Source organism: Neptuniibacter sp. 1_MG-2023 (genome assembly GCF_030547185.1).
In the GTDB taxonomy this organism is placed as follows: Bacteria; Pseudomonadota; Gammaproteobacteria; order Pseudomonadales; family Balneatricaceae; genus Neptuniibacter.
In genome coordinates this window covers 115,344-173,014 of the sequence record NZ_JAUOQR010000007.1, presented here as the reverse complement: position 1 = coordinate 173,014, position 57,671 = coordinate 115,344, and the positions used below count along the sequence as shown (strand labels likewise).

Sequence of the window (57,671 nt, the reverse complement as noted above, 5' to 3'; positions counted from 1 at the left end):
CGGCTTCATCACTTTCCTAAATCACATATTTCTTATAAACGCTCGATTTTGATCATTATAAACAATATAGCTACCTCTCCATAAGGCACTATTTCTTAGAAGATAGCTAAAGAAGAAGAGAACTAGACATAAATACACCACGAGCTAATAGCGGTTTCTATCTTATTTGGACATAACCCACATGAACCTAAAAAACAGTAAAACAACAATGATCAAAACCATACGCTGCACGGCAATCGCCGGATTACTCGCCACTACATGCGTATCCAACACAATGGCAGAAACAGGAGAAACGCAAATGAGTTATAAACAAAAAGTGGTCGACTTGCTTAAAAGCATAGAGACAAATGAATCAAAGCCTGTCTCCTATATAAACCCTAACCAATATACACAACACAACTTAGCAGTTGCCGATGGTTTAAGCGGTTTCGGTGCGGTATTAGCTGCCCTACCGGCAAACTCAGCGAAGGTAAATACAGTCCGCGCATTCCAAGACGGTAACTACGTTTTCACCCATACGGAATATAATTTCTTTGGACCTAAAATAGGTTTTGATATTTTCCGTTTTGAAGATGATTTAATTGTTGAACATTGGGATAACCTTCAAGAGACACCGAAAACTACAAACCCGAGTGGTCGTACTATGATCGATGGTGCTCTAGAGGTAACAGACCTTAGCAAAAGTGCAGCCAACAAAACGCTCGTTACAAACTTTGTGACTGATATTTTACTCAATGGTGAAATGAGCAAACTACAAAGTTACTTTAATGGTGACCACTATATTCAACATAACCCTAATATTGCCGATGGTTTATCTGGATTAGGGGCAGCATTGGAAGCCCTTGCAAAACAAGGTATTCAGATGAAGTATGAAAAAGTCCACCACGTTCTGGGAGAAGGTAACTTTGTTTTAGTGGTGAGCGAAGGCAGTTTCGCAGAGCAACACACATCTTTTTATGACCTTTTTCGGGTAGAAAACGGAAAAATCGCCGAGCATTGGGACACCATCGAAGCAATACCAACCAAAGACACATGGAAAAACAACAACGGTAAATTTTAAACCTGATTAGCTTATAATCATCGGCTTATAAATAGTCACTAAAAGGCCCTCTGATATCTACAGTGTCGCGGAGGGTCTCTTACACCATATAGCCTAATAAAGCAGACAAGGTCTATAGATAGATCATCCTCATTTGTCTCAACCCTAGTCTGATCTTACCATGCAAAAATAGACACAGTTTTTAGCAGTATAAAGCCTCCTTTCCTTGGTTTATCTGTACCGTTAAACCTACCTATCGAGATCAATATCAATTCAGGTTATACTTGGCAAAAAAGTGCGCGTTAGGTCCATAGGAAGCAATAAGACTATCTGAATTTTACCTTCCTCCCTCTAAATCTCATACAAAATAGATGCAGACCAATCACTGCTTATGGCAAGAATTAAACGGATTTTTTATAGACCTAAGCAACTCATCTGTCGATGGCTCTTGCCCTGTATAGCCTTATGCTTAACCTTTCTCAGCTATCCATTAGCGGCGGCAACGCTTGCGGTTATATACCCCGATCTACCACCACCCTACCAACAGGTTTTTGAACAAATAATTGAAGGGATTGAAACTCAGCATGTAGGGAAAGTGATTAAATACTCTATAGATAAACCTCTAGCGCCCGATGCCCTGCTAAACAAAATGGACACCGATGGTGTTGACCGAGTTATCACTTTAGGACGCAGAGGTTATGCATACAACAATACCCTCCGAGGAAAATACCCTTTTGTGACGGGGGCTCTACCTATAAGACCCAACGATATATCAGGTGTCAGCTTAATCGCTGATCCTGCAAACCTGTTTGATCAATTAAAAATACTATCGCCAAACACTCGCCAAGTTCACGTGGTATACACAGACCAAAGTGAATGGCTGATTGAAAAAGCACAACGCGCAGCCGCCAAAAAGAAGCTAAAGCTCATTACCGCTAAAGTTGCTGATTTAGGTGAGGCCGTTGAGCGCTATCAAACAATATTGCAAGAAGCGGACAGCCTGACTGATGCTATTTGGTTGCCGTTAGATACGACCACTGCTAACGAAAACGTCATATTGCCCCTATTACTGCGCGAATCTTGGGATAGAAACTTTGTCGTTTTTTCGAGTAAACCGGGCCACGTCCGCCGTGGTTTCCTTTTTACCCTTTTCCCTGACAATATTCAGGATGGCTCCCGTTTGGCCCGCATGGTGGCAAACATGAAGGAGGGAGAGAAAGGCCCTGGTGTAGAACTATCCCTTACTCGACAAGTGGGTGTGAACTTGAGAACCGCCTCCCACCTAGGCTTAGAATATAACGCAACAATGAAAAACTCTTTTTATCAAACTTTTCCTCAATCCAGATTCTAGGGCATATTGATGATATTTTTTGGTCGACACAGACATAAAAGTATTTGGCAGCAACTGCTCTTGTTTCTGATTATATCTATCTGCCTACTCTCTATTACCAGCTCAGTAACCGCAGTATGGGTCTCGTATAATCAATCCCGACAAGTTCTGCAGCAAAATTCATTACGCATAGCTGATAACTTAGCCCATCTCAGCGTGCTCTCCTTGATCACTGCCAGCAAAGAAAATGCGCATGACGCTCTATCCCAGGTACTAGGCTTCAACGATGTTACTGGTGTCGCTATTTTCTCAGACAGCCTAGATCTATTGCTTAAGCAAGGGGATGTCGATTGGAAAAATTCCGACTTAGATCTTTGGTTCCCGATTAACGCCGCCACGACAGTCAAAAATACAGGCAGCGCTTGGTTTATTGCCGCTCCCGTCTACTTGGAAAATACCGATCCATTAAGCAACGATAGCGGTGCTCAAGAATTCAGCTTAGAGAACAATACAAAATCGCTACTTGGTTACGTTATGATTAAAGTTTCCAAAGAGTCCCTTGTTAAGCTAATCAATAACCTCATCATCTACAATCTGCTCGTCACGTTAATCATATCCATACTGTTAATCTGGCTCTTAAATAGAGGGCTTCGTCATCTAACAAGCCCCCTTTCCAAACTATCTGAAACGATGAATGAGGCACAAACCTCAGGCGATCATCTAGTTGCAGAAATTGAAGGGCCTAGAGAAGTTCAACAAATGGCGAGAAGCTTCAATGCCATGATGAACTCCTTAGAGCAGCAAGAAAACAAGCTCATAGAATTAAACACAGGCCTTGAATCTGAAGTTGAAGTCCGTACTCATGAACTAGTCGCCGCGCGTGATACAGCATTAGTTGCTATGAGGACTCAATCGGAGTTCCTCGCCAATATCAGTCACGAACTACGCACTCCTCTACAAGCTGTAACTAGTTATATTGAATTGGTTACAGAAGAGCTTGAAATACATCCTGAATTTGACACTCAAGTTGAGGACCTTAATTCAGCCTTACATTCTTCACAGCGGCTTTTAAACCTAATTAACGCCATCTTAGATTTAGCTAAATGTGAAGCCGGTAAAATGGATCTGAGCGCACAGCAATGCTCACTCACCGATCTAATCAAAGAGACTGAAAATACTATACGTCCACTGGCCGCAAAAAATAAAAATCGTTTCACCATCGACCACCCTTCTGGGGATCTTTACTTAAATGTAGACAAAGAAAAGATTCAACAAATACTACTCAACCTATTATCAAATGCCTGCAAATTCACAGAGCAGGGAGAGATCTCTCTTAAGTGTTATCTGGATCAAAATAAAATCTATTGGGAAGTCGCCGATACAGGGATAGGTATTCCTAAAGAACAGCTTGCTCAAGTATTTAATAAGTTCAAACAGGTCGATGGAAGTGTAAAACGCAAGTATGGAGGCACAGGGCTAGGACTGGCTATAGCAAAACACTATGCCGAAATGATGGGAGGTTCCATCACTGTATCAAGTAAACCCAATAAGGGCAGTGTTTTTACATTCTGGCTAACTATACCCAATGAAGAAAAGTATTAAGCTGGTAATTCATCTACCAGCCACTACAATAACTTGGGGTTATTTAAAGTAGGCGTTATGAAAAAAAGGCTAAGCATACTCACACTGCTAACATCTCTCTTTGCCCAGGTTACTGCGGCTGAAGAGAACAACTTCGCCCCAGGAAGTGAATTTGCAGATTTCTTTGGCGAGGAGACCTTAGTTAGTATTGCTACAGGTACACATACACCGATCAGCAAAGCGCCCTCAGTAGCCAGTGTTATTAACGCAGAAACGATTTCATCTATGGGTGTAACCCACCTGTTCGAAGTCTTAGAGCGCATACCCGGCCTACACTTAATGCCATCCGATTTAAGCCGCTTAGACCCCGTCCTTTCAGTCCGAGGCATACAAACAGGCTTCAACCCACAAATATTAATCTTACTTAACGGTATTGAGCTAAAACATAACTACAACGGCGGCCTTGCTTTTACCTTTCGCATGCCGGTAAGCAATGTCAGCCGTATAGAGGTTATTCGAGGCCCAGGGTCAGCGGTCTATGGCGCTGACGCTTTTAGCGGCGTGATCAATATCATTACCCGCACGGCAGCGGAAAACCAACAGGGTGCAGCGGGTATACGTGTTGGCAGTTTTGACAGTAGAGACACTTGGCTACGAAAAGGATTTGTTGAGGATGACTTCTCCGTCTCATTTTCACTCGACAATCAAACCAGTGATGGCGATAGTGGCCGCATTGTAAATACAGACCTACAATCAACCTTCGATGACCTCTACGGAACCAGTGCATCCGAAGCGCCTAACGCCTTACAAACGGGTTATGACGTCACGAATCTACAACTTGATCTATCACTAGGTAATTGGTCTTGGAAAAACTGGTACTGGAAGCAGGATAGCGCAGGGGTCGGCCAAGGGGGATCTCTCGCATTAGACTCAACCGGTTATCAAAATGCAGAACAGTTTCTAACTCATCTTAACTATGACAAAGATCTAACAAATCATTTCAATTTCAAAGCTGATTTATCTTACCTGAGAACGGTTAGTGACTCTTACTTCTTACTTTTCCCAGAAGGTAGTACCTTACCGATTGGGAGTGATGGAAACGCCTTTTCTGACCCCTTTTCCGGCCTTGTCACCTTTACTGATGGGTATATAGGCAACCCCTACTCCCTAGCTGAAACTACACGTTTAGAGCTCGCCGGTATCTATTCAGGCTACGATAATCACACTATAAGGATTGCATCAGGCTGGAGCCAAGACAAGATCCGAACTGAAGAGTATAAAAACTTTGGCCCAGGCGTTATCGATGGCTCAGAAGGTACAGTAGACGGAACACTGACTAACGTAAGCGGCAGTGCCGATATCTATCTGCAACCCCAAAAAAGAACTGCATACTTTCTGTCAGCTCAGGATCAGTGGCAGTTAAATAATGACTGGTCATTTACGGCCGGCTTACGCTGGGATAACTATTCAGATTTTGGTAACACCCTCAACCCTCGACTGGCCTTGGTGTGGCTTACTCGACACAACTTAACAACCCGCCTACTTTACGGCACAGCGTTCCGTGCCCCCTCTTTCAGTGAACAACATCTAATTAATAATCCAGCGGCTTTGGGTAATCCTGACTTAAAACCGGAAGAGATCGAGACTTATGAATTAGCCTTCGATTATCGCCCTCATTTCGATACCAACCTAAGACTCAGTCTATACAGTTATACCGCCACAGACCTTATTGATACGGTAACCACCGGGAGTATGATCCAATATCAAAATATAGGTAATCAAGATGGTTACGGCGCTGAACTTGAGTGGGATTGGAAAATTAATCCACAGCTCAGCCTCAACGCCAACTATGCCTACCAACATGCAACAAATGCAGATACCAATATGCCTGTTGCTAACGTACCTCAACATAGCACTTATATAGACTTAAATTACACACTGTCACCTAACTGGTCAGGCTCTCTCCAACATTATTGGATAGGCTCTAGAGAAAGAGAGGAAGGGGACAATAGAGCTAAGGTCAGCGATTACCACTGGGTCAATGCGAAGGTCACACACGACATGTTAAAAAAACAGGTACGACTCGCATTGATCGTAAAAAATCTGTTTGATACTTATGCAAGCGAACCTTCAAGCAGTTCCATTCCTGATGATTACCCACTCGAAGGCAGAAGTATTTGGGCTGAAATAGAGTATCGCTTCTAAAATTTACCTATAGAGATTTAGAGTAACCATGGTAAAAAAAGTAGATGAACATAGCCGTAACGATGCCTTCTGTGAAAAAACTAGCACATCCATCTGGCAGGAAACACCCTCAACAACCAATCCATACACTGTAAGTGAAGCACGCTGCCACGGTTACGAACACCTCGCTTTAATTAATAATCGCAGCTATACCGAAGTGCTCTTCCTTATGTTTCAGGGTGAGCTACCTACTCCCGAGCAGCATCAGCTATTTGAACATTTATTAACAAGCCTTATTCATCCCGGACCTCGGCATAATGCCTGTCGAGCTGCAATGAATGCCGCTGTAAGTAAAACTCATGTTAGCCACATTCTTCCTTTGTCACTAAACGTACTCAGTGGTGAACAAGGAGGTAGCCATGAGGTGTTCCAAGCGATGAAATACCTACAAAATAATCAGCAAGTCACACCTCGAATGGGCGCACAAGCATTAACCCAAGCAGCCAAAATACTCGTAGCTCAAACCGATGAAGGAGACATTATTCCAGCACCAGGGTTTGGTACCTTCTATGGCAGCATTGATAGCTATACACAAAAAATCGCCGATAACGTTTTTAATCACTGTTCTCCGGGCCCTCACTTACGTTGGGCGCACGCGATGCTGGACGGTATAGATGAAGAGCTAACGTTAAGCTGGAGAATCGCAGGCCTAGCTGGCGCATGTCTGCTCGACTTAGGTTTTACTCCCTATACAGGGGAACTTATTTTCCAAATAGCCTGTGCACCAGGTATTGCAGCACAAGCAGCAGAAAAATCGAATAGCCCGATTACTGAAATGCCCTTCCTAGCCGAGGAAAACTATGTCATCAAATAAGACGGATCCCTGCTGGAAGCATTGGGATCAACATCGAAATAAAATCACCAGCAATAAAGGGGGCTGGAAGATCGGCGATGCAGTCTATAACCACGGATACTCGATGATGGACGACCTAATCGGTCAAATATCTTGGTTCCAACTGCTGGTTTTAAATACCACGGGGCGTCTGCCTGATAAAAACCTAGCCACTTGGTTGGAAAACTGTTTTAGCTGTTTGAGCTGGCCCGATTCACGTATATGGTGCAATCAAATAGCGGCATTAGCCGGATCGGTAAAAACACGCCCTGTCGCAGCGATTAGTGCAGGAATCCAAGCATCAGATGCATTACTTTATGGCCCAGGCGTTATCACCCCTTGTCTAAAATTCATTCAACAAGCCCGAGAAGATAAAGATCAAGGGCAAACGCTATTTGAACTTATTCAAAACAGACAAGGGAATAACCACAGTCTCCCAGGCTTTGCCCGCCCTATAGCTAAAGGGGATGAGCGTGTTACGGCAATGTATCGCTTAAGCAGAGAACTAGGTTTCGAGATAGGCCCCCATGAGAGCCTAGCACTAGAGATCAGTGAATATTTAACGATTCAAGAAGGTGAGTCGATTAACTTTGGGGGATATATGGCAGCCTTTCTTGCCGACCAAGGTTTTTCTGATCCAGATCTAAGCCGCATTATGGCGCTTTGGGTAAGTGCAGGAGTCCACGCCTGTTATGCCGAAGCGGCAGATAATACAGCGGGAAGTTATTTGCCTTTACAGTGCCAAGATATTATCTACACAGGTGTAGCGCCTCGTGATTTGCCAAACCCTTAACTTAAACAGCGGCTACTTACTCGAGGCTAATCCTTTAATCCGCTCGCCCATGGGCGGCTCCTCTTCAGGGTCGATTTTTACATCAATTAATGTGGGACCCGAACGAGAAAATAGCGCGGAAAAATCAAGCGTCTCTAGCGCGTCAAATGAATCTATACCTATACTCTGGATACCCATTGAAGAGGCCATCGCAGCATAATCAATTACCGGAAGCGAAAAACCTATAGGTTCAGCCCCACCTAAACGTTGGCCATGCTTGACCATTCCTAGCGCACTATCATTTAAGATAATCATCACTAAAGGCACACCTTGCTGCTGAGCTACCGTAATTTCTTGACCACTCATAAGATAGCTCCCATCTCCAGTAATACATAGATGGGGCGCATTAGGGTTGGCGATGGCAGATCCTACAGAGGAGCCTATAGCCCAACCCATAGAACCATAACCCATAGCGATACGGTAATAACCTTGATCATCACTGCGCAACATATAATGAGTCGCCCAAGCCCAAGCATTACCTGCATCAATAAAAATTCTTGTTTGCTCAGGAAGTGTTTCACCTAAATAATGAAATAAGCGTTGCGGCTTTAAGGGTAGATCGGAGCTACGCGCAAGATCCATTTCTGCTTGGTTTAAAAGCCCTGTCTCTGTGCGAGTATCACACTCCCACCAGCGGTCAACGCGTTCCTTACCCTGAAGTTGAGTCGTTAATTTCGCAAATAATTGCGGCAGAGGGCCCAACACATGAAGCCGTGCCATACTCGACTGATTGAAATACTGCGAGATACTATCAATATGAATCAGCTTGTTATTAAGTATGGAGGGCGTCCAACCATTAGTTCCTAGTTCACTTAATCGGGTACCTACCGCTAACAACAAATCATACTGCTGATCCATAACAAGCTTTCTAGCCTTTTCATGGCCAGAAAAACCAAAGACACCACAATACAACGGATGTCGCTCATCGATCCAACGTTTCCCCATAGGCCCACTAATCACAGGGATGTTAAAGGTTTCAGCAAATTGAATAATCTGTTTGCCCGCCTGATAACAGTTATCACCTAGTAAGATCACAACTCTATTGGCCGCTAAAACCTCCTGTCGCAGTTTGTCTTGGCTAGCCGGGTCACTAGTCACCAAATGTTGACGCAAAGTATGGGAGCGAACTATAGGTTTCTCAACAAGAGGGGTGTTAAAAATATCAGAAGGCACACTCAGATGTGCAGGGCCTCTTGGTGCTGTATTTGCCGCCATAATAGCGGAAATAAGCGCATGTTCGAACTGATCAGGGTGAGAGATCAAGGTATTAAATTTAGTGCAATAACGCAGCATACCTACAGTATCAATTGCGGTACTAGAGCTATCCTGCAAAGCTTGCTTGCCAAACTTTGGAAGTGCCGTTTGAGCAGTAATAACCAACATCGGGATATTATCCGCATAGGCACTTGCTACGCCGGTGATAAGATTTGTCGCCCCCGGCCCTGTCGTGGCACAACACACACCGAGAGAGTGAACTTCTCGCGCATAGCCATCAGCCATAAATGCCGCTCCAGCTTCATGCCGAGCGATAACCATATCTATCGGTCTTGCATGCGACTGTCTAGCTACGGCATCAAAAAAGGGTTCAATCGCCCCCCCAGGGACACCAAAGACCTTTTTGACATTAATTTGATTGAGATACTCTACCAGTAAATCACTATAACAAGCGCCTTCACCGAGAGAGGTCGCTTGATTACTCTCCCGCGAATTCTGATCTAGAGAGTTATGATTAATATCAATAGGGAGTTCGATCTCCAACATTTTGCGACTCCGGCAAACCGCTTGGATACTAGATATCCAAAGCTTCTATAGGGGCAGGTTTACCAAGAAAATAACCTTGGGCATATTCAACCTTAAACTCTCTTAACAGGTCGAGCGTTTCTTGATCTTCAACAAATTCAGCCACTGTCATTTTCCCTAGCGTCCATGCCACATCCCTAATGGAGCGAACTAAGGCTCGATCAATATCACTATTCTTCAGCTCTTTAACAAAAGAACCATCTATCTTTACTGTCTCTGCAGGGAATGATTTTAGATAAGAGAAGGTACTAAAGCCGGTGCCAAAGTCATCGATAGAAAAAGCACAACCCATTTCAGTTAAAGTTTTCACCATAGCTTGGGTCGCACTCAAATTAGTTAAACTCGCACTCTCTGTCAGCTCAAAAATAACCCGCGCAGGATCAACATTATACTCAGCTAACTTTTGCTCTATTAAGGGTACGAGTTGCTCATTATGGAAGGCTTGAGCCGATAAATTTATTGCAAGCTTAGGCAGTCTCGGATGATCCGCTAAGGTTTTTATCGCTTTCGATATAACATGTTTATCCAGTAAAGATGCTTCCTGGAAACGCTCAAGAGCCGAAATAAACTCGCCCGGATACACAAGCTTATCGTCAATAACTAAACGTACAAGCGCCTCATAATAAGCAATAGTACCAGTAGGAATGTGATAAACCGGTTGGTAATAAAGGACGATATCATCCCGTTCAATGGCGTGCCTTACGGTATACAACCAGTGCATACTTAAACGTACATCATCGCCCTCTTGATCCTGTTCAGTATGTAAATGAACACCTCCTGGGCCATAACGTTTAGCTACATATAAAGCTATATCCGCTCGCTGTAAATAATCTTGTGGTTTCTCAAGACTGCCATCGATCAAGCTGATACCTACACAACAGCTAACTTTAAAAACCTGATCATCAAACTGATATTGCTCCTCCTCAATCAGTTTGCAGATATGTGTAGCAATATCGTAAGCCTGTTGAGAATCGGTATCACTTAAAAGGAGAATAAATTCATCACCGCCGATACGAAACAAGCTTTCCGTTTCAGTCATGCGCTGCTGTAATTTCTCTGCTACATCTTTAAGAACAAAATCTCCTTTCTGATGCCCCTGAGTGTCATTGATCGCTTTAAAATGATTTAAATCTATATACAGCAATGCATACTGAATCTGGCTATAACGAGCAAAGGCGGCCACGCGCATTAACTCATTATCAAAAAAGTAACGGTTATGTAGCCCCGTCAAAGTATCATGCATCGCTAAATGTTCTAGGCGCTGCTCAGCTCTTCGTCTGGCCGATATATCATCAACCGCTACAAAAACTGACAGGGCCTGCCCTTTACGCTGCATTCCATTGAAACGAGCCTCAACCCAAATCGCCTCGTTAAACTTATCTTTAATTTTAAATTCAAGTCGAAAACGTTCACTCGGCTTTGCAATAATACGGGTAAGCGCATGCTTAATCTCATGTGTCGAACTTAATGGGTCTATATACACAACATCAATAAAGTCACTACCCAAAGCGCTAAACTCAGTTTCACCTATCATTTGTAACCAAGCTTTGTTCACAAAAACAATACGCCCTTGGCTATCGAGTTCTAAAACACCGGTAGTCAGGTTATCAAGAATATTCCTATGCTCTTGCGCTAAACTCTCCAGTGCCTCTTTACTTTCTTCCAGATGAGCAACCGTCTCTGCAAACTGCTCATTACTGATAAGAAAATCTTCTCTATGTGCCGCGATCTCACACACTTTACGCAATTGATTAGCTTGGAACGGCTTGCTAATAAAGTCAGCGGCACCTTGTAGCACTAAACTCTCGGCCAAATCCATAGTGCCGTGAGCCGTCATTATTACAATGGTTTGTGCAGGGTTTTCAGCTAATATCTGCTCCATAACTTCAGGGCCCGACATGCCCGGCAGCATCACATCTAGCAAAATAATAGGGTGTTTTTTCTCACGCCATAGTGCCAAACCACTGATACCATCTGAGGCTATATCCACTTCAAAACGTTGTTGTAATATTCTCTGTACAAGGTGTGCAGTCTCAGCCGTATCCTCTATGGCTAAAACCCGATCTTTACGTAACTCTCGATGAAGAGCGGCAGGCTGTTCCAATAATTCTTTGAGGCGGGGGTACTGCTCGAAAGGTAAAAGATGGTCGATGTCGAACTCGCGAGCTGTTTTTTCAGCAATGCGTTTACACCAAGTCGAGGAAACAACAATAAAAGGAATATCGGCACTGCAATTAAATATGCCCGAACGAACCATACGGGCTAATCGCCAACCATCTAGCCCCTCTAAATAAATATCACTAACAACACAATGGATTCGCAACTGCTTTAACATCCCAACCGCAGCAGTACCTGAATGTGCCACAATAACATTAAAGCCAGTATTTTCTGTTAGATAAGTAGATAGTGTCTCTGACTGTTCAAGATCACCATTAACCAGTAATAGCTGAAGATTACCCGTCATATTGCTCACAGCTATTCTGGTTAAATCTCAAGGGACGATGAGTCTGAAAAGAGAACACAATAGCGAAACCTTTTAGCATACAAAGGTTTGGTTTGAGATCTTTCTGCCTTATCTGATTGTCCATACACTACCTATTATTATAGTAAATCAGCCCTGCCATAGACTCTCGCATTTAGTTACTCTTTTCAAGATCTAATCTTTGGAGAAAAGTAAAAACCACTAATTATTTGATAAATAAAGCCTATTTATAACATTAAAACGATCGTTTAATAAATGACTGCGTTTTTCTATACTAAAGTAGCTGCTGATAATTAAACGACATCTATTCACCGTATATCATCCCCGTATTTACCCCTTACACCAGAAAACCACGTAGTAATCCTCTAATACCTCCTCTGATCTGATGCCTGTTACTTTGTGCGAAGAGACAAACCTAAATTCATACGGAGCAAACCATGAACAATAAAAAAATTCTGATGATCACTGGTGATTTCACTGAAGACTACGAAACAATGGTGCCCTTTCAAACACTTTTAGCCGTCGGTTACAGCGTCGATGCGGTCTGCCCAGATAAAGTATCGGGAGACACTGTCGCAACAGCAATTCACGACTTTGAAGGTGATCAAACTTATACCGAAAAGCCTGGCCATAAGTTCACCCTGAATGCCACTTTTGCCGATATTCAGCCAGACGATTACGATGCTTTAGTTATTCCAGGTGGACGGGCGCCTGAATATTTACGCCTTAACCCTAGCGTTCTAAAAATGGTGAAGCATTTCTTTGAAACGAACAAACCTGTCGCTGCGGTTTGTCACGGTGCACAAATACTCTCAGCCGCTGGCGTATTAAAAGGGAAAAACTGCTCCGCCTATCCCGCTTGCATGCCTGAAATAAACCAGTCCGGTGGTATTTATGCGGAGATAGCGATCGACGCCGCGATTACAGATGGGAATTTAGTAACAGCCCCTGCTTGGCCTGCTCATCCAGCATGGCTATCTCAGTTTATCGCTTTACTAAATAAGTAAGGCTAAGAGCGATTACCCCTTAAGGTAGTCGCTCTTTAAAAAACCTCTATAATAAAACACCTCTTCTTTACATCAGGTAGCCACCCTTCATGTGTAAATTATTTATTAACGCGAATCCTGAGTTATGGAAAAGCAGTACACGCTCTCTACGTATAGACGGCATGGTCACTAGCGTTCGTCTGGAAAACTATTTCTGGAGCACTCTAGAAGAGATTGCTCAGCGGGATCAGATGAACATTCCTCAGATGCTTACCCGTCTCTATCATGAATCAATCGATGCAGGGCATGACTTAGGCAACTTTACATCCTTTTTAAGAGTCTGTTGTATGCGCTATCTCGCGTTACAATTGACTGGAGATATTCCGGTTAATGGGGAGGTTTCCATTAATACACTTGATGCAGATTCAATCTTAATAAATGAGATAGAGCAGCGACATTAGGCGCTCTACTTGATCTGATATAACCATAACGCTCCTCATTAACATCGGAATATTTTGTATGGTCGGTTTTGGCGCTAAAAATTTTAACCTTGCTATCTATATTGCCAATAGGCCACCCCTTGATGATTACCTGAACTTATCAACCATCCAAGCACTTTTACCCGAAGAAGCACACAACATAGGCCAAGCGACGAGTAACCATTGGCGTAAAATATTTAATGTGAGTGCTAAATTTCTATTTGAGCTTTATCAAGAAGAGAAACGGTTCGATGCTAAATTCACTTGGCAGGATTATCGCGATACTTTTCTATTTCAGGCAGAAAGCAGGGAGGCTTTGCTGTTCTCTCCCCCCTCTTTCGAACAGCCAGATACCATCCATATAGTGGCAGGAAAAACCTACGCTAAACAGTTAAAACTTGCTCACCTAACGTGGCTAGATGAGCATTTTGCAGTCAGTACTCAAGAACCTTTGATTCTGTGTCCTTATTTAGACTATCGGCAACTAAGTAATGTCCGTATCACTCAGCTAGTATCTCTAGTACAAGCCATACGTAACAGAAACCAATAAAGCGTCATAAATGTGGTCTCTACTCTGAAAGGCTAGAGATCATCTCCGCATAAAGCTCGTGAAAATCGCTAAACTCATCATCATTATGGCGACAGCAACGAATGGAGCCTGACTTAATATCGTAAACCCAGCCATGGATCTCAATTTTTCCCGTCGCTAATTTGGCAGCAACCACAGGATGAGTACGAAGATGTTGAACTTGTTGCAATACATTTTCTTCAATCGCTTCATTCAAATGGCATGAATCAACGCCTTGATTCCAGGGAATACCATTACGCTCTCGCACAATTTCCATCGCAGAACGGCAATGCCCAAGCCACTCTTTAACATGAGGCAAGCCATTTAACGCCTCAATATCTAATGCTCCTTTAATCGCACCGCAATCTGTATGTCCACAAACAATAATATGACGAACACCGAGCACCGCCACTGCATACTCAATTGAAGCGGTCATACCACCGGTTTCATTACTATGAGGAGGGATAACATTACCTGCATTACGGCAGATAAATAGATCACCCGGATGGGAGCCGGTCAGTAAATTAGGATCTATTCGTGAATCTGAACAGGTAAAGAAAAGAACATCGGGCTTTTGACCTTGGTCAGCAAGCTCACCAAAAAGGTCTTTCCGCTTGGGGTAAACATTGAGTTTAAAATCCAACACACCTTTAATTATCTTTTCCATAGTCGCTCACTTGTATCAAAAAAAAGTCTGCGAGATCAATAACCCACCCCGCAGACTAATGGGGTTTTAACCAATATCGATTAGAATCTCACCGGGAGTAACACGGTCACCTTTTTGCACATACACAGCCTTAACTATTCCATCCACGTTGGAATGAACCTCCATCTCCATCTTCATTGCTTCAATCACCATAACACCCTGCCCAGCGGTTACAGCCGTGCCTTCTTGAACTAACACCTCGACAACATTACCCGGCATTGCTGCACTCACATGCCCGGGATCTGTTGCACGCTTCCGCCCTTTAGTGTCATCAGCAACAAACTCATTTAAAGATTCGAAAATAACCTCTTCTGGCATACCATCAAGTGAGAGGTAAAGCTTACGCTTTCCTGTGCCCGCATCACCCACACCCGTAATGGCCACTTCATAGCTCTCGCCGTGAACATCGATTAAAAATTCAGACGCTGCAACGGGAGCTGGCGAACTATTAAGAGTGGTCAGAACCTCAGGCTCTAAGGTTCCCGCTTCTCGCTGCTGTAGATATTCCTTGCCTAAATCAGGGAACATAGCATAGGTCAGTACATCTTCCTCATTCTTAGCCAGAGAGCCAATCTCATCACTCAATTTTTGGAATTCAGGTACTAACAAATCCGCAGGGCGCCCTTCATTGCAGACTTCTGCACCTATGGCCTGCTGCTGTAATTCACTATTTACCGGTGCAGGGGGACGACCATATCCGCCGAGCAAATAACGCTTAACTTCATTGGTAATCGTTTTATAACGCTGCCCTGCCAATACATTGTAAACGGCTTGCGTACCAACAATTTGAGAGGTCGGTGTCACCAATGGTGGATAGCCTAGATCTTTTCTTACCCGCGGTATTTCAGCAAAAACATCGCGAATAGAATCCAAAGCGTTTTGCTCTTTTAGCTGATTAGCCAAATTAGACATCATGCCGCCTGGAACTTGATTGATCTGTACTGATATATCCTCGCGTGTAAACTCACTTTCGAACTGATGATATTTTTTACGCACTTCTCGGAAATAATCCGCTATCTCCGATAACAACTCAAGATCTAATCCTGTATCAAACTCACTGCCCTTCAACGCAGCCACTTGCGATTCAGTCGCAGGATGACTTGTACCACCCGCAAATGAAGAGATCGCAGTATCGATAATATCTGCACCAGCTTCTATTGCTTTCATTTGACAGAGCGGTGCAAGTCCTGATGTAGAATGGCTATGCACAACTAATGGAAGATCCACAGCCTCTTTAATCGCCTTAACCAAAGCATAAGTATCATAAGGGCTAAGCAGACCTGCCATATCTTTTATGGCAATCGAGTCAGCCCCCATCTTTTTCAGATCAATAGCTTGCTGTACAAAGAGTTCATTAGTGTGCACAGGGCTGGTGGTATAACAGATGGTTCCCTGCGCATGTTTGCCTGCTTTTTTAACGGCTTTCATCGCACGTTCAATGTTGCGAAGATCATTCAATGCATCAAAGACACGAAACACATCAATACCATTATCTGCAGCTTTCTGCACAAAATGGTCAACAACATCATCAGCATAATGACGATAGCCTAATAAATTTTGTCCTCGCAGCAACATCTGAAGACGGGTATTAGGTAAAGCTTTACGAAGTTGACGCAGACGCTCCCAAGGATCTTCTTTAAGGAAACGAATACAGGCATCAAACGTTGCTCCACCCCATGCTTCCAACGACCAATAACCCACCTTATCTAACTTTTCACAGATAGGTAGCATATCTTCTGTTCGCATACGGGTAGCGATAAGAGACTGATGCGCATCTCGCAGAACAACATCGGTAATTTCTATCTTTTTCGTAGTCATAACTCAATCCTATATCTCTTACCAACCAGCATGGGCGGCGATAGCGCTCGCAATAGCTAAAGCTATTTCACTTGGGTGGCGTTTCACGGAGTAATCCAGCAGTTCTGGATGATTCGGCACAAAACTCGTATTAAAATTGGCATCCTTAAAATCTGGATGGCGTAGGATCTGCTGATAATAATCCGCGGTCGTTTTAATACCGTGTAGACGCATGTCATCTAATGCACGCTGACCACGGGCGATCACCTGATCCCAAGATAGGGCCCAAACAACCAATTTAAGACACATCGAATCGTAATAAGGTGGTATCTCATAACCGGTATAAATAGCTGTATCAACTCGCACACCTGGGCCACCAGGAGCGTAGTAATGACTCACTCGACCAAAACTGGGTAAGAAATCATTTTTAGGGTCTTCAGCATTGATCCTAAATTGCAACGCATAACCACGAAATTGAATATCGTCTTGTTTGTATGTCAGAGCTAAACCAGAGGCGACCTTTAGCTGCTCCTGAACAATATCAACACCCGTAATTTGTTCGCTGATCGTATGCTCAACTTGCACTCGTGTATTCATCTCCATGAAATACACTTCATCACCGGTGATCAAAAACTCCACTGTACCTGCGTTCTCATAACCGACCGCTTTAGCCGCGCGTACCGCTAAATCACCGATATATTCCCGTTTCTCTTGGGATAACTGAGGGCTTGGTGCAATCTCAATCAGTTTCTGATTTCGGCGTTGTATAGAGCAGTCACGCTCAAATAGGTGGATTACATTGCCATGGCTATCCGCCAGTATCTGAACTTCGATATGCAAAGGGTCAACAATGCACTTCTCCATAAACACTTCAGCAGATCCAAACGCTTTCGTTGCCTCAGAAATGACACGGGGAAACTGGGTGATCAGTTCTTCATCACTATCGCAACGACGGATACCTCGCCCACCCCCACCGGAGGTTGCTTTGACCATGACGGGATAACCAATCTCTTTAGCTAGCTCTAGCGCCTCGTCCAAACCACTTAAATTGCTCTCCGAACCTGGCGTTACCGGTACATTGGCTGCTCGCATACTGTCACGAGCTTGAGTTTTATCACCCATGCCATGTATGACACTCGATTTAGGACCGATGAAAATCACACCGTTCTTTTCGCATAACCGAGCAAGTTCAGGATTTTCAGATAAAAACCCGTAGCCTGGATGAATCGCATCACAACCGGTCTCTAAGGCTAGATTTACAATCCGCAAAGGATCTAAGTAACCGGCTAATGGATCATCACCTAACGAATAAGCCTCATCAGCACGCTTAACATGCAGCCCATAACGATCCGGCTCCGTATAGATCGCTACCGACCGGATACTCATCTCCGCACAGGCTCGCACAATACGTACTGCGATCTCCCCTCGATTAGCAATCAAAACTTTTTTCAACATAACCTTTTCCTCAACAGCGAGAATGCACAGCGTAATTGCCTATCACTAAAAGAAGAAATCGTTATTTTTTTGTTTTACTATAAGGTTTACCTTATACATGAAATGAAATATAGCTTATGCAATACACAGTACCTCGCATCGCTAATCGCTTAACATTCCGACAACTTCAGGTATTTCATGCGGTTTATTCTTCACTAAATTACAGTAAAGCCGGTGAGAAATTAGGCTTAACCCAACCTGCTGTGAGTGGACAAATCCGGCAATTAGAGCAGGCCCTTGGCTCACCTTTATTTGAATATGTTGGTAGGCGCTTATACATTACCGGCGCGGGGGAAGCACTGGCGGTACACACTGAGTCTATTTTTAGAGAACTCGAAAAACTACAGATCGATCTGAGTGAACAACAAGGTAAAGTCGCAGGCGATCTCCGACTCGTGGCGGTTAGTACTGCACAATATGTAGTGCCTTATCTGATCAAAGATTTTTCAATTTTACATCCTAATGTTCATATCACCGTTTCCGTTGTTAACCGCGCCACAGCCTTACAACGTATGGAAGAAAATAGAGATGATTTAACAATCATGGGCCTTGTACCGGAAAACCGGCCACTGAAAGTTTTACCTTTTTTAAACAATGAGCTAGTTCCAGTTGTACCTGCAAATCATCCATTTATAACGCAAAAAAACATTTCTCCGCAGCAGTTTCTTAATAGTCAGCTACTACTACGTGAAGCGGGCTCAGGTTCTCGCTTAGCCTTGGAAAATCATTGTTTCAAAAACGGGTTAAAACTGAAGGGAGTGATGGAATTGGGCTCAAATGCAGCCATTAAACATGCGGTTATCGCAGGTTTAGGGGTCGCGGTTCTGCCTAAGCTCAGCTTGCTAGCGGAACTGAGACTTAAAAACCTTCACGCTATCTCATTGACCGGTTTCCCATTAAATCGTTCTTGGTCTGTAGTTTACCCGGAATCAAAATATCCGACCCCAGCCATGAAAGCCTTTATGGACTATATGCAAACAAACCTAGATACAATTGAACAGCAGTTTGAACATCTTCAAAACAGAATGGATATATAGCGCGGTAACATCGCTTATCTAATCATCCGCTGTTTTGCTAAATAGAAACCTGGCCCATATCATTTATGTCGCGTTTCGTTATACTCAAATCGACCGTTGACCCCGACTATTAGCAGGGAATCTAATGCTACAACGCATATGGCTCAGCTTTTTTCTTATCGCCTTTAGTGCCGCTTTGTATCAGTGGCTTTGGCTAGATGATTCCGGTGTATTTCAACGCCTTGTTCAATCTACATTTGATATGTCGAAGCTATCCGTAGAGCTGTCTATTGGCCTAATCGGCACGTTAGCTTTTTGGCTAGGGATGATGAAGTTAGCCGAAAGCTCAGGGCTTGTGGATAAGTTTGCCCGCGGAATAAGTCCCTTGTTTACTCGCTTAATGCCAGACGTTCCTAAAGGCCATCCAGCCTTAGGCTCTATGACTATGAACCTCTCTGCTAATATTCTTGGGCTCGACAACGCTGCAACCCCCTTAGGACTTAAAGCGATGCGTGATTTACAGACGCTAAATCCGCAAAAAGATACAGCCAGTAATGCACAAATTCTATTTTTAGTCCTAAATACGTCTTCAGTTACCCTCTTCCCAATTACCGTCTTTCTTTACCGAGCTCAACAAGGCGCTAGTGACCCAACCTCTGTTTTTATCCCTATTCTAATTGCTACATGTTGCTCTACATTAGCAGGATTACTGGCGGTAAGCTTTGTACAGAAAATACCGTTATGGGAACGTGTAATACTGCTCTACATCGGTGGATTCATCGCTTTTCTACTTGCCTTTATCGGTTACTTCTCCACCCTTACGGTGGATCAATTACAGCGCCAATCCTCCCTTGTTGGGAACTTTACAATTTTCACCGCCGTTATCGGCTTTCTATTGATTTCGCATATAAAGAAGGTCAACGTCTATGAGACATTTATTGAGGGTGCCAAAGAGGGGTTTGAGGTAGCGATTAAGATCATCCCCTATCTACTTGCGATGCTGGTGGCTATAGGCGTACTGAGGGAGAGTGGAGCTTTAGAGGGGTTTATCTGGCTTCTGCGTGAAGGTTTAGGTGCTTTAGGGTTCGATACGCGCTTTGCTGACGCCCTCCCAACCGCAATCATGAAACCATTATCCGGCTCCGGTGCTCGGGCGATGATGCTGGAAACAATGAACACCCATGGCGTAGATTCATTTCCCGCTTATCTCGCCTCAATCATTCAAGGTTCAACCGAAACAACCTTCTATGTACTGGCCGTTTACTTTGGTTCCGTGGGAATACGCCATACCCGCCATGCAATAGCCTGCGGGTTAACGGCTGATTTAGCCGGTATTATTGCCGCGATTAGTGTCGGTTATTGGTTTTTTGGTTAATACTTGATCCAACAAACTCGTAACGCTGCGCTATCAACCAGATTAGAAGGCATCCAAACCACGAATATGACCATGACCGTCAATCGCAACCTGCACACATTCAGCCTCGGTCACTTTACGCAACTCCGTACCATCAGGGCAGCAGCCCCAAGCTTCTACTTTGATACGCATAGAAGTATGACCTGTCTCTACCAATTGAGTATAGAACGACATAATGGTTCCCACACGAACCGGGGACATAAATGCCATCTGGCCAATGGATACAGTAGAGATTCGTCCTTTAGATAGACGAGCAGAGAATATCTCTGATGCTTGTACCATCTTCGCAGACACCCAACCTCCATAAACGTCACCAAACATATTTGTGGCATCACAAGCCGCCGGTAGCTGCAAACTCAGCTCACCTTCTGGTTGTAGGCTTTCATCATCATTTATTATCATTATTAAGTCACCTCGACAGGAGCGTACTAACGCTATTTAACCAACTTCACTTGGTAGCGTATGCCATCAAGCTTACAAAGCTTGCTAGGCTATTTATCAATATTAGTCGAAGATTATACAAAAGTATTAATCATTCAAACCCCATATTGAAAAAACGTTCACTTTTTAAAAAATGTTTTGCGCTGTCACATATTTGTCATTAAAGCTGCCTATAGTTCTCCTCATATTAACTTTCACAAAAATATTAAGACTCTCTGGAGCTTTACATGAAACCTATGAAAAAGTTATTTGCTGCTGTTGCTATCTCTGCAACTTGCGTAGCTGCAAATGCATCTGACCTTCTAGATAAAAACCTACCCGTTTACACTAAGGCTTCTGGTGTTTCTGGTAACCTTTCATCTGTAGGTTCTGACACACTAGCTAACCTTATGACGTTGTGGGCTGAAGAGTTCAAACGTAACTACCCTAACGTTAACATTCAGATTCAGGCTGCGGGTTCTTCTACTGCTCCACCAGCACTAACTGAAGGCACATCTAACATTGGCCCTATGTCTCGTAAAATGAAAGACAAAGAGCTAGAAGCATTTGAAAAGAAATACGGCTATAAGCCAACACCTGTAGCCGTTGCTATCGATGCCTTAGCGGTATTCGCTCATAAAGATAACCCTGTTAAAGGCCTAACGATTGCTCAAGTAGATGCGATCTTCTCATCTACTCGTAAGTGTGGCGCTGCAAACGATATTGCTACTTGGGGCGATGCAGGCGTAACAGGTTCTTTAGCTGATAAAACGGTTCAGATCTTCGGTCGTAACTCTGTATCTGGTACTTACGGTTACTTCAAGAAGAAAGCGCTTTGTAAAGGCGATTTCAAAAACAACGTTAACGAACAGCCAGGTTCTGCTTCTGTAGTTCAGTCTGTATCTACTTCTTTGAACAGCATCGGTTACTCCGGTATCGGCTACAAGACTGCCTCTGTTCGTGCGCTTCCTTTGACTAAGAAAGAAGGCACTGCGTTTGTTGAAGCTTCACCAGAAAACGCACTTAACGGCACATACCCTCTTGCTCGTTCACTTTACGTATACGTGAACAAAAAGCCAGGTCAGCCTCTAGCACCACTAGAGAAAGAGTTCCTGAAAATGGTTATGTCTAAAGTAGGTCAAGAAGTTGTAGTTAAAGATGGCTACATTCCTCTACCTTCTGCTGTAGTTAAAAAACAGATGGCTGCTCTAGGCATGTAATACGCCTCGAACATGTTTGACATCAATAAGGGGGCCTTTAGGCCCCCTTATTTCGCTTAAAGCACCCTCTGTAACATTGGTGTAACAAACTTTTAATATTGTACGCGCCGTAAATTCAGTTAACCTCAGGACCAACGCGCCATGAGTAAAGACAATATAGCTTCAGCCGAGTTGGATTTTAATACCCCATCCGCTAAGCGAAACAGAAGCATACGCGCACTGAAAGATAAGTTTGCAGCGGCAGGCATAGCCTTCGGTGGAATCAGTGTAATCGTAGCCATTCTGTTGATCTTCTTCTATCTACTCTATGAAGTAGCGCCTCTATTTGAATCAGCAGATATAGAAAGGTGGCAGGAGAATAATCAACAGGTTGCTCCCTATTCAGTCCCAGGCGAAGGTAAGACGCTTTACCTTACGATGGAAGAGCAAGCGGAAATAGGTTTACGGATCACAGATCTAGGCCAACTTGTTTTCTTCAATACGCTTAACGGTGATGTAATCAAGCAGGAGACTATTAATGTTCCTGCCGGTGCAACCGTTACTAGCTTTGCTATTGCGTCAGAATACAGTGGTATTTTTGCCTTAGGTTTCAGCAACGGTGAAGCGCTAGTATTTAAGCAGTTCTACAAATCCACCTACCCTAATGATATTCGTGTCATTACGCCTGAGGTCGTTTACCCTCTTGGCGCTGAGCCAATCACTATAAGTGAAGGTCCGGTGGACGTTCTCGCCTTAAATGGTGGTGAAGACGAATGGACAATCGTTGGTGGTCAGAAATCTAAGCTGACAGCTACAGAAGTGACACTTTCACTCAATATCATCACCGATGAAGTGTCTGCAGAAACCAACTCCTTTGCGCTACCTAACATGAACATCTCAGCGAAAAAGCTTTTATTAATGCCTGATCGCAGCTGGATGATGATCGCAAGTGATGGGGGCAAGCTGGGTATTGTTAATATGAAGGCTGAAGGCGGCCCCGCTATTACTCAGCTTATTGACGCGACTACCGGCAATATTACTTCATTCGAAATGCTACTAGGGGGTAACTCACTGCTTATCTCTGATGATCTAGGTGTAACCAGCCAGTGGTTTTTAGTACGTAATGATAAAAACCAATGGGTGATGACTAAGGTTCGTAGTTTCGAAAATGGTAATACTGCGGTGAGCTCAATCTCGATTGAACACCGCCGTAAAGGTTTTGTCACTATCTCTGAACAGGGACAACTGTCGTTCTACAGCACAACGGCACATCGTACCTCATTAAGTGCAGCAATCACTGAAGGCAATGCCGATATGATTGCACTAGCGCCGCGTTCTAACGCACTGCTAGTAGAACAGAATAATCAGCTAACCTTATGGGCGATTCATAACGAGCATCCTGAAATTTCATGGAGCGCTATTTGGGAAAAAGTTTGGTACGAAGGCTATGAAGAGCCTGAGTACACTTGGCAGTCCTCTGCTTCTACAAATGACTTTGAACCTAAATACAGCTTGATGCCTCTAGCGTTTGGTACTCTTAAAGCGGCATTCTATGCCATGCTATTTGGCACACCGCTCGCGATTTGCGGGGCTATTTATACCGCTTATTTCATGGTTCCAGCGATGCGCCGCAAGGTAAAACCTTTCATTGAGTTAATGGAGGCTTTACCAACTGTTATCTTAGGTTTCTTAGCAGGCTTATGGTTAGCGCCTTTTATGGAGGTCAACCTCGCCGGAATATTTGTCACACTCCTTGTTCTGCCCGCGGCGATTATCGCCTTCGCTTATGCTTGGTCTGGGGCACCAAAATCAATTAGGTACCTTATACCTGATGGCTGGGATGCCGCTCTATTAGTACCCGTTATTATCTTAGCAACCTACTTTAGCTTTGCTATAGCGCCATATTTAGAGCAGATGCTATTCGGTACGGAGATGCGTTACTGGGTAACCAGTGAGTTAGGTATTCCTTACGACCAACGTAACGCGCTTGTTGTGGGTGTGGCCATGGGCTTTGCAATTATCCCAACCATCTTCTCAATTACAGAGGATGCGATATTTGCTGTGCCAAAACACTTGTCCTATGGCTCATTAGCTCTAGGTGCAACCCCATGGCAAACATTAGTGCGTGTTGTTATGCCGACCGCAAGCCCAGGTATTTTTTCTGCGGTAATGATCGGTATGGGTCGTGCAGTCGGTGAAACAATGATCGTATTAATGGCGACAGGTAATACGCCGATCATGGATGTGAATATCTTTGAAGGCATGCGTACCTTGGCAGCCAATATAGCTGTTGAGATGCCAGAGTCTGAAGTAGGTAGCACCCACTTCCGTATCTTGTTCTTAGCCGCGTTCGTATTGTTCATATTCACCTTTATGGTGAATACGCTAGCGGAGCTGGTTCGTCAGCGCTTGCGTAAGAAATACGGCTCACTTTAACCCGTGCGTAATAGAGGATAATTCTAATGCGACAGTCTTTTTCAGAATGGACAAAATCCGGCGCACCTTGGGTATGGCTTAATGCCGGTGCCGTTGCGATCTGTCTAATCATGGTAATTGGGTTGCTTTCCCTAATTGCCGTTCGTGGTTTGGGACATTTCTGGCCTGCCGATGTAGTTCAAGGTACCTATGTCGAAAATGATCACAGTGTTCGTCTAATTGGTGAACGCGTACAAACAGAAATCGTTCCAGCAGAACAACTGCGAGGAAGCGGTGTAACCGTTGCTGAAAATGTTGAAGAGATGCATCGTTCCCTTATGAAAGTAGGTAACCGTGATCACGGTGGTACCGATTTCATTTGGATTATCGATGATTTTCTTGGAAACAAAGAAAAACCGGAAATGTTATTTACGGCAGAACGTCGTGAATGGGGTAATTTTTACGGTTACCTTCGCGGCATTAAGGAAGAAGGGAAATTAGTTGCTAGCCATGACGGTTACGAAAGCAGCCCTGAATACCAGATTTTATGGGATGCCTTACAAAACCGTATTGAGCGGGTGACGTCAATTCAAGAGAAGATTGATCATATTGAGAAGGGCGAAATTAGCTCAATCAACTATGAGCTTGAACGTCTTCGTTTGAAAGAACGCTCATTGCAGCTAAAAGAGGTCGTAGAGACTGCACCCTATCAAGCAATTACGGATCGCCGTCTAGAGTTAGATGCTGAATACGAGAGTCTTCAGAGTGAACTACTCGCACTATATAAAGCGATTAATCGTGACAGCATTACCGCTGAGATCGCTAATGGACAAGTTGTTGAATTAAAAATAGCAGCAATTGTCCGTGCTTTCCTGCCGAATGATATGGGCCTTGGTGGCAAACTTGTGCACTACTTCCAAAAACTTTGGGAGTTCGTCTCAACAGATCCACGTGAAGCTAACACTGAAGGGGGTATCTTCCCTGCAATCTTCGGTACAGTAATGATGGTTCTCATCATGTCTGTTATCGTTACACCCTTTGGTGTGATTGCGGCTGTATACTTACGTGAATATGCAAGACAAGGGTTTGTTACACGCCTTATCCGCATCGCGGTAAACAACTTAGCGGGTGTACCGTCGATCGTTTACGGTGTATTTGGTCTTGGTTTCTTTGTTTACTTTTTAGGTGGTCATATAGATGACGCCTTCTTCCCAGAAGCAAAGCCGGCTCCGACATTCGGAACACCGGGCCTTATGTGGGCTTCTATTACATTGGCACTGTTAACAGTTCCAGTGGTTATCGTTGCGACTGAAGAGGGCTTAACACGTATCCCTCGCGCAGTTCGTGAAGGCTCTTTAGCTCTAGGTGCAACGAAATTCGAAACATTAATGAAAATCGTTATTCCAATGGCAAGCCCCGCCATAATGACCGGTGTCATACTGGCTATTGCGCGAGCGGCCGGTGAGGTAGCGCCATTAATGTTGGTTGGTGTGGTCAAACTTGCACCAAGCCTACCATTGGATTTGAACTACCCATATCTACATTTAGATCAGAAATTTATGCACTTGGGCTTCCATATCTACGATGTAGGTTTCCAAAGCCCTAACGTTGAAGCGGCTCGTCCGCTGGTATACGCAACGGCGCTTCTGCTAGTGATCGTAATCGCATTGCTGAATTTGACAGCAATTCAGATTCGAAATCACCTGCGTGAAAAATTCAAAGCGCTTGAAATGTAACTAGAAGTCGGACTTAATTTTTTAAAAGGTTGCTAAAATGACTAGCGAAGCTAAAACACACGCAATTGATATCTCTTCTTTACAGCGTGATAACCAAGTATTAAACCTCGAGGAAGAAACCCTTGCACTTGAGGTGAAAGATCTAAAATTATGTTACGGCGATAATGAAGCCTTACATGGTATTGATATGCAAATCCCAAAGAACCGCGTAACCGCATTTATTGGGCCATCAGGGTGTGGTAAATCAACTTTACTACGCTGTTTCAATCGCATGAATGATTTGGTTGATGACTGTCGTATCACGGGCCAAATTCTTCTAGATGAAAACAACATCTATGATCGTAGCGTAGAAATTGCTGAACTACGTCGCCGAGTTGGTATGGTTTTCCAGAAACCTAATCCATTTCCTAAATCGATTTACGAAAATGTAGCTTACGGCCTTCGTATTCAAGGTGTCACCAAAAAACGCATTATTGATGAAACCGTTGAATGGGCACTTAAATCAGCGGCACTTTGGGATGAAGTAAAAGATCGTCTACATGAAAGTGCATTGGGTATGTCCGGTGGTCAGCAACAGCGTCTCGTTATTGCACGTACCATTGCGGTAAAACCTGAAGTATTGCTATTAGATGAGCCCGCTTCAGCGTTAGACCCAATATCTACACTGAAAATTGAAGAGTTGATCCACGAACTGAAGAAAGATTTCACCATCGTGATCGTAACTCACAACATGCAGCAGGCAGCGCGTGTATCTGATTACACGGCTTTCATGTATATGGGTGATCTGATTGAATTTGGTGTAACCGATACGCTTTTCACTAACCCTGAAAAGAAACAAACTGAAGACTACATCACTGGCCGCTACGGTTAATTGGGGAAAGGATAAATAACATGGAACTTAAAACAGAAGATTATTCCACGCATATCTCCCAGCAATTCAATGAAGAGCTGGAACAGATTCGTACCCAGCTTCTTACCATGGGCGGCGTGGTCGAGCGTCAAGTTCACGATTGTATCGATGCGCTACTAAATGGCGATGCTGAATTAGCTGAACAATCTCGTCGAGTTGATAAGCAAACTAACGAGATGGAAGTCCTTATTGATGAGCAGTGCACAACAATTATTGCTCGTCGCCAACCGGCTGCGAGTGATTTGCGTTTAATTATCGCTGTCTCAAAAGCCGTATCCGACTTGGAAGGAATGGGCGATGAAGCTAGCCGTATCTGCCGCCATGCCATTGAGTTGGTTGAAGAAGGCAGCTCTCCTCGCGGCTACCAAGAGGTTCGCCATATTGGTAATTTAGTCCGTGAGATGGTTAAAGATGTATTAACCGCATTTGCTCGCAACGATACTGAGCTAGCGTACCGTGTGGCGAAAATGGATAAATCTGTCGATCAGGAATATCGCTCAGCGATGCGCTCTCTTGCAACATTTATGATGGAAGATCCGCGCTCAATCTCTAGCGTTATGAATGTAATTTGGGTACTGCGTAGCTTAGAACGTATCTCAGAACATGCCCGAGCGATGGCAACTCACCTTATCTACTTAGTTAGTGGTACCGATGTTCGTCACGGTAGCCTTAAGCAGATAAAACGTGCCGTTAATCCAGATACTGATGAGCAAGAATAAGTAAGTCTATTTCATCACTAGACGATACGATAAAACAGCCTTCGGGCTGTTTTTTTTGGTTAATCTCAAAGTTCTACAGCGATTGGTCGATATAATGATCACAACGTAATATATCAGCTTAAACATCAAAGTTTATAAAGACGTGTAGATGCTTAGCTGTTCTCGGATTTAGGACCTTTATGCTGCAATACACTGTCTACGCTGATCTAAACTGTCCTTTCTGTTATGCCTTGCATGAACAGTTACATGAATTCGGCCTATTACCCCAGGTAGATTGGCGTTTAGTTGAGCATGCACCCGATATTGCTATCTACAATAAAACCGCTGAAAACCAAGCAGAATTAGCGAGCGACGTATTTGTCGTTCGCAGTCGCGTTCCTCATATAGACGTTGCTCTACCGCAAAGAAGAAGTGATAGCCATTTTGCTAACCTCTGTGTCATCCAAGCAGCAGAACATGACCTAGAAAAATCTATTAAATTACGCCATTTACTTTATCGCGCGCTCTGGATTGACGGTTTAGATATAGCTGATGTACCTGTTATCTATGACTGTCTCATCGCAGCAGGGTTGCCTGCAGAAGTCACAATAGAAGAAGCACAAGAAAACCTTTTAGCCCAATGGCAAAAAAGTTGGGAAGATGGCAACTTTAACTTAAGAATTCCAGTGATCTGTAGTTCAGATGGCCGAACCTCCCTTGGTTTGCCTAGCCCTGATGATTTGAAAGCGTTCTTTAAAGGCGAAGAGATCAGTACACTAGAGATTCGTGGCGAAGTTAAAACGAAACCTCTACAGCAAACCATCGCAATATACTGTGACCATAATATAGAAAATATTTGGCCCTTGATCGCCTCTTTACGTAACGACTACAACATTCTTTTACCCTCAAACCTTTCAGAATTAAAACAGCTACTACATAAAGACCACCCAGCATTATTGATGTTAAGTACAGAAAATCAATGGGATAGCATGTTTTCACTATGCAGGGATGTCACAAGTAACCAAGACGAATTATCTATCCCTGTCGCGTTCATCAATCAAGAGAACGATGATCAGCGTGAGCTAGAAGCTTACAATGCTGGCGCTTCTGATTTCATGTATCTGACCCGCCCAGCCGCTGTTTTACAATCCCGCATACAGATTCTAATGCAGATGAAACAGTCCCAAGATAAGCTGGCCCGTTCTGCGCGCATAGATGGCCTTACTCAAGTGAATAATCGTCGCGAATTTGACCGTAGCATTGACGCTGAGTGGCGTAGAGCACAACGCTCTAAACGTAACTTAGTGCTTCTTATGCTCGATGTAGACCATTTCAAATCTTTTAATGATCAATATGGACACTTAGCAGGCGACGGCTGCTTAAGAACCATTGCGCAGGCCATTAAAAAAACGGTTAAACGGGCTGAAGATTCTGTTTATAGATATGGTGGTGAAGAGTTTGCCGTCATACTCCCAGAAAGTACTCTGGAAGGGGCGAAGATCCTTGCTGAAAAGGTTCGTGCAAATATTGAAGCCTTACAGATCAAACATCTAAACGCTGGCGACAAAAAGATTGTGACAGTTAGTATTGGTATTGCGAGCTGTAAACCATCTGAAGATATCTGCCCGAACGACTTAATCGAACAGACAGATAGAGCACTCTATAAAGCTAAAGAACTGGGCCGTAATAGAGTTATCCTCAACACCTAATACTAGAGTTCCGGCATAGAAATAAAGCCAGGTAAGGCTTTTATGCGGTTTATCCATGCCCGAATATGTGGATAACTTTCTAAAGAAACACCCCCTTCATGGGATAAGCCTACATAAGGCATCACAGCACAGTCAGCAATTGTTGGGCGATCTAAAGCTAACCATTCATGCTCAGTCAGCTGAGCTTCAAGAATAGGTAAAATTTTAGCCGCAACGGCTAATGCACTTTCTTTATGCAGATCGAATCCAAACTTATCCACAAGCCGTGCAGCACCTGGGCCATTCTGTACCTCATTCGCCGCCGTCGACAGCCACTGTATAACTTCAGCTTGCTCAGCAGGCGTTTTAGGGTACCAACTTTCATCAGCATATTTCCCAGCAAGATAAACCAAAATAGCTTGGGAATCTCTTATCACAACCTCCCCATCAGTTAAAACAGGAAGCTCCCCTAATGGGTTTAAGTCAATCACTGGTGATTGTTTATGTTCACCGGCCATAAAATCGACGGGAACTAACTCTAGTTTAATACCCGCTAATGCAGCAAATAAACGGGCTTTGTAACAGTTACCCGATAACTCAAGATCATAAAGCTTCATGTTAAATCTCCTTGTTTTATTACCCCGAGCTCTAGCAGCTGTTCCTCACTAAAACGAGGTGTCAAATATTGTGAACAGTTCCAATCAAAGGCTTCCAACTCAATCTCGATGATCGATTCGACACGCTCCTTTTCACTGCAATAGTCCATAACCGGCTTTAACCGCTCGGATAGGTCATCGAGAAAATAAATACGCATTCGGCCTAAAATTTTTAACCGGCGCTTATTAGCGTAGTCTACTAAGAACAACGCCACCTTATTGTTATGCGTGCTATTGCCAAGCGTTTGATATTGAGAATTACCTCGATAATTAGCAAAGGCTAAGCATCGATCGTTAATGATCTGTAAAAAACCGAGAGGGCCGCCTCGATGTTGAATATATGGCCAATCATTTTCAGAAACCGTTGCCATATAAAAACTATCTCGCTGCGATATAAAGGCACACTCCCGTTCTCTTAAACGATCAAAGTCCGGCATACGCCCACGCATCTGCTGCATCTTTTCAAAACTGCCAAAATGCTGCTGTATTGATTCTACGGCGGGGGTGAATGTTAACTCACTAAAACGGTGGGCCATCGATCTCTCGTTTACTCTATTAGGTTATCATCATTATTGTTTATTCATTTATAGCAATAAAGATAAATAGATGACTTTAACTAATGCAATTTACGCATTAATATAAAAACATGAATAAACTTAAAGCGATGGCTATTTTTGTAAAAATTGTTGAAAGCGGTAGTTTAAATGGCGCAGCGGATAAACTATCGATGTCACAATCATCCGTAGTGAGAGCCCTTGCCGCTTTAGAAAATACCTTAGGCGTTCAACTACTTTATAGAACCACTAGACGCCTGACCCTCACTGAAGAGGGACGTGACTACTGTCAGCGCTGCCGACAAATACTCCTTGAGGTGGAAGACGCAGAAAATGCACTGACTCAACGGCAAATAAAACCGAGTGGAAAAATACGTATTACCGCCCCCATGACCTTCGGGCGTCTACACCTAGCACCTATTATTAATGACTTTTTAACCACCTTTCCTGAAACCGAAGTTGAGCTTCTACTCCTCGATCGTGTTGTAGATCTTATTGAAGAAGGTATGGATATAGCCCTGCGCATAGGCCAACTCCCCGATTCAACTTTAATTGCTAAACAAATAGGTCATATCCGTTATAAGGTCTGCGCTAGCCCTGCATACATTCAAAAAGCAGGTATACCTAGCGCCCCCACTGAACTATCCGATTACCAATGTATAAGGCTTACAGGACTAAAATCGCACTCTGAGTGGGCATTTAAAGAAACCGGAAAAGTACACAAAATAAGCGTATCGGGCCCTTTTAAAACGAATCATATTGAAACAGCGCTAGATGCTTGCGCCCAAGGGTTAGGCTATTGCCAGTTTTTAAGTTATCAAGTCGACCAGAGAATTGCTTCAGGAGAGCTAACACCGGTACTTGAGAGCTTTGAACCCGATCCTGTACCAGTGAATTTGGTTTACCCTCACTCACGCTTACTCTCATCAAGGAGTCGGTACTTTATTGAATGGGCAGCCCCTAGATTAAAAACACGCTTATCTTTAATCCAAAGCTAAAGGTTTATCCCGCGATAGTCACTTCTCAAAGTATTGTTCCAGAGGTGGAAAACGTTCAATAAGACCTTCACGTCCCAAGGTTTCCATTAGCGCTATATTCCGCTCAGGGATCTCCTCTGGCGTTTTATAGTGCATTAAGACACGACTCATCTGCCCTTCACGGATAATATGAATAGTGGGGAACGGCGCACGATTGGTCCAGTTACTAATATGATCGGCATCAACGCCAGCAAAACAATATTGAGGGTGAAAACTGGCCAACTGAAAAACACCATCAAGACCGGCATCTTCTAAAGCATCTTGGCACATATCCAATAGATCAAGAAAACTATAAAAATCGATGGCCGTCTCAGTAAAACTGATTAAGCTGGTGGATAGCTCCGATTCTTTACAGTTCTGAATATGCTGTAATTCGTTTAGAAAATCTTGGATTGCAACATCCAACTCAGTCGCATGTGACACACAATAACGGATTGCTCGTTTACGCACCTCAGGGGCCGCAAAAGGACATAAATTAAGGCCCACGACTATAGATTCAACCCACTGCTGAGTTAAAGTCGCGGCCTCTTCTGCAGGAAAAGAAAATTTTTGTATATTCATAAAAAGGGATACTACCTCAGCCTATCGGCTGGAGATACTCATACATGTTAAGATATTGGTTTTGATGAAATCTCAGGACAACTGATCTGTGCCCATAAAAGCTGCCCTTACTCGACAAAGTTTTGATACTCGTTGGAAAACGCTCCGTCGCCCCTATCAACAGGTTGCACCTCAACAATTGCGCACTTGGTTTACTGACCACGGCTCCTTGACACAACGTTTGATAAAACTAAGTAAAGGCGACTTTCGAGTTGAAGTGGTACAGCAAGGTTGGCTTAGACCCACGCGCTCAGAAGCCAAAGCGCTAAAAATGGATTATCGCCAGGTTGCACTCATTCGAGAGGTTCAACTCATCGGCAATGGCCAACCTTGGGTCTTCGCTCGATCAATTATTCCAGCACAAACGCTCAGCGGAGCAGAACGTCAACTCCGAGTATTAGGCAACCGGTCATTAGGCAGTTTGCTATTCACCGATCCAACTATGCGGCGTGGACGCTTACAAATATGTCGCTTATCCCTTAATAATACTGAAAAAGTATGGGCGCGCCGATCTGTATTTTTTCTATCGAAAAAGCCTCTTTTGGTTTCAGAGGTTTTCCTGCCGCAACTTCTACAGGTAAACTAAACCTAATTAGTATTTTAGTAAACGCACGTCTAATTAACGGATTAAATCGCAGACAACTTTATGGCCTCTGGAACACAAAAAAACGCCCCTTTCAGCGCAGCTAAACTGCGAGCATTTGTGCAATTAATGCGTATAAATAAGCCAATAGGCAGCTATCTCCTTCTGTGGCCAGCTTACTGGGCCCTATGGATGGCAGCAGAAGGTATGCCAGCATACGACATCCTCATTATCTTCACACTTGGGGTTTTTCTTACCCGCTCAGCAGGCTGCGTAATTAATGATTATGCAGATCGCAAGATAGATGGCCATGTTAAACGTACCGCCATGCGACCTATCCCTTCCGGCCTAGTTAGCTCAAAGGAAGCTTTAATTCTCTTTACCATCCTAATGTTGGCCGCATTTGTACTCGTACTCTTTACCAATATAGAAACCATTATTTTATCTTTAGGTGGTTTAGCATTAGCCGTCTGCTACCCTTTTATGAAGCGCTACACTCACCTACCCCAAGTGGTTTTGGGCGCTGCGTTTTCTTGGGCTATTCCTATGGCTTTTACCGCCGTGACTGAAAGTGTACCTATTTATGCGTGGTTAATTTATATAGCCAATGTTTTATGGACTATCGCCTATGACACTATGTATGCCATGGTCGATAAAGATGATGATCTACGTATAGGTGTTAAATCAACCGCCATACTATTTGGCGATGCAGATAAAGTAATTATAGGGATTCTCCAGCTAACAACACTGATCACTCTTGCCTTAGTTGGTCAACAAATTCACTTAGGTTGGCCTTACTATCTCGGTTTAATCTGCGCCGCAGGCTTCTTTATTTATCAACAGTTCCTTATCCGTAATCGCGAACGTGATCTATGCTTCAAAGCGTTTTTAAATAATCATTATGCAGGTTTAGTGATTTTTATTGGCGTAGCAAGCCATTATTTCTTAGCACAATCGGATCTTTTTAAGCTATAACTTAGTAATTCAATGCAGTTTGTAATATTTGTGTAACAGTATTGTCTTCTAATAGCCCCGTCGATAAATTGAAATATAAAGGGCAATAACACCATGTCTGACTCTAAAAGCGTACTTATCGTAGATGATGAGGCGCCCATTCGCGAAATGATCGCAGTTGCACTAGAAATGGCTGGATACAACTGTTTAGAAGCGGAGAACGCTAATGAGGCCCACAGCCTGATCGTAGACGATAAACCAGATATGGTCTTATTGGATTGGATGATGCCCGGCACTAGCGGTATTGAGTTCGCCCGCCGTTTACGCAAAGATGAAACGACTGCCGATATCCCTATTATTATGCTAACCGCTAAAGGTGATGAGGATTACAAGATCAAAGGGCTGGAAGCCGGTGTAGATGATTACATCACTAAGCCATTCTCTCCTCGCGAATTAGTAGCGCGTTTAAAAGCGGTACTTCGTCGTACAACACCTAAAGGGATTGAAGAACCGGTAAGCGTCGATGGCCTTACTCTTGATCCTATCTCCCATCGCGTAACCTCAGAACAAGATCCTATTGATCTAGGACCTACAGAGTTTCGTCTATTACAATTTTTTATGACACATCAAGATCGCGCATACTCCCGTAGCCAGCTGTTAGATATGGTTTGGGGAGGCAATGTATATGTCGAAGAGCGTACGGTGGATGTGCATATCCGTCGTCTACGTAAAGCCCTTGGCGCTCGACATGATTATCTGGTACAAACAGTGCGCGGCACAGGCTATAGGTTTTCTGCTAACGTTGCCTAACATTTTTTTCATCGTTTTTATTAGGGTTTAATATGCAAAAAAATCGCCACTCAATGTTGACCAGTCTAATGGTAGTGAGTGGTGCTTCTTTTATAGTCGGGCTGATCATTGGCTATCCAAGTTGGACGATCTGCTTGGGCCTTATCGGCTGGGCCCTACTGCAAATCCGCCAATTTAATAAATTGATGGATTGGTTCCACAAAAACGATGATCAGATTGAACTCCCTGAAACTACAGGCCATTGGGGAGAGTTATTTGATGAGTTATCCCGCCTACAACGTAGCCAACGTTCAAGAGAAACACTGCTGCGGAATATCATTGCACGCTTTCAAGATTCTACTTCAGCGCTGCAAGATGCCATTATAATTATCGATCAAAACAACAACCTTGAGTGGTGGAACAAATCCGCTAACCGGCTACTTGGTTTGAATGACCAAGCCGACCAAGGCAAGCCTGTTATGAATCTACTTCGCGATCCCCGCTTTGTACGTTACTACAAACGCGGACAATACAGCGACCCAATTACGCTTCCTTCACCGGCACATTCTGATCTAAAAATTCAATATCAGATCACCCGCTTTGGTGAGGCTGACCGCTTACTCGTCGCCCGTGATGTCTCTCGTATTATGCGCTTGGAACAGACCCGACAGGACTTTGTCGCCAACGCCTCCCATGAGCTTAGAACCCCTTTAACGGTTATTCGCGGTTATTTAGAAACCTTCTTAGACCAAGAGTTACCAAGGCCACTCATTCGTGGCTTAAGCTCAATGCAACAACAAGCTCGTCGTATGGAAAACTTAGTTTCTGACCTGCTTCTACTATCCAGACTTGAGGCTAGCCACCAGATCTCTGATGAGCAACCGATCCAAATTCATAGTGTGATTCAACATATTATGGAGGGGGCAGAACAGCTTGCTCTTGAAAAAGGTCATAAATTCAACTTAGATATTGATCCATTACATGACCTTTCAGGCCAAGAGATAGAACTACATAGTGCGTTCTCTAATTTGATTTATAATGCCGTACGCTATACGCCTGCAGGCGGTACCATTAAGATCAGCTGGTGGGTCGATAAACAAGGGGGGCATTTCGCAGTAAAAGACAATGGCCCCGGTATAGAATCTATCCATTTACCACGTCTCACCGAGCGCTTCTATCGAGTCGATGAAAGCCGTTCATCAGCGAGTGGGGGTACAGGGTTAGGGCTAGCTATCGTAAAACATGTTTTAGCACGTCACCACGGCCAGCTCACCATTAAGAGTAAAGTAGGTAAAGGCAGCACATTTACCTGTCACTTCCCAACAGAAATTATCACTGCCCGTTTAGAACCTGAAGATAACGCTTATGAAGAGCAAAAACTGATTGGTTTTAAGCAGGACCCAGCTGAAGATAACCAAACTACAAGCTAAGCGTTAACACTTAGATGTAGTTTGGTAATGCCTTAGCGCTCTAATTTTTTCTGATTAAGATCAATCTCAACAGACGCATGAGCTTCTACCCAGTAGATAGTTGCCCCAACAACGGCGGCAGGCATCAAAATCAAGTTTACTATCGGGATCATCATCCCAAGCTGAATTAACCCCCCAAAACCAATCGATGTAAGTCGATCCGATTTCAGCATCAACTTCATATTTTTAAAGCTGACCTTATTGTTATCCATTGGATAATCACAGTATTGAATCGCCATCATCCAAGCGCCAAACAGCAACCACAAAAATGGCGCAATAATATTAATCACAGGGATAAACGACAGTACTAACAAAAATAATACCCGAGGCAGGTAATAAGCCAGTTTAGATAACTCGCGCGCAATAGATCGCGGAATAAGTGCAACCACCGCTTTCCATCCCTCATCAGTAATCACATCGCCTCTTAGACGCTTCTCAACCTTCTCAGACAGGAAACCATTAAAAGGAGCCGCAATGATGTTCGCAACTATAGTAAAGCTGTAGTAAACCATAACAAAGACTAATACAGCCATTACCGGCCAGAGAAGGTAGTGTAGAAACGATAGCCACTCCCAGTCGGGTAGAAAAGCTGAAATCATTTTATCAACCCAGCCACCAAACTGGCTAAATAATAGCCAAATCGCACCAATAAAAAGCACTATATTCGTTAAAAGGGGAACTAGCACAAAGGGCCGAATTTGTGGATCAGGTAGCATCTGCAATCCTCGCAGTAGATACCCAGCACCTCGAATAGGATTTCCTTTCATAATCGCCTTTATTAAATCAGAAAATTAATTATACGGATGGCCACTGCGACAACCATCATAGTCAAACCAGCACGATTCACATTAAATTCGCGCTTAGTCATATTAATCGTTGGCTTCCAAAACTCGATCAGTGACTTGTAATCTTTAGTTCTACCGGCATACATTGCTAAAGAAACAAGATAAACCAACAACCCACCCCAAAACAAAAACTGCTCTATTATTGCCAGATACATTACTCTCGCCTTTACTTGTTGCTATCAAAGAGGAACTCGTTATCATTTTATCAGTCCCTAAAGATAGCTAGCCTACCAAAAAACAGTGTTCTCGGCTGCCCTGTATAGGTTATATAACTTACTTTTTGGTAAGGGTTACTTATTCAGCCGTTGGAGTTGTAAATGAAAGCAATACAGATCAGTCAATTTGGATCTAATGAAGCCTTATCCTACACAGAATTAGCAGAACCCAAGCTTAACTCTGGGGAAGTTTTAATAAAAAACCAAGCAGCGGGCGTTAATCCGATTGATTGGAAAACTTGTGGCGGCGGCGGTGCAGCGCCGTTTATCGGCGATCTACCTTTTGTCCCTGGTTGGGAGTTTGCAGGTACAGTTGAGAAAGTCGCAAGTGATGTGACAACATTCACTGTAGGTGACGCCGTTTTTGGGTTTATTCGGTTTCCTGAGCGCGCAGGCTGCTTTGCTGAATATATTGCAGCACCTGCCGATCAAATCAGCTTACGACCTACAGAACTTCCTGTTCACGCTGCGGCGGGCTTAGGCTTAGCCGGCCTAACGGCTTGGCAAGCTCTGTTTGATAAAGGGAATCTACAAGCATCACAACAAGTTGTCATCTTAGCCGGTGCTGGGGGTGTAGGTCATTTAGCCATTCAGTTAGCCCACTGGGCTGGCGCAAAAGTCATTACAACAGCCTCAAGTACAAATCACGATTTCCTGAAATCCCTTGGCGCTGATGTAGTCATCGATTATCACACGCAGAAGATTACTGACCATGTAGAAAATGTTGATCTGGTAATTGACTGTATGGGCGGAGACGTGGGTATTGAAGCCTTAGCTTGCGTAAAAACTGGCGGTACTTTAGTTACATTGCCTTCAGTAACCAAAGATGAAGTAATCGCTGCTGGCAACGCAGCTGGAGTTAAGGTGGAGCCTATACGTGTCGAACCTAACAGCGAGCAACTCGATAAACTGGCAGGCTTATATGTAGATAAAAAACTGGAGTTGAAGTTAGCAAACACCTACCCATTAGAAGACCTAGGACAAGCCTTTGATGAAAGTCGAACAGGTAAAGTAAAAGGGAAACTAGTCTTAACTATCTAATTCATCAAAGTGGATAACCAACTTAGGGGCTAACACTTAGCCCCTGATACATCGCTGTTACTTTATCCATACTTTGTGTGATTTTTTCTGCAGAGCGCATAATTAGCGGTAATAACGCTTTATTCACATCCATATCAGAGAGATCTTTAAAACGCTTAAAGTCTTTCTGTATTTTATTTAGCTCACTTTTTATCTGATCACTGTTTAACTTACTACTCTCTAATGCATCCCTATTTTGTTCAAACAACTGTAAGGACTCAATAAAGGGCTCAGAGTAACGGTCGTTAAAACCCCAGGCACGTAATGCATAATGGCTACTAACCCGCTGAGATAACATACGCACAAACCCGGCTGTACTGATAAGGTTTCCATATGCACTCTCAGTTTTAGCATTAACCTCAGCAGTGACCAACATCCACTCTTTCAGAAGCAGTTCCGTTTGCGCACGTACATTCTCAACGTTCTCCTTTGTTGGTTCTTGTTCGTACAACGGCTTTACAACGTTCCAATGTTCCGACACTTTCCTAAATGCGTCACCGACCGTATCTGTTGTATTGTAAGAAAGCGATGGGTCAGAAGCATGCTTATTAACATAGTTAAGTATCTCTTTTTCTGCGGCCTCGTACTCAACGATTGCTGCGTTAAGATCCTGCTCAGCCTTTCTCGCACGTACAGACATACCCACTAAAATATAGTTTTTGAGCATCTCTTGGCTAAGTCTATTTTGATTTGAGGATGAGTTAATAAGTGCTTCAACAGATGTTATTTCAGCAGAAACCACTGTGCTCATAAATAACAAACTCAATATTAAATATTGAAATCCCTTCATAAAAGCAATCCCCTTATCAGGTACAAACTTCAGCCAATAGGTCATCGATCTGATCCAGTAACTGGTTTTCAGACCAAGGTTTTGTTAAATATGCAGAGACACCAGCTTCAGCGGCTTCCTGTCTATGCTTTTCAGTAGAACGAGAAGTAATCATTATTACCGGAATATGCGCAGTTTCATTACGGTGTCGAATCACTGTTGCTAACTCAACCCCACCCATTCTCGGCATCTCCATATCGGTGATAACCATATCCGGCTGACGCTTACGCATCTGGTTCAATGCATCTAGGCCATCGATCGCGGTCATAACCTCATAACCAGTATCTTTCAATAGTGTCTCAATCGTTTTACGCGCACTAAGAGAATCATCCACTATTAAGATTCTTGGCAACTCTAACTCCGCCTCAATCTCAACCATTAATGGCTGTTCATTGAACACTGAGCGTTTATAACGAATACGGCCTGGAAGATCGACAATCGGAGCCGCCTGCCCATTTGCCAAGATCGTTAATCCTGGTAAACCAGGTAGATCTGGAAGGTAATCACTCATCTGTTTAAACGTGAGTTCACGATGTGCGATAACTTCTTTCACTAAAACAGCAACCCGTTCACCTTGCGCCATATTCACAATCAAAACAGGATGAATAGCCTCAGCTTCTAGGTAGTTGTAACCGCGCTCATCAAGAAGATGCTCAAGCATATAAACGGGATAATCATCCCCTCCATACTGAAACATAAGCTCATCACCCTGATGATTAAATTTACCATCTAGTGAGATCAAGCTCTGCTCGATACCATGACCAGCAAGGGCAAAAACCTGCTTACCGCAACGAACCAATAATGTACGGATCATCAACGAGCTGGCAGGCATAGCTAAATGAAGCTCTGTACCTTCTCGGCTGTGAGAAGAAATATCTAAGGTGCCCTGTAAACGTAGGATCTGCTGATAGACCACATCCATGCCAATACCACGGCCCGACAACTGACTAATCTCTCCACGGGTAGAAAAACCAGGGATCAAAATCAAACGATTAATCTCATCATCGGTGAGCTCTAAGCCCGCCTCAATCAGCTCTTTTTCTTCAGCAACCGCTAACACGCGCTGCGTATTAATCCCATCACCATCATCCCTGCACTTCACATCAATCATGGCATCTTGGAGTGAGAATGTGAGCGTAACGCAACCCTCTTCAGGCTTCCCTCTTTGGGCTCGTAAACGAGGGGTTTCAATACCGTGATCAACAGCATTACGAATGATATGTAGTAATGGATCCGCTAACTGGTTCAAGATATAGCTATCAACCAGTGTATCTTCACCTTGGATTATAAGGTTGGCTTTTTTATCGGTTGCACGGCACGCCTGACGTAATATCCGCTGCAAACGGGAGGTAATCGTTTTAACGGGAACTAATCGAGTACTTAAAACATTATCGAGGGTTTCTTTCTGCAGACCTGATTGAGCTATATGTAACGAGCTCAAACTCTGGATACGTCCCTCCATCTCTTGTTGAATCTCACGTACATCGGCAACCGCCTCTTGTACACGGGAGATGGTGGTATGGATTTCGTTATAGCGATCCATCTCTAATGGATCAAAATCGTCAGAGCTTTCATCAAGCTCCGATTGCGTATTAATCTGCTCCTGAAACTGCTGCTCAAGCTCAAAAAGTACACGCTGTAATATACGGTGACGCTCGCGGTTAGTTCGTGTAAACCCTCGAAGTTGAGTAACCTCTTCATCAAGCTGTGTATTCAAAGTGCTGGATTCACCCGCCAGACGAAACAGGTTATCCAAAATAGATCGAGGAACACGGAAAACTGGCGATTCATCTACCGCATTTTCATTTGCGGCTTTATCGTCAGAGGGTTGAGGTTGATCCGTCAGTCTTTGCTCAGCAACAATAGAGGCACCCTCAATGATGGATGAGCTGTCTTGCTCTAGGGCCGGCAAGCCTTCTGTTTTGAGTCGATAATCCCAATCCATTATCAACTGTAAAACCTGCAAAGCATTATCCGGTACAGCCGTTCCCTCTATAACACTTTCTGACATTGCAGCCAGACAGTCCGCCGCTTCAAAAAGATCATTTTTTAGGGAACCTGAGGGTAACTGATCAGCCCCCGTCAGGTACTCCATTACATCTTCAAGCCGATGCGCTAAGTTTGCCACGCCTTTAATACCCGCCATATTTGCCAAACCTTTTAGGGTATGTACGGCACGTTGGGCACTGCGTAGAGCCTCTTTATCTGAATCGGCAAAGGTTTTCTGTATATTATTTAAGAAGTCATCCGATAAAGTTGGAAGCTCATGATGAAGCATATCAAGGAGCTGAGGATCTATATCTTCTGATTCTTGTAACTCTATATCATCTACACCCGCTGTTTCTTGCTCTATATCGCCACTACTTTGCAATGAGGCTAAAGCTAAAAGCCCCATGATAAAAGAAGCTTGCTCCACTGTAGGTCGACAAGGTAACTGGGTATCAACATATTGATCGAGTAAGGTTTGTTGACGTTCATATACACTAATATCAACAAAGTACTCTTGTAGACCGGTCAAACACGCATGTATAGATTCACTCGACTCAACAGTGAGCGGTATAGTATTTTCAATCAAGTAATCTAAGTTGAGTATTAATCCCTCCACCAGCACTTTCGCACCAATAAGATTGATCGTATCTAATGCACGAATAACCGTAGCTAACAGATCGCGGGACTCATCGAGCAATTTGGGGTTGAGTGAGTTCTCTTGCCATTGCTCAGCTAAAGAGGTAACTGATTGGGAGAGCATCTCAACCACTGCCGGCTCAATTTTCGGCCCTTCTTCCTGCAAAAGAGTAAAATCAATCGAACAAAAGCTAGGAGGTTCAGGTAAAGGCAGGCTAGCCTCTAATGGCAGATCTGATTCGATATCTCCATCTAAATCTTGAGATTCTAACGGCTCAATCACCTCTTTAATTAACGCTAGTGGTTCAATACTTTCGTCCTCATCCACCTCATTCGCAACGAAGGTGCCTGAGTTCAAACGTTCTAAATCTTGTTCTAAGAGTTCACTTAAAAACTCAGTATCTTCACTAGCAACGGGCTCAGGCCAATCCTGATCGGTCATAAGGGCGAGTATAGGTGCAATCATGTCAGCTGTAGGCTGTGACAATAATCCTAAAATCGCTTGATTCAGCGCGGTTGCACAAGGTGCTGAATCCGTATCGCTTAACTGGGCTAATAACTCCCCATAAAGCGCCAGAAGATCGGAGAATCCTGACCAATCATGCTCAGAATGGGTATCGATCTGCTCATAAAACTGCTCAGTATGTTCCTCACTAAAATTAGGAAGCCCTGCAGACATATCCGTTAATAGAGCAAAAAGACCAGGGAAAGCGCTTTCAACCGCAGGTGAAGGTGCAAGAGAAGACTCGGATGACGGCTGTTCAACCAATTGATCCGGCGTCATATCTAGGTCTAGATCAACCGATGGCGGGATAGATGCGTCCGATAACTCAGCATCGGTACGCTCCGAGTGATCCAGCTCATCGACACTATTTAACTGCCGACAATCGAGCTCCAGCAGCTCTAGCAAAAATCCACTGTCCTCTTCTGGTAGAGGTTCAGCCCAAGCAACATCCCGTAAACAGCTCACTAAACCTTGTGCCACTGTCGATGGGTTACCATCAAAGACCCCATCCAACTGTTCCGCTAAACGGTGAATTACAGGGTCTACCTGTTTAATATGCTCCTCCGGCAGGGATTCTAACAACTCAGCATAAAGTGCTAAGAAATCGGCTAATCCTGGCAGATCGTGCTCACTGAACTGGTCGACATATTCATACAACTCGACGATCAACTCAGTCAGCGGCAACTCCATCTTTAGACAGAGTTTTTGTTTTGCATTCAGCCACTCGATGGCTAGTTTAGGATCAAACATTGATCTCTATCCTATTAGTGTTCAGTCGTGGCCAATTTAAATACACTGATTGATTTCTGCAGTTCTTGGGCCGCATCTACCAATTCATCAGACAGTTCAGCCTGCTGGCGCATCTCAGCATTCGTCGCTTGGGTAGTTTCATTAATGCTTGTCGCACGTTCACGAAGCTCCTCTGCCACTTTCGCCTGTTTAACTGAGCTGTGTGCAATACGCACAACAGAGTCAACCAAGGTTTGTGTAGTGGATCGTGTTTCACCCATACGCTCACCCGCTTCCTCGGCAAGACGTGTACCTTCAACAACGTCACTGATTACATTGTTGATTACATTGATAGTGTCCGCAGTCTCTAACTGAATGTTGTTTACTAGGGATTCAATTTCAGAGGTTGCTTCACGGGAGTTCTCAGATAAACGCTGTACCTCATCTACCACCACCATCAAGCCTCGACCTGCTTCACCAGCCGATGCCGCGTGCATACTCGCATTCAGTGACAGCACATGGGTACGTTCTGAGATGTTGTTGATCAGGTTTACGATACCGCCGATCTCTTGCGAACGTTCACCTAGTCGTTTGATACGTTTTTCCGCCTCATGGATGGTCTGACGTATTTTATTGATACTATCGATTGTTTGAGATACAGAATCCATAGCGGTTTCTGATGTTTTAATCGCTTTCTGAGAGGCGTTGTTTGAAATCACCGCTAGCTTAGAGATTAACTCCATCGCTTTAATGGCTGAATCAAGACCATCCAACGTTTCACCGATCTCCTCTTTCTCTCGCTCCGCATAGCTAAGGACCGTTTCGGACTGCGATTTAACCTGTGCGGAGGCGGTGTTTACACGGCCGGAAACTACATTAACTTCGAGCAGTACCGATTCAATCGACTCAACCAACTGGTTAACGGAGTCAGATATCGCACCCGTCACATCTTCAGCTACAGGTACTCGAACCGTTAGGTCTCGTTGAGAGATTTGGAATACGTTTTGGATCAAAGAGATAATTGAGGCGTTTAGGCGTTTGTTTTCTGCCTCTTTAACTTGCAGCGCATTCTCTTTCTCTTCGAGCATGCTATCCAATACAACAGATAGCTGACCAAGCTCATCTTTACTATCTAGTTCACTTCGAGCATCCACTTCGCCTTTACGTACACGGTCAATCGCATTCTGTATTTTACGCAGTGGATCAATTACACCATATTTTACGATCGACATTGATACCGCTAATGCTGTGATCATCAAACCCATTGAGATGAAGAAGTATGTTGCCATCTCTTTCATATCATCTAGCTGCAAGTTGTCATTCTGAACTTTATATTCAGCAGCTAACTCGGTTACTTCATCAATTTTGGGAGCAAGTTTAGCGATAATCGTTTGAAGCTGTGTATATTGAGTATGTTTACGTTCTACAGAATCGGCCAGTTGAGCAAACAGCTCTTCAATCTGAACCATGTTATCGACTGCAATTTTTCGGTTTTCAGACGAGGCACGCTGAGTAGCAGAACGAAGGGTCGTTGCTTCGATTTGGTTTTTCAGACGGACTAAGTTCTTACTGATTTCAGACGCGCTAACCGTCTGTCCATCATTCGCAACAAACTCATCTAGATTGGCACTTAAAGTACTCAGCTCTTCCCTAATCCAACTACGCTCAAGCCATAAAATGAGTGGCTCAGTCTGCCAGATAAGTGTCCTTATATCTTGGGAGAGCCCAGCCTCTTTACTTAAACCAATCTCCATACTCGCTTCTGAAGCGTCGTAAAAAGTATCTTGGTACTGATCTATAATGGTCTGGAATTGCTCAACAAGGGCTTTATCTTCATCTGTACGTAAGTAAGATTTTAAGCTGAGAATATCTGCATCAACCGTTCCCATGATGTCGTTATACATGGTTAGCTGGTTCATCTCTTTTTCAGCTTGGAAACTTTTCTCCTGATAACGCGCTTCAGAAACATTGGCTTGAATACGACTAACTAAAAGTAGGAAGTCATTCAACTGCTGTGAACGTGCCTGTGCTTTTTCTTGCAGAACGATTGTCTGATAGTAAGAAGCACTCATAAAGATCAAGCCCGCGCACAGTAATGCCAACGCAATGGCAAACTTAATCGGTATCCGTACGTTCTTAAACTCCCAAAACGATTGCATAGATCTAACTCTCCGTACTTTTTAGAACTGTTTTTTTAAGGCTAGAAACAAAAGACGATGATCAATTTCAAACCATTTATTATTTTTATCGCGGTAAACATGACGTATCGCTTTTTCAATGATTTCCGGTAGCCCTACGGCAACCTCATCTAGCAATTCAGGGTCTGCCACGCTTTGCGGCGGAGACTTTAAAAATACTCCTACCGTATTGGGATGGTCATCTATCAGCAAAACCCAATCTTGAGCATCTTCCTCTTCATCTAATACCCGTAAATATTTATTCAGGTCATACACTGGCACCGTTTCTCCGCGGTGATTGATAAAACCTGAAAACCAATCCGGCGTTGACGGAACAGCACAAATCGCTGGGGACTTTACAACCTCAGCTCGTGTCTGTTCAGATATTAAAAGTGGGCAACTACCCACTTCAAATCCATGCCTGATTTGATGAAACTCGGAACTACTTTCTTGATCAATACTGGTTTGCTGAGTATCCATCATTCCACTCTGTTAAGTCAGTGCATTAATCTGCGCAAGCAGGTCTTCATCCGAAAAGGGTTTAGAAACCATTGCTGAAGCACCTTGAAGTTGAGCCCAAACCTTATCGGCTTCCTCTTTTTTACTCGAAACAAGCACAACAGGAATATTCTTAGTGGCCTCATCTGTAGTGATCTGCCGACAAGCAGAGAAACCATCCATCTCAGGCATTACTATATCCATAAAGATCAAATCTGGTTTTTCGTTTTTTGCCTTATCTAAGCCCTGCTTACCATCACTGGCAACAATGACCTCAACACCACAACCTGCCAACACTGTACATATGTGCTTCTGTTGAACAGGATCATCTTCAACTACAAGAACTTTTTTCACTGACTGTCTCCAATATCATTAAGCTTTTTGAAACTCATCAACCCAATTCGATACCCTGCTGATCACCTTTTGGAACTCTTCATGCTCTATCGGCTTGGTTAAATAGGTGGAACAACCGGACATGATTCCTTTAACCTCATCCATAGGTGAGGTTTTAGATGTCAACATAATGATTGGGGTTTTCTTTAATTCTGAATGTTTTCTCATTTCTGCACAGGTTTCAAAACCATCAATACCCGGCATTACTACATCCAGAAAGATAAAATCATAAGAATTATTTGCGACTTTTTCTAAAGCCTCTTCGCCTGTTGCTGCAAAGTGGACATTGACTGGCAAGGATAGCTGTTGCAGTTCTGAGTCTAACGCTTGCTGCATAATTTCATTGTCATCAACAACTAACACTTGAAAACCATTCCGAGTGGAAGAAAGCTCTTCAGCTTCAGTCTCCACATTTTCATACTTGCTGAATTTGTTCTCTTCAACCGTTTCGACAACGGGACATTCCATATCCTCATTTTCACTTGTCATCTTATCTAGTGTTCGTAAAACACGTGAAGAGACAAGTGGATAACCAAGGTATGCATAACTTTTATCGGCGGGTCGACCGCGACCGACTAAAATCAATCGTGAGTGATAGTTAGAAGGAAGATTTAAAAGCTCAGGATGGTCATTTAGATTAAAACCGAATACCAGCATTAAATCAGGTAGGTTATTAAAATCAGGATCAACAAGGATATAGCGTGTTTGTTTGGAAAGTTTGAATATTTTTTCCAGCTTTATTCGCTGGTCTTCAGGAAAACCTATGGAACCAATCTGCATTCTAGCCCCCTATCCTAGTAGTAAAAGAGGGTCGGTTCACATCATAGTGAATAGCTCGATAGGCTGAAATGGTATAGGTAAAACCGCAGGCACTATTATAGGTAAGCCCAACATTAAATTTATGCTGAGATGGCTTAATTAAGACTGCAGAATTATAACTTAGTGCATCCGCTGCACTGATATTGAAATTTTCTACTACCATAAGTACGCAATACCAATAGTACAACGTTGTTTCGCCCGAGCTGCTATGCTTCTACCAGCCCCATCCATTATCTCTTTATTATTTTTAATGACGTCTTATGCGCCCTTACTACACTGTACAGCTTTTAGACAGACAAGCAAATAAAGCATTTCTAAACAGCTATTTAACTTAATAGAGAAAAGAAACTTTGTAAATTAATAAGCAAAAAAAGCGAACCCTATGGTTCGCTTTATATATTTATTGTGGTTGCGTTGAGCAAAAGAATTGCTGCTGCCTCATTAATAATCGACAACCTTCCCCTCGAATATCTCGCCCCCAACAACTTTCTCTGGCCCAAGTTTTATCATCGTCTGAACGTTTTTCATTGTATGCGGGTACATCTTTACAAAAATCTGGACTCGGTGCCGCATGCTTTAAACAGGCATTTAAAAATTTCCCGTGCTTAACGGTACAAGCAAAGCCAGAACAGCGATCAAAACTGCTCAATGTTTGTTCTAAACACGCTTGTTGATCATTCTCTTTACCAAAAGCGATCCCCTGCTCTTGAAACAACTGCGTTTCTTCCGCTAGTTCTTGATTCCACTCAGGCAACCAATAATCCTGTGTTAACCATGCACCAAATATACCTAGAACAATCAACAGTATAAGGCCCCAAACTAACTTTTTAATCATTTTTAAATCCTTTTTGAGGGCGCCATAAAAGGCCTTTCATACATAAAAGCAATCCAATAACTGATAACAACATCATGCCATTGACGAGCATAGGGTAGCGAACCATTAAAGGAATAAATGGATGTTTTTCCTGAAGATCACATTCACTAATTTGATAATTATATGATCCCCCTTGTTTAATACAGGCATCAACGGTGGACTGATCTATAAAAAATACTGTCATCAGAATAAGTGCGGGGAGCACAAGAAGTACTAGACCTATTTTTAACATCAATTACTCGCTATCGCATATACCCAAATTACTATAGCCGCCGTTATGTGCCAGCTCTCTTAGCTCTGCAAGTGCTTCTCTACGAGGAAGGTCATCCTGTAGGATCTCGATAATATCCGCATGAAAGTCATCTTCTTGGACCATAAGATCATGGGTATTGATATAACGTACCAGCTCTTCATCTGAGATTTGATCATCCGCATTCATCTCTATAAATGTTGCTACGGACTCACGAGACATATTGGAGACATTTAATACTTCTCCAGCATCAGCAGAAAGCACTGTATTCAATGTGGAAAATAACGCAACAATAGCGTCAAGTGCTGGTGATGCCCCATACATATCGAACTTATCAAGATCGGGCATGTTGGCTTCAACATTATCCAACTGAACGTCAAAGTTCATTTTCGCACCGCTATTGTTGAGGTGATCCCACACCCCATCAAGAATCTGACGCATTTTGGCTAACTCACCAAACTCCATCAAACGAGCAAACAATGCAAAGTTAGGAAACATACGCTCAGACATCGCGGCACAATAAGCAGCTAGTTGCCAATCTTTAAGATCGTAAAACTCTTTATCAACACGCGGTTCGGACATGTAAATCACCAGATCTATGGGAAAGTGTGTATTGTACCGATTTTATGATTATTTGCAGCGTAATATGACCCTACCAATAATTCTATTCTCCACTTAGTTAGACTAAGTAAAAAGAGACAAATTCTGTAGCTATAAAATCCACCGAAAACCGTGCTCATATTCAAATTATTATTTATAAACAAAAAAATGACTTAACCTTATAAATGAGACAATTATCAGTAAAAGATGATCTGTTATGTATAAGCTTGTTATACTTTAGAAAGGGGTTTTATCTTGAGAGACAGTGAGGTGTTTAGTTGAGTTCGTTTAATCTGCTTAAGTCGATTGCCGAAGCGCATGGAAGCTTAAGAAAATCTGAGCAGAAAGTCGCAGACTTTGTACTGGGCAACCCGAATGAGGTTATCCATATGCGTATTGTTGATTTGGCTTCAGAAGCGAATGTCAGTGAACCTACTGTTGTCCGTTTTTGCCGTGCACTCAACTACGATGGCTTTCAGGATTTTAAGCTAACCTTAGCTCAAGGCTTAGCGAGTAATACCAATTACGAGCAGTTTTCACTGAATACCAAAGATACAGTGATGGAGTTCAAAGAAAAAATCTTTGATTCCATGATCGGCAATCTCCTTAATATTAAAGAGCAGCTCGATACAGAAACGGTAGAATCTGCAATAAATAGCCTAACAAAAGCACGCCGAGTTGAGTTTTACGGCTTTGGCGCATCAGCACCTGTATGTACAGATGCTGCTCACAAGTTTCACCGCTTAAAGGTATCTAGCACCTCTTATTCAGATCCTCATATGCAAGCAATCTCTGCCGTCTCCCTTGATGAACGAGATGTAGTGGTCGCAATTTCACAAACGGGCCGAACAAAAGATCTGCTACATACCGTCAACTTAGTCAAAGATACAGGAACGACGGTTATATCCCTTTGCCCAAGTAACACGCCGCTTGCAGAGGCATCAACTATTTCGATCCATATTGATTTAGAAGAAGATAAAGACCTAAGTACCTTGATGTCATCACGGGTATTACATTTGGTTGTCATTGACGTCCTGGCTGTAGGTGTAGCCATGAAACTGGGCCCTGGCTTAGTTGACCACCTAAAAACGATTAAACGCAGCCTGCGCTCGTTACGCCAAAATGACAAACGACCTCTTCTACGGAAACCATCGAACTTTCCTGAAAGCGAAAGATAAAGACTAAATAGCACGACTCCGTGGGATATAACGTTGCTTATATCCCATTTTTTCACCTTTCTTACATCTTTCCTTCATCTCCCTGAAACAACCTATTTTTATTATGAGCCGTCTCTTTAGATGTGCGGTTCAGCCTAAAACTATTTGAAATTTAGCGTCAGCTATAATAAAACTAGTTCAAGGTTGTTTTTAAACAGGGTTTGAGATCCATCAATATCTCATGCTCAATCACTAGTGCCCCTCATTGCGGTACGTAAATAATACCGACCGATGGGCCTTCTGACCGTTAGGATAAGATCAGGAGCTATTATGTTGAGAAATACCGAAAACCTGAATGAAGTACAAACCGAAGTCTTCGACCTATTGGTAGGTTTTGAAGAAGAGGAAAAGCTATCTCGTAAAAAACTAGCCTCAAGGCGAGCATTAAAAGCACGCCGTGCGATTGAACAACGTTTTGAAGAGAAAGAGCTTGCTGCACATATTGATGAGTGTTGGTTTGGAAGTTAATAGAATTTAATACGCCAGTTCTTTGAACTGGCGTATTTCGTTAACGCTTCGCTTACCTCTAGCTACTTAATACTCTGGATAGAGAATATTCAGGGGTATGGATCGGCTGCCTTCAACAACAATCGCACAATGCTTGCGTTTAAGCTTGCGTGGTTCAGTTACACCACATGAGTGCGCAATGATCTCTACTTCGTGTACAAGATGATTGTGATAATTAGCTACACGGTCCGCTTTCACTTCAGGCACTAAGCCTCGTTGCAAATCTGGATCATGAGTTGTAATACCTGTAGGACAAGTATTCTTGTTACACTGCAACGCTTGTATACAACCTAAGGCAAACATAAAACCACGCCCTGTCACCACAAAATCAGCACCCATACATAAAGCAGCAGCGACATCGGTTGGGTTGATTAATTTACCTGAAGCAATAACACGGATACGATCCCGCAAATCATGGGCCATCAGCTTATTCACCAATATAGGCAAACTTTCCCGTAAGGGTAAACCTACGCTATCCATTAAAGGCATAGGTGCAGCCCCAGTCCCCCCATCAGCACTGTCTAAAGTAATAAAATCCGGTGCAGATTCTAAGCCTCGTTCTAATATGGCTTCACAAAACTCATCCAACCACTCAGTATCACCTAAGACCATTTTAAAGCCACAAGGCTTACCGGTCACACGACGAATACGCTCAACCATATCTAACAGATCAGAAATTGAAGCAACATCGGGATGACGGTTAGGGCTTATTGAATCTTCACCAACAGGAATACCACGCACCGCAGCAATTTCTGCGGTGACCTTCCCGCCTGGAAGAATCCCCCCTTTACCGGGTTTAGCTCCCTGACTAAGTTTAATTTCAAACATCTTAACCTGCTGAAGCTCGGCTTTTTCCTTTAACTTCTCTTCCGAAAGCTTCCCATGGCTGTCACGTAAACCATATTTAGCAGTGCCTATCTGATAAACAATGTCGCAGCCCGAATCAAGATGGAATGAGGACAACCCACCTTCACCTGTATTCATCCAGCAACCCGCTTTTTTTGCTCCTTTGGCGAGTGCTTGTACAGCAGGTTTAGACATAGCCCCGTAGCTCATACCAGAAATATTAAAGAAGGAGGGAGCATCATAAGGTTTATCACAATAAGGCCCTATTCGCAGACTTTCGGTCTGAACAGCATCTTCCTGAAGCATAGGGAAAGCACAGTTCAGAAAGTAATAAGTACCAGGGATCCTTAAATCACGAGTCGAACCAAACGCGATAGTACTATCGACATTTTTCGCTGCTCTATACACCCACGATCGCTGCGCTCTATTAAACGGCATCTCCTCACGATCCATCGCAAAGAAATATTGACGGAAAAACTCGCCAATATGTTCAAAAATATATCGAAAGCGGCCAATCAATGGATAATTTCTACGGATAGTTTGCGTCGTCTGGTGTTTATCAATCTGATAAAGAACCAAAGCAACAACTACAACAATTGCAAACAAAACCAAAAAGACAATACCAACAAATGCAATAAAGTTGATTGCAAAGTTAGTAACAGGATCATTCATGCTATCGGCCTCCTATGGACATAGCAGTAAGCCCCCAAGGGCTTTATATTTATGCATATGACGTTATGACTAAATCAATAGTTCAATCAATAATTTTCTCTATACAATGTAGAAGTCGGCTTTCTGAATCAAGTAATACCCTTGCAAAATGTAGTAATTTATTGTCAAAAACCTTCAACTTCTGTCTTTTTCAGCGATAAAGCGCTTAATTCATTGATTTTCTCTTCTGATATTTGCAAAACCCCTTAGGGTAGATGTATGGTACGTCGCTCTTCGTATTTATTAATACTTTAAGACTAGAGTTGTACGAAAATATTAAATTCAAGATCCTTAATAAATAAAGTTCTGCTTTCTGTATTTTCCCTAGAGATACTTGTTTTCTCAGGAAAGTGCCCTCATGTAATTATCTATAACAGATAAAACGCAGAACAAACCAACTTAGACCTACCTAATTGGTTTTATTTAGCCGAATTAATAAATTCAATATATAAGCTCTGATTGTTGCAACCAAAAAGTGGAAGATCCGATTCATGACCAATTTGCCTGATGTAACCAGTAATCAAAATCCAGAGATCCATGGTTCTCTAGACTGGGTGGGCATGAATGGGATTACCGTCCCATTGCAGTTCGAAGACAATAAACTTGGCGTCAATAACATTGAAGCACGTGTAAATACTTACGTTAACTTGGTTAATCCCAAAGTTAAAGGTATTCATATGTCACGTCTCTACTTAGCGTTAAGCAACTTTTTTGAGAACCAAACGCTGAATGTACCTGCCTTAACTGAGTTTTTATCGCACCTGCTCGATAGCCACCACGATATCAGCACTCAAGTGTTTCTAAACTTTGAGTTTGATTTCTTAATTAAAAGAGATGCACTAAAAAGCGATAACAGCGGTTGGAAAAACTACTCAACAACGCTAAGAGCAACACTTACAGGCAATGATGTAGTATTAGAACTTGCAACTCGAGTACCATACTCCTCAACCTGCCCATGTTCTGCTGCCCTATCTCGGCAGTTGCTACAACAAGCCTTTACCGCTGATTTTTCAGATAAAGGTGCACTGAACATTGAAGATGTAGAGAAGTGGCTACTCTCTGAGAAAGGCTCCTTTGCAACACCTCATAGTCAGCGTAGCCAAGCAACCGCTTGGGTTAAGCTAAATAAAGAGATGGGTGCTTTCCCATTAACAGATCTTATTGATCTAGTTGAAGGAGCATTAAAAACACCTGTGCAGACAGCTGTTAAACGTGCCGATGAACAAGAGTTTGCCCGTTTAAATGGACATAACCTGATGTTCTGTGAAGATTCTGCCCGCCGTCTTAAGCAAGCGCTTAATAGTCAGACTCAGTACTCCGATTTCTGGCTAAAAGTGGAGCATTTCGAAAGCTTACACGCCCACGATGCAGTTGCTTTAGCCTCTAAAGGTGTCGAGGGGGGTTATAGCCCTGCTAATTACACTTAACAGTTTATTGAATTAAAAAAGGCTGCCATTGGCAGCCTTTTTTATTAGAGCTATACATCTTTACCTAGACGATAATATTCCTGCAGTTCCTCTTCCGGAACCATACTCCCGCCCGTAGCCCATATTATATGAGTTGCTTGCTTCATCTTACCCACTAACTGATGCTGCTCAAGGTAACTGTACTGCTTGAATAAACGCATAACGCCAGGCGCTCCCGCTAACGCAGAGGGCTCAAGCCCTATAGCTTCTTCATCCTTTAGCAACGCTAATAATCGATAAAGCTCGCTATCCTCAACCGTATAAATACCGCTCAATAAAGGTGACATAAGTTTGCCGACAAACCCTGATGCTCTGCCAACCGCCAAACCATCAGCGCAAGTTTTGTTATCAATACCTATATCTTGAACACTAATTTGATCCTGTAAACCTGTATACATCCCTAAGAGCATACAAGGTGAATGGGTAGGTTCAGCAAAGAAACAGTGTACATTATCACCGAACTGCTGCTTTAAACCGAAAGCTACACCTCCTGGCCCTCCACCCACACCACAAGGTAGATAAACAAACAGAGGATGCTCAGCATCCACCTGAATATTCTGTTCGTCTAACTGTATTTTAAGCCGTTCAGCAGCAACACTATAACCAAGAAAAAGGTCCTTCGAGTTTTCATCATCGACGAAATGGCAGTTCTCCGTTTGCAGTGCTTGCTTACGTCCCTCTTCTACCGCTTTACTGTAATCCTCTTCATATTCAATAACCTCAACACCTTTACTTCGCAATAGGCTTTTCTTCCATTCTCGTGCATCAGCCGACATATGAACGCTCACCTTAAAACCTAAAGACGCGCCCATAATCCCTATGCTTAACCCTAAATTGCCGGTAGAGCCAACCACGATTTGATACTGGTTGAATAAGGCGATCAACTCCGGGGAAGCTAATTTACTGTAACACTCCTCTTCCTTTAACAGGCCTGATGCTAGGGCCGTTGTTTCAGCGTATTTAAGTACTTCATAGATACCACCGCGCGCTTTTATCGATCCTGATATGGGCAACTCGCTATCACATTTCAAATAAAGCTGACCTAAAATAGGTAAGCCATACTCTTGCTCTAGTCGACCTTGGAATTGAGAAATTTTACGCAGCGGCGACTCAATCAGTCCCCCATGTTCTCGAGTTTCAGGAAAACACAGGGCTATAAACGGAGCAAAACGAGTAAGCCTGCTAGCCGCATCATCAATATCTTCTACCCTTAAAGGCAGATTGGATTTAGCTTTAAAGAAAGGGATCAATTGATCATTAAGCCAGAAGCTAGGCTGAGTCGCGATTAAACGCTTAAACAATGGATCACTGTCTATCCACTGCCCAATTAATGCTCTATCGACAAAAGACATAGTTAAGTACCCACACTATTAGTATGCGCTATACAGTGACACTTAAATTAAAAAGAAAAAGGAATAGATAGCCACTACAATTGATGCGAATTGTAGTGGCTCATGGACAGCTATTCGACTGTAACTGACTTAGCTAAATTTCGTGGCTGATCTACATCAGTGCCTTTTAATACTGCCACATGGTAGGAAAGCAGCTGAAGAGGAATGGTATACAGCACTGGCTGCATAATCTCATCACAATCAGGCATTGTAAGCACATGAGTAGCATCTTCTGCCTGCACTCGATCAGAACCAGCAAAAACAAATAGCTGACCACCGCGCGCCTTCACTTCCTGTAGATTTGCTTTTAGCTTATCAAGCATGTCGTTTTGAGGCGCCACTGCAACGACAGGCATATCTTTATCTACCAACGCGAGAGGCCCATGTTTAAGCTCACCTGCTGGGTATGATTCTGCATGGATATAGGAGATCTCTTTAAGTTTAAGCGCCCCTTCCTTTGCAATTGGATATAAAGTGCCTCGACCTAAAAACAGAGCATGATGCTTCTCAGCAAAAGATTGCGCCATCTCTTCAATATCTTTATCCATCGCAAGCGCTTGTTCAACCTGTTCAGGTAACGCTTTTAAAGCACGAATAATTTTAGCTTCCACTTCAGCTGTAAGATCATTACGACGGCCTAAGGCTATAGTGGTCAGCATTAACGCCACTAACTGAGTCGTAAACGCTTTAGTTGATGCCACCCCAATTTCAGGGCCCGCATTGGTCATTAAGCATAGATCTGATTCGCGTACTAAAGAACTTCCGGGAACATTACAGATAACTAAAGAGGCTAACACACGCGATTGAACTTCTCTCAATGCAGCTAGTGTATCTGCGGTTTCTCCTGATTGGGAGATCGTTAAAAATAAGGTTCCGGGCGGAATAACAACCGGGCGATAACGATATTCACTGGCCACTTCGATCATGCAGGGAATACCAACAAACTCTTCGATCCAGTACTTAGCAATAATGCCAGCATGGAAACTAGTACCACAGGCAATGATTTGAACCTGTTTTACTTGATCAAATATAGTCGCCACTTTAGCACCGAAACATTGCTCTAATAATCTATCACCACTAATACGACCTTCCATACAGGCTTTGATAACAGACGGTTGCTCATAGATCTCTTTAAGCATGTAATGCTTAAACTCACCTTTATCTGCCGCACTAATCCCATGCTCAAACTGACTTACTTCACGCGTAACAACCTTATTGCTAGAGTCGTATACCTCGATATCAGACGCGGTTAAAACAGCTACATCACCATCTTCCAAAAACATAAAACGGTCAGTGACCGGCAATAATGCCAGTTGATCTGATGCGATAAAGTTTTCACCTATACCTACACCAATGACTAAAGGGCTACCTTTACGGGCGGTAACAAGCTGATCAGGCGCATCTTTATGAATCACACCTAATGCATATGCACCCTCTAATTTCGTAATAATATGAGCAACAGCACGTTGTAAACAAGGTTCTGTTTTTAAATACTCTGCGAGTAAGTGAGCAATTACTTCTGTATCGGTATCCGAGGTAAAGGTATAACCTTTTTCCTGTAACCCTTCTTTTAGTACTTCAAAGTTCTCGATAATACCATTATGTACAACCGCCAAAATATCGGCTGACATATGCGGATGCGCATTACGCTCATGGGGTACTCCGTGAGTCGCCCAACGGGTATGCGCAATACCGGTTGTTCCAATCAATGGGTTCTCAGATAGGGCATCTGCCAAAGACTGCACTTTACCATTGCGACGACAACGTTTAATTTCACCCTCTGTATGAAGGGCAATACCTGCAGAATCATAACCACGGTATTCAAGCCGACGTAAGCCTTCAATCAATATATTCTGGACAGGACGTGCAGCGACGGCGCCTACTATTCCACACATAATTTAGTTCTCTTTATTCAATTTTGTAGGACGCTTCCAGTTATTGAAGGATATTTGTTTAGCCCGCGTAAGCGCTAGCTCATCCTCTTCAACATCTCGGCTAATCGTTGATCCAGCGCCTATAGTCGACATCTTACCGATCTTAACCGGTGCCACTAGTGCGGTGTTAGATCCGATAAAAGCATTATCAGCGATCTCTGTCGTCGATTTGTTGACGCCATCATAATTACAAGTAATCGTACCAGCACCAATATTGACGTTATCACCTAAGATTGCATCACCAATGTAAGAGAGATGGTTGATCTTAGAACCTTCGCCAACAATTGCTTTTTTAGTTTCGACAAAGTTACCCACTTTGGCATTATTCGCTAATAAAGTTCCTGGACGTAAACGCGCAAAAGGACCTATATCACAGGATTCACCAACAATAGCACCTTCAATCACTGTATTTGCTTTTATGTAAGAACCTTTACCAATAGTACAGTTTTTCAAAAAACAGTTTGGTTCAATAACAACCTGATCGCCTAGCGTCACTTCGCCTTCAAAAACGATATTGATATCCAAAATGATATCTTGGCCACAATTTACATTGCCCCTCACATCTATACGTTTAGGGTCGGCTAAAGTGGCGCCCGATAACATCAACTGTTCAGCTTGTTGTAACTGATACCAGCGTTCTAACTCAGCCAACTGGATACGGTTATTAACCCCCTGAACTTCCTCTTCGGCGTCCGGCTGAATAGTTTTAATAACTAGACCTTGCTCTGCAGCCATCGCAATAATATCCGTTAGATAATATTCGCCTTGGGCATTTTCTGATGATAATTTCGGCAACCATTCTCGAAGATAGCGACTTTTAACCGCTAAAATACCAGTATTCACTTCTTTTAT

The 57,671-nt window shown here is 43.2% G+C and carries 51 protein-coding genes (2 of these 51 cut by a window edge); 26 read left to right on the top strand and 25 right to left on the bottom strand.

Features of this window, described 5'->3' with window-relative positions:
- Nucleotides 1–9, bottom strand: the 5' portion of a protein-coding gene (locus Q4492_RS10100) for an AraC family transcriptional regulator (RefSeq protein WP_303417533.1). Its footprint begins 876 nt before the window's first position; the window shows 9 of its 885 coding nt (coding positions 1–9); it begins with the start codon at nt 7–9; its stop codon lies beyond the left edge, outside the window.
- A gap of 172 nt (nt 10–181) precedes the next feature.
- Here Q4492_RS10100 and Q4492_RS10095 point away from each other — a divergent pair, with 172 nt between their 5' ends.
- The 6 genes from Q4492_RS10095 to Q4492_RS10070 all read left to right on the top strand — a co-directional run bounded on the left by Q4492_RS10095 (nt 182) and on the right by Q4492_RS10070 (nt 7,819).
- Nucleotides 182–1,060, top strand: coding sequence for a nuclear transport factor 2 family protein (locus tag Q4492_RS10095; protein ID WP_303417531.1), 879 nt, complete (start codon nt 182–184; stop codon nt 1,058–1,060).
- Between the two features lie 370 nt (nt 1,061–1,430).
- Nucleotides 1,431–2,390: an ABC transporter substrate binding protein gene (locus Q4492_RS10090; RefSeq protein WP_303417529.1), complete on the top strand. Its 960-nt coding sequence runs from the start codon at nt 1,431–1,433 to the stop codon at nt 2,388–2,390.
- A gap of 9 nt (nt 2,391–2,399) precedes the next feature.
- A complete protein-coding gene (locus tag Q4492_RS10085) occupies nt 2,400–3,971 on the top strand; it encodes a HAMP domain-containing sensor histidine kinase (RefSeq protein ID WP_303417527.1) in 1,572 nt (523 codons plus the stop codon).
- A gap of 57 nt (nt 3,972–4,028) precedes the next feature.
- Nucleotides 4,029–6,155, top strand: coding sequence for a TonB-dependent siderophore receptor (locus Q4492_RS10080; protein WP_303417525.1), 2,127 nt, complete (start codon nt 4,029–4,031; stop codon nt 6,153–6,155).
- A gap of 28 nt (nt 6,156–6,183) precedes the next feature.
- On the top strand, nt 6,184–7,008 hold the full coding sequence (locus tag Q4492_RS10075; RefSeq protein WP_303417524.1) for a citrate/2-methylcitrate synthase: 825 nt from the start codon (nt 6,184–6,186) through the stop codon (nt 7,006–7,008).
- Complete coding sequence (locus tag Q4492_RS10070) at nt 6,995–7,819, top strand: citrate/2-methylcitrate synthase (protein WP_303417522.1); 825 nt, start codon at nt 6,995–6,997, stop codon at nt 7,817–7,819. The genes Q4492_RS10075 and Q4492_RS10070 overlap by 14 nt, the downstream gene beginning before the upstream one ends.
- Nucleotides 7,820–7,831: 12 nt before the next feature.
- On the opposite strand, the gene Q4492_RS10065 is transcribed toward Q4492_RS10070, so the two are convergent.
- Entirely contained in the window at nt 7,832–9,619 is a 1,788-nt protein-coding gene (locus tag Q4492_RS10065; protein WP_303417520.1) for a thiamine pyrophosphate-binding protein, read from the bottom strand.
- 28 nt (nt 9,620–9,647) lie between these two features.
- Nucleotides 9,648–12,122 (bottom strand): EAL domain-containing protein, encoded by a 2,475-nt coding sequence (locus tag Q4492_RS10060; RefSeq protein ID WP_303417518.1) that lies wholly within the window; start codon nt 12,120–12,122, stop codon nt 9,648–9,650.
- A gap of 455 nt (nt 12,123–12,577) precedes the next feature.
- On the opposite strand from Q4492_RS10060, the gene Q4492_RS10055 reads away from it, so the two are divergent.
- The 3 genes from Q4492_RS10055 to Q4492_RS10045 all read left to right on the top strand — a co-directional run bounded on the left by Q4492_RS10055 (nt 12,578) and on the right by Q4492_RS10045 (nt 14,155).
- Entirely contained in the window at nt 12,578–13,147 is a 570-nt protein-coding gene (locus tag Q4492_RS10055) for a DJ-1/PfpI family protein (RefSeq protein WP_303417516.1), read from the top strand.
- Nucleotides 13,148–13,236: 89 nt separating this feature from the next.
- Nucleotides 13,237–13,587, top strand: a complete 351-nt coding sequence (locus Q4492_RS10050) for a ribbon-helix-helix domain-containing protein (RefSeq protein WP_303417514.1) — start codon at nt 13,237–13,239, stop codon at nt 13,585–13,587.
- Between the two features lie 58 nt (nt 13,588–13,645).
- Nucleotides 13,646–14,155 carry a hypothetical protein gene (locus tag Q4492_RS10045; protein WP_303417511.1) on the top strand — a complete coding sequence of 170 codons (510 nt, stop codon included), beginning with the start codon at nt 13,646–13,648 and terminating at the stop codon, nt 14,153–14,155.
- A gap of 19 nt (nt 14,156–14,174) precedes the next feature.
- Here Q4492_RS10045 and Q4492_RS10040 read toward each other — a convergent pair whose 3' ends face one another.
- The 3 genes from Q4492_RS10040 to Q4492_RS10030 form a co-directional block, all read right to left on the bottom strand.
- A complete protein-coding gene (locus tag Q4492_RS10040) occupies nt 14,175–14,840 on the bottom strand; it encodes a carbonic anhydrase (protein WP_303417509.1) in 666 nt (221 codons plus the stop codon).
- Between the two features lie 66 nt (nt 14,841–14,906).
- Nucleotides 14,907–16,697 carry a sodium-extruding oxaloacetate decarboxylase subunit alpha gene (oadA, locus tag Q4492_RS10035; protein ID WP_303417507.1) on the bottom strand — a complete coding sequence of 597 codons (1,791 nt, stop codon included), beginning with the start codon at nt 16,695–16,697 and terminating at the stop codon, nt 14,907–14,909.
- Nucleotides 16,698–16,715: 18 nt separating this feature from the next.
- Nucleotides 16,716–18,131 (bottom strand): acetyl-CoA carboxylase biotin carboxylase subunit, encoded by a 1,416-nt coding sequence (locus Q4492_RS10030; RefSeq protein WP_303417505.1) that lies wholly within the window; start codon nt 18,129–18,131, stop codon nt 16,716–16,718.
- A 116-nt stretch (nt 18,132–18,247) separates the two neighbouring features.
- Here Q4492_RS10030 and Q4492_RS10025 point away from each other — a divergent pair, with 116 nt between their 5' ends.
- On the top strand, nt 18,248–19,207 hold the full coding sequence (locus Q4492_RS10025) for a LysR family transcriptional regulator (RefSeq protein WP_303417504.1): 960 nt from the start codon (nt 18,248–18,250) through the stop codon (nt 19,205–19,207).
- Between the two features lie 124 nt (nt 19,208–19,331).
- Entirely contained in the window at nt 19,332–20,561 is a 1,230-nt protein-coding gene (locus Q4492_RS10020) for a nucleoside recognition domain-containing protein (RefSeq protein ID WP_303417501.1), read from the top strand.
- A 42-nt stretch (nt 20,562–20,603) separates the two neighbouring features.
- Here the strand turns inward: Q4492_RS10020 and Q4492_RS10015 are convergent, their stop codons facing one another.
- Complete coding sequence (locus Q4492_RS10015) at nt 20,604–21,002, bottom strand: acyl-CoA thioesterase (protein ID WP_303417499.1); 399 nt, start codon at nt 21,000–21,002, stop codon at nt 20,604–20,606.
- Nucleotides 21,003–21,268: 266 nt separating this feature from the next.
- Here Q4492_RS10015 and Q4492_RS10010 point away from each other — a divergent pair, with 266 nt between their 5' ends.
- The 6 genes from Q4492_RS10010 to Q4492_RS09985 all read left to right on the top strand — a co-directional run bounded on the left by Q4492_RS10010 (nt 21,269) and on the right by Q4492_RS09985 (nt 29,687).
- A complete protein-coding gene (locus Q4492_RS10010; protein WP_303417497.1) occupies nt 21,269–22,240 on the top strand; it encodes a PstS family phosphate ABC transporter substrate-binding protein in 972 nt (323 codons plus the stop codon).
- Nucleotides 22,241–22,381: 141 nt separating this feature from the next.
- The gene (locus tag Q4492_RS10005; protein WP_303417496.1) at nt 22,382–24,655 is read left to right on the top strand and encodes an ABC transporter permease subunit; all 2,274 of its coding nucleotides are present in this window, start codon (nt 22,382–22,384) and stop codon (nt 24,653–24,655) included.
- 26 nt (nt 24,656–24,681) lie between these two features.
- Nucleotides 24,682–26,370 carry a phosphate ABC transporter permease PstA gene (gene pstA, locus Q4492_RS10000; RefSeq protein ID WP_303417495.1) on the top strand — a complete coding sequence of 563 codons (1,689 nt, stop codon included), beginning with the start codon at nt 24,682–24,684 and terminating at the stop codon, nt 26,368–26,370.
- A gap of 37 nt (nt 26,371–26,407) precedes the next feature.
- Nucleotides 26,408–27,241 (top strand): phosphate ABC transporter ATP-binding protein PstB, encoded by an 834-nt coding sequence (pstB, locus tag Q4492_RS09995; protein WP_303417494.1) that lies wholly within the window; start codon nt 26,408–26,410, stop codon nt 27,239–27,241.
- Nucleotides 27,242–27,261: 20 nt separating this feature from the next.
- Nucleotides 27,262–27,999 (top strand): phosphate signaling complex protein PhoU, encoded by a 738-nt coding sequence (gene phoU, locus Q4492_RS09990; RefSeq protein ID WP_303417493.1) that lies wholly within the window; start codon nt 27,262–27,264, stop codon nt 27,997–27,999.
- 179 nt (nt 28,000–28,178) lie between these two features.
- Nucleotides 28,179–29,687: a diguanylate cyclase gene (locus Q4492_RS09985; RefSeq protein WP_303417492.1), complete on the top strand. Its 1,509-nt coding sequence runs from the start codon at nt 28,179–28,181 to the stop codon at nt 29,685–29,687.
- Nucleotides 29,688–29,689: 2 nt separating this feature from the next.
- Here the strand turns inward: Q4492_RS09985 and Q4492_RS09980 are convergent, their stop codons facing one another.
- Nucleotides 29,690–30,283, bottom strand: a complete 594-nt coding sequence (locus Q4492_RS09980; protein WP_303417490.1) for a glutathione S-transferase family protein — start codon at nt 30,281–30,283, stop codon at nt 29,690–29,692.
- Complete coding sequence (locus Q4492_RS09975; RefSeq protein WP_303417488.1) at nt 30,280–30,858, bottom strand: pyridoxamine 5'-phosphate oxidase family protein; 579 nt, start codon at nt 30,856–30,858, stop codon at nt 30,280–30,282. The genes Q4492_RS09980 and Q4492_RS09975 overlap by 4 nt, the downstream gene beginning before the upstream one ends.
- A 110-nt stretch (nt 30,859–30,968) precedes the next feature.
- On the opposite strand from Q4492_RS09975, the gene Q4492_RS09970 reads away from it, so the two are divergent.
- Nucleotides 30,969–31,874 carry a LysR family transcriptional regulator gene (locus tag Q4492_RS09970; RefSeq protein ID WP_303417485.1) on the top strand — a complete coding sequence of 302 codons (906 nt, stop codon included), beginning with the start codon at nt 30,969–30,971 and terminating at the stop codon, nt 31,872–31,874.
- Between the two features lie 18 nt (nt 31,875–31,892).
- On the opposite strand, the gene Q4492_RS09965 is transcribed toward Q4492_RS09970, so the two are convergent.
- Complete coding sequence (locus Q4492_RS09965) at nt 31,893–32,474, bottom strand: DUF1415 domain-containing protein (RefSeq protein WP_303417483.1); 582 nt, start codon at nt 32,472–32,474, stop codon at nt 31,893–31,895.
- Nucleotides 32,475–32,562: 88 nt separating this feature from the next.
- On the opposite strand from Q4492_RS09965, the gene Q4492_RS09960 reads away from it, so the two are divergent.
- The 4 genes from Q4492_RS09960 to phoR all read left to right on the top strand — a co-directional run bounded on the left by Q4492_RS09960 (nt 32,563) and on the right by phoR (nt 36,269).
- The gene (locus tag Q4492_RS09960; protein ID WP_303417481.1) at nt 32,563–33,099 is read left to right on the top strand and encodes a chorismate lyase; all 537 of its coding nucleotides are present in this window, start codon (nt 32,563–32,565) and stop codon (nt 33,097–33,099) included.
- A gap of 60 nt (nt 33,100–33,159) precedes the next feature.
- Complete coding sequence (gene ubiA, locus Q4492_RS09955) at nt 33,160–34,071, top strand: 4-hydroxybenzoate octaprenyltransferase (protein WP_303417479.1); 912 nt, start codon at nt 33,160–33,162, stop codon at nt 34,069–34,071.
- Between the two features lie 93 nt (nt 34,072–34,164).
- Nucleotides 34,165–34,860, top strand: coding sequence for a phosphate regulon transcriptional regulator PhoB (phoB, locus tag Q4492_RS09950; RefSeq protein ID WP_303417477.1), 696 nt, complete (start codon nt 34,165–34,167; stop codon nt 34,858–34,860).
- Between the two features lie 32 nt (nt 34,861–34,892).
- Complete coding sequence (gene phoR / locus Q4492_RS09945) at nt 34,893–36,269, top strand: phosphate regulon sensor histidine kinase PhoR (protein ID WP_303417475.1); 1,377 nt, start codon at nt 34,893–34,895, stop codon at nt 36,267–36,269.
- Nucleotides 36,270–36,301: 32 nt separating this feature from the next.
- Here the strand turns inward: phoR and cysZ are convergent, their stop codons facing one another.
- Complete coding sequence (gene cysZ / locus Q4492_RS09940; RefSeq protein ID WP_303417473.1) at nt 36,302–37,075, bottom strand: sulfate transporter CysZ; 774 nt, start codon at nt 37,073–37,075, stop codon at nt 36,302–36,304.
- An 11-nt stretch (nt 37,076–37,086) separates the two neighbouring features.
- On the bottom strand, nt 37,087–37,308 hold the full coding sequence (locus Q4492_RS09935; protein ID WP_303417471.1) for a hypothetical protein: 222 nt from the start codon (nt 37,306–37,308) through the stop codon (nt 37,087–37,089).
- A gap of 162 nt (nt 37,309–37,470) precedes the next feature.
- Here Q4492_RS09935 and Q4492_RS09930 point away from each other — a divergent pair, with 162 nt between their 5' ends.
- Nucleotides 37,471–38,409, top strand: a complete 939-nt coding sequence (locus tag Q4492_RS09930) for an NADP-dependent oxidoreductase (RefSeq protein WP_303417469.1) — start codon at nt 37,471–37,473, stop codon at nt 38,407–38,409.
- 22 nt (nt 38,410–38,431) lie between these two features.
- Here the strand turns inward: Q4492_RS09930 and Q4492_RS09925 are convergent, their stop codons facing one another.
- The 9 genes from Q4492_RS09925 to Q4492_RS09885 all read right to left on the bottom strand — a co-directional run bounded on the left by Q4492_RS09925 (nt 38,432) and on the right by Q4492_RS09885 (nt 48,729).
- The gene (locus tag Q4492_RS09925; protein ID WP_303417467.1) at nt 38,432–39,283 is read right to left on the bottom strand and encodes a hypothetical protein; all 852 of its coding nucleotides are present in this window, start codon (nt 39,281–39,283) and stop codon (nt 38,432–38,434) included.
- Nucleotides 39,255–43,157, bottom strand: coding sequence for a response regulator (locus tag Q4492_RS09920; protein WP_303417464.1), 3,903 nt, complete (start codon nt 43,155–43,157; stop codon nt 39,255–39,257). The genes Q4492_RS09925 and Q4492_RS09920 overlap by 29 nt, the downstream gene beginning before the upstream one ends.
- Before the next feature lie 14 nt (nt 43,158–43,171).
- Nucleotides 43,172–45,295: a methyl-accepting chemotaxis protein gene (locus Q4492_RS09915; RefSeq protein ID WP_303417462.1), complete on the bottom strand. Its 2,124-nt coding sequence runs from the start codon at nt 45,293–45,295 to the stop codon at nt 43,172–43,174.
- A 21-nt stretch (nt 45,296–45,316) separates the two neighbouring features.
- Nucleotides 45,317–45,796, bottom strand: a complete 480-nt coding sequence (locus Q4492_RS09910; RefSeq protein WP_303417460.1) for a chemotaxis protein CheW — start codon at nt 45,794–45,796, stop codon at nt 45,317–45,319.
- Between the two features lie 9 nt (nt 45,797–45,805).
- Nucleotides 45,806–46,165, bottom strand: coding sequence for a PleD family two-component system response regulator (locus Q4492_RS09905; protein WP_067867992.1), 360 nt, complete (start codon nt 46,163–46,165; stop codon nt 45,806–45,808).
- Nucleotides 46,166–46,183: 18 nt separating this feature from the next.
- A complete protein-coding gene (locus tag Q4492_RS09900) occupies nt 46,184–46,984 on the bottom strand; it encodes a PleD family two-component system response regulator (RefSeq protein ID WP_303417457.1) in 801 nt (266 codons plus the stop codon).
- A gap of 439 nt (nt 46,985–47,423) precedes the next feature.
- On the bottom strand, nt 47,424–47,858 hold the full coding sequence (locus Q4492_RS09895; protein WP_303417455.1) for a hypothetical protein: 435 nt from the start codon (nt 47,856–47,858) through the stop codon (nt 47,424–47,426).
- Nucleotides 47,851–48,129, bottom strand: a complete 279-nt coding sequence (locus Q4492_RS09890) for a hypothetical protein (RefSeq protein ID WP_303417453.1) — start codon at nt 48,127–48,129, stop codon at nt 47,851–47,853. Before Q4492_RS09890 ends, Q4492_RS09895 begins: the two co-directional genes overlap by 8 nt.
- A 3-nt stretch (nt 48,130–48,132) precedes the next feature.
- The gene (locus Q4492_RS09885; RefSeq protein ID WP_303417452.1) at nt 48,133–48,729 is read right to left on the bottom strand and encodes a YjaG family protein; all 597 of its coding nucleotides are present in this window, start codon (nt 48,727–48,729) and stop codon (nt 48,133–48,135) included.
- A 296-nt stretch (nt 48,730–49,025) separates the two neighbouring features.
- On the opposite strand from Q4492_RS09885, the gene Q4492_RS09880 reads away from it, so the two are divergent.
- Both Q4492_RS09880 and Q4492_RS09875 read left to right on the top strand, forming a co-directional pair.
- Entirely contained in the window at nt 49,026–49,925 is a 900-nt protein-coding gene (locus tag Q4492_RS09880) for an SIS domain-containing protein (protein WP_303417450.1), read from the top strand.
- A 309-nt stretch (nt 49,926–50,234) separates the two neighbouring features.
- Nucleotides 50,235–50,432: a PA3496 family putative envelope integrity protein gene (locus Q4492_RS09875; RefSeq protein ID WP_303417448.1), complete on the top strand. Its 198-nt coding sequence runs from the start codon at nt 50,235–50,237 to the stop codon at nt 50,430–50,432.
- A 66-nt stretch (nt 50,433–50,498) separates the two neighbouring features.
- On the opposite strand, the gene Q4492_RS09870 is transcribed toward Q4492_RS09875, so the two are convergent.
- A complete protein-coding gene (locus Q4492_RS09870; RefSeq protein WP_303417445.1) occupies nt 50,499–51,989 on the bottom strand; it encodes an FMN-binding glutamate synthase family protein in 1,491 nt (496 codons plus the stop codon).
- Nucleotides 51,990–52,519: 530 nt separating this feature from the next.
- On the opposite strand from Q4492_RS09870, the gene folE2 reads away from it, so the two are divergent.
- Nucleotides 52,520–53,455, top strand: coding sequence for a GTP cyclohydrolase FolE2 (folE2, locus tag Q4492_RS09865; protein ID WP_067867962.1), 936 nt, complete (start codon nt 52,520–52,522; stop codon nt 53,453–53,455).
- A gap of 50 nt (nt 53,456–53,505) precedes the next feature.
- Here the strand turns inward: folE2 and Q4492_RS09860 are convergent, their stop codons facing one another.
- From Q4492_RS09860 to glmU, 3 genes are all read right to left on the bottom strand, one after another.
- Nucleotides 53,506–54,846 (bottom strand): D-serine ammonia-lyase, encoded by a 1,341-nt coding sequence (locus Q4492_RS09860; RefSeq protein ID WP_303417442.1) that lies wholly within the window; start codon nt 54,844–54,846, stop codon nt 53,506–53,508.
- A gap of 110 nt (nt 54,847–54,956) precedes the next feature.
- The gene (gene glmS, locus Q4492_RS09855; protein ID WP_303417440.1) at nt 54,957–56,780 is read right to left on the bottom strand and encodes a glutamine--fructose-6-phosphate transaminase (isomerizing); all 1,824 of its coding nucleotides are present in this window, start codon (nt 56,778–56,780) and stop codon (nt 54,957–54,959) included.
- A 3-nt stretch (nt 56,781–56,783) separates the two neighbouring features.
- Nucleotides 56,784–57,671, bottom strand: the 3' portion of a protein-coding gene (gene glmU / locus Q4492_RS09850; protein WP_303417438.1) for a bifunctional UDP-N-acetylglucosamine diphosphorylase/glucosamine-1-phosphate N-acetyltransferase GlmU. Its footprint extends 486 nt past the window's final position; 888 of the gene's 1,374 nt are visible here — the last part of the coding sequence; its start codon lies beyond the right edge, outside the window; it ends in the stop codon at nt 56,784–56,786.

Bases quoted from the DNA above. Each gene is read 5' to 3' on its own strand.
- pstB (WP_303417494.1), top strand. From the start codon at position 26,408: ATGACTAGCGAAGCTAAAACACACGCAATTGATATCTCTTCTTTACAG.
- phoR (WP_303417475.1), top strand. From the start codon at position 34,893: ATGCAAAAAAATCGCCACTCAATGTTGACCAGTCTAATGGTAGTGAGT.
- ubiA (WP_303417479.1), top strand. From the start codon at position 33,160: ATGGCCTCTGGAACACAAAAAAACGCCCCTTTCAGCGCAGCTAAACTG.
- Q4492_RS09915 (WP_303417462.1), bottom strand. From the start codon at position 45,295: ATGCAATCGTTTTGGGAGTTTAAGAACGTACGGATACCGATTAAGTTT.
- Q4492_RS10045 (WP_303417511.1), top strand. From the start codon at position 13,646: ATGGTCGGTTTTGGCGCTAAAAATTTTAACCTTGCTATCTATATTGCC.
- Q4492_RS09975 (WP_303417488.1), bottom strand. From the start codon at position 30,858: ATGGCCCACCGTTTTAGTGAGTTAACATTCACCCCCGCCGTAGAATCA.
- glmS (WP_303417440.1), bottom strand. From the start codon at position 56,780: ATGTGTGGAATAGTAGGCGCCGTCGCTGCACGTCCTGTCCAGAATATA.
- Q4492_RS10075 (WP_303417524.1), top strand. From the start codon at position 6,184: ATGGTAAAAAAAGTAGATGAACATAGCCGTAACGATGCCTTCTGTGAA.
- cysZ (WP_303417473.1), bottom strand. From the start codon at position 37,075: ATGAAAGGAAATCCTATTCGAGGTGCTGGGTATCTACTGCGAGGATTG.
- Q4492_RS09980 (WP_303417490.1), bottom strand. From the start codon at position 30,283: ATGAAGCTTTATGATCTTGAGTTATCGGGTAACTGTTACAAAGCCCGT.
- Q4492_RS10095 (WP_303417531.1), top strand. From the start codon at position 182: ATGAACCTAAAAAACAGTAAAACAACAATGATCAAAACCATACGCTGC.
- pstA (WP_303417495.1), top strand. From the start codon at position 24,682: ATGCGACAGTCTTTTTCAGAATGGACAAAATCCGGCGCACCTTGGGTA.
- Q4492_RS09860 (WP_303417442.1), bottom strand. From the start codon at position 54,846: ATGTCTTTTGTCGATAGAGCATTAATTGGGCAGTGGATAGACAGTGAT.
- Q4492_RS09885 (WP_303417452.1), bottom strand. From the start codon at position 48,729: ATGTCCGAACCGCGTGTTGATAAAGAGTTTTACGATCTTAAAGATTGG.
- Q4492_RS09870 (WP_303417445.1), bottom strand. From the start codon at position 51,989: ATGAATGATCCTGTTACTAACTTTGCAATCAACTTTATTGCATTTGTT.
- Q4492_RS10010 (WP_303417497.1), top strand. From the start codon at position 21,269: ATGAAACCTATGAAAAAGTTATTTGCTGCTGTTGCTATCTCTGCAACT.
- Q4492_RS09985 (WP_303417492.1), top strand. From the start codon at position 28,179: ATGCTGCAATACACTGTCTACGCTGATCTAAACTGTCCTTTCTGTTAT.
- phoU (WP_303417493.1), top strand. From the start codon at position 27,262: ATGGAACTTAAAACAGAAGATTATTCCACGCATATCTCCCAGCAATTC.
- Q4492_RS10090 (WP_303417529.1), top strand. From the start codon at position 1,431: ATGGCAAGAATTAAACGGATTTTTTATAGACCTAAGCAACTCATCTGT.
- Q4492_RS09910 (WP_303417460.1), bottom strand. From the start codon at position 45,796: ATGATGGATACTCAGCAAACCAGTATTGATCAAGAAAGTAGTTCCGAG.
- Q4492_RS10040 (WP_303417509.1), bottom strand. From the start codon at position 14,840: ATGGAAAAGATAATTAAAGGTGTGTTGGATTTTAAACTCAATGTTTAC.
- Q4492_RS10015 (WP_303417499.1), bottom strand. From the start codon at position 21,002: ATGATAATAAATGATGATGAAAGCCTACAACCAGAAGGTGAGCTGAGT.
- Q4492_RS09965 (WP_303417483.1), bottom strand. From the start codon at position 32,474: ATGAATATACAAAAATTTTCTTTTCCTGCAGAAGAGGCCGCGACTTTA.
- Q4492_RS10065 (WP_303417520.1), bottom strand. From the start codon at position 9,619: ATGTTGGAGATCGAACTCCCTATTGATATTAATCATAACTCTCTAGAT.
- Q4492_RS09930 (WP_303417469.1), top strand. From the start codon at position 37,471: ATGAAAGCAATACAGATCAGTCAATTTGGATCTAATGAAGCCTTATCC.
- Q4492_RS10025 (WP_303417504.1), top strand. From the start codon at position 18,248: ATGCAATACACAGTACCTCGCATCGCTAATCGCTTAACATTCCGACAA.
- Q4492_RS09890 (WP_303417453.1), bottom strand. From the start codon at position 48,129: ATGTTAAAAATAGGTCTAGTACTTCTTGTGCTCCCCGCACTTATTCTG.
- Q4492_RS09935 (WP_303417471.1), bottom strand. From the start codon at position 37,308: ATGTATCTGGCAATAATAGAGCAGTTTTTGTTTTGGGGTGGGTTGTTG.
- phoB (WP_303417477.1), top strand. From the start codon at position 34,165: ATGTCTGACTCTAAAAGCGTACTTATCGTAGATGATGAGGCGCCCATT.
- Q4492_RS10070 (WP_303417522.1), top strand. From the start codon at position 6,995: ATGTCATCAAATAAGACGGATCCCTGCTGGAAGCATTGGGATCAACAT.
- Q4492_RS09895 (WP_303417455.1), bottom strand. From the start codon at position 47,858: ATGATTAAAAAGTTAGTTTGGGGCCTTATACTGTTGATTGTTCTAGGT.
- Q4492_RS10020 (WP_303417501.1), top strand. From the start codon at position 19,332: ATGCTACAACGCATATGGCTCAGCTTTTTTCTTATCGCCTTTAGTGCC.
- Q4492_RS10085 (WP_303417527.1), top strand. From the start codon at position 2,400: ATGATATTTTTTGGTCGACACAGACATAAAAGTATTTGGCAGCAACTG.
- Q4492_RS09900 (WP_303417457.1), bottom strand. From the start codon at position 46,984: ATGCAGATTGGTTCCATAGGTTTTCCTGAAGACCAGCGAATAAAGCTG.
- Q4492_RS10060 (WP_303417518.1), bottom strand. From the start codon at position 12,122: ATGACGGGTAATCTTCAGCTATTACTGGTTAATGGTGATCTTGAACAG.
- Q4492_RS09920 (WP_303417464.1), bottom strand. From the start codon at position 43,157: ATGTTTGATCCTAAACTAGCCATCGAGTGGCTGAATGCAAAACAAAAA.
- Q4492_RS10055 (WP_303417516.1), top strand. From the start codon at position 12,578: ATGAACAATAAAAAAATTCTGATGATCACTGGTGATTTCACTGAAGAC.
- oadA (WP_303417507.1), bottom strand. From the start codon at position 16,697: ATGACTACGAAAAAGATAGAAATTACCGATGTTGTTCTGCGAGATGCG.
- Q4492_RS09875 (WP_303417448.1), top strand. From the start codon at position 50,235: ATGTTGAGAAATACCGAAAACCTGAATGAAGTACAAACCGAAGTCTTC.
- Q4492_RS10030 (WP_303417505.1), bottom strand. From the start codon at position 18,131: ATGTTGAAAAAAGTTTTGATTGCTAATCGAGGGGAGATCGCAGTACGT.
- Q4492_RS10080 (WP_303417525.1), top strand. From the start codon at position 4,029: ATGAAAAAAAGGCTAAGCATACTCACACTGCTAACATCTCTCTTTGCC.
- folE2 (WP_067867962.1), top strand. From the start codon at position 52,520: ATGACCAATTTGCCTGATGTAACCAGTAATCAAAATCCAGAGATCCAT.
- Q4492_RS09970 (WP_303417485.1), top strand. From the start codon at position 30,969: ATGAATAAACTTAAAGCGATGGCTATTTTTGTAAAAATTGTTGAAAGC.
- Q4492_RS09925 (WP_303417467.1), bottom strand. From the start codon at position 39,283: ATGACCTATTGGCTGAAGTTTGTACCTGATAAGGGGATTGCTTTTATG.
- Q4492_RS10050 (WP_303417514.1), top strand. From the start codon at position 13,237: ATGTGTAAATTATTTATTAACGCGAATCCTGAGTTATGGAAAAGCAGT.
- Q4492_RS10005 (WP_303417496.1), top strand. From the start codon at position 22,382: ATGAGTAAAGACAATATAGCTTCAGCCGAGTTGGATTTTAATACCCCA.